Here is a 54,800-nt window from a genome sequence, read left to right as displayed (position 1 = left end):
CCCCTACACCCGGATTGTCATGCCGTCGGCCAGCGACTGGCGATAGGCCCGCCAGGCCGGGACCATGCCCAGAAGCCCCGCCGCGCCGGTGACGGCGGCGATGACGATCAGGTCCTGCAAACCGGGCCCGGTCCCGATCAGCACGATCCCGAAGCGCGCTTCGAGCAGCGGCGATCCGAGATAGAGCGCGCCATGGGTGAGGCCGGCGCCGATCACCGCGCCCGCCAGCGCCAGCAGCATGGCTTCGGCCACCAGAAGCACGAAGATATGGCGCGGCCGAGCGCCCAGCGCACGCAGAATGGCCATCTCGCGCCGGCGCTCATTGAGGCTGGTCAGGATGGAGATCAGGATGGAGATAAGCCCGGTCAGCACCACGAAGGCGGCCACAGCAGCCAGGGTGGTTTCGGCTGCGCCCACCACCTGCCAGAGCTGGGCGAGCGCCACGCCAGGCATGATCGCCTGAAGCGGCTCGCGTGGATAGGTGTTCACCGCCCTTTGCAGGCGCAGCGCCCCCACGGGACTGTCGAGGCCCACCAGGAAGGCCGTGATCTGGTCAGGCCGCAGGTCCATGGCCGCCAGCTCGCCGGGCGTGCGCGCAGAGCCGCGGCCTGTGGCGCCGTCGAGATGGATCGCCTCAATGGCTTCAAGCGACACGAAGACCGACCGGTCCACGGGCGTGCCGGTAGGCGCCAGAACGCCGGTCAGGGTGAAGGGGTTTAGATCATGCTCGATGAAGCTGACCGCGCCGGAGCCATGGGCGACCACGATCTCGTCGCCGGTCTGATAGCCCAGCTGGCGCGCGACGGTGGCGCCGGCCACCGCCTCAAACAAGCCGTCAAAAGGCGCGCCGTCGGCAAAGGTCAGAGGCCGGCGTCCGGCATACTGGTAGCGCTCGAAGAACTCAGCCCTCGTGCCCACGACCCGGAAACCGCGATGGGAATCGCCCAGGCTGATCGGCACGGTCCAGGCCACGCCCGGCGCGCCGGCAACCTGTTGATAGCTGTCCCAGGTGATGTTGTTCGTGGCGTCGCCGATATGGAACACCGAATAGAGCAGGAGATTGACCGGGCTGGAGCGCGCCCCGACGATCAGGTCCACGCCCGAGATGGTGTTCTCGAAACTGGCGCGCGCGCCCTGACGCGCTTTCTCGACGCCCAGATACAGCATCACCGACACCGCCACGATGGCGACGGTGAGCGCCGCTGTCAGCCCCCGGCTGAGGATTGAGCGCCAGGCCAGCGAGACGATAGGCGCCGCGCTCATGACGCCGCCTCGGCGAGCTGCGCGCGATTAAGAGAGGCGAGGTCCTCGGCGCGGTCAAAATGGCCCGCCAGCGATCCGTCATGACTGACAAACACCAAAGCCGCGCCAGACGCCGCGCATTCCTCCATCAGAAGCGTGATGAAGGCGTCGCGGCTGTCCGCGTCCAGCGCGCTGGTGGGCTCGTCGGCGAGGATCAGGCCGGGCCGGCCGATCAGGGCGCGCGCGGCGGCGACACGCTGCTGCTGACCCACCGACAAGGCGCGTGCGGGGCGGTTCCATATAATGTCCGGGTCAAGGCCCAGCCGGGCGAGCAGGCGGCGGCCCTCCGCCTCCAGCGCGGCCGCCCCGTCCGGGCGGCGCTGATCAGAGAAGCGGCCGGGCAAGGTGATATTCGCCCCGGCGGGCAGCCAGGGCAGGAGGTTGAACATCTGGAAAATGACGCCCAGCCGGTCGGCGCGGAAGCGGTCGCGGCGCGCCGCGCTCATGGCGGACAAATCCTCGCCCAGCATATGCACTGAGCCCTCGCGGGCATCGAGTATCCCGGCGATCAGGCCCAGCAGGGTGGATTTGCCCGATCCGCTGGCGCCTTTGAGAAACACGCGCTCGCCGGCGCCGACGGTAAACCGCTCAATATCGATGACGGCCGGGGCGCGCCGCCCGTAGGCGAAGCGCACGCCGTTCAGGTCAATGGCGGCAGGTCGGTCGTCCGGTGCGGCAAGGCCGGACGCGGACGCGGGGGCGGATCGGGTCATGGTCATCTGACTAACCCGCCCCGCCCCCAGCGCCAAGGGCTGGCGGCGTTTCGAGGCCTAGCGCGAATCGCCGTCCTCATCCTCGTCCCTGGCATCGGGGTTGGTCGGGATGTCACGCACCGTGACCTGGCCCAGACGGCCCTGGCGGATGAACTCCAGGCGGCGGGTGACCACAACGTCAACGAGCGTGCGGGCCTGTGCGGGGAGGACGCGGCAGTCGATGGCGTTTGAGGTGGAGGTGTCGCCCGCGCTGATGGTCACCGGGCTGGCGTCCGCGCCGCTGGTGCAGCCGATGCGCCCATTGGTCAGGTCCGCGATGGACCAGTCATAGTTCACATAGGCCGGTTCGCCGTCGAACGGCTCAAGATCGTCTGACGCCGAATCGGCAAGACCGGCCAGGTGGCCGTAGAGATCCATCGGCCAGTTGGGAAACAGATTACGATGCTCGGCATAGAGCGGCGAAATCATGGTGTTGCGCCGATTGGTGTCGATGCCGCGCAGGCCATTGACGAACTCGCGGCCGTTCAGACGCAGCTGGGTCCAGACGCGTTCGCCCGAGAACGCCTCGTTGCGCACGGTCGGACCGCCAATGGCGCCCGAGAAGAAGCCGTACATCACCAGCGGGTCGCTCCAGCGCTCGCCCACGATGCGCAGGCGGATATCGTTCAGGCTCAGGCTGACGCCCTCGACCGTGATGATTTTCGCCTCGTGGAAGGGCTGGCCATTAATGCGCTGATTGTTCAGCCGGGTGACCGGATAGCGCCGGGCGATCTCGTCAATCACCACCACATTGTGCAGGTTCAGCCAGTAAGCCAGCTGCTCGTTGGGGCTCAGCGAGGACAGGGCGACCTGGGAGGGCAGGGCCTCCAGCTCGGCGCGGTAGGCCGAGATCAGCGCGCGGTGGTCATCCTCCATCAGGTGATAGACCACCCGGTTGGTTTCGTAGCGGTAGCGGCTGGTCGTCTCCGGCGACAGGAGCGAGCCGGTCACCTGGACGCGGCCCGTGGCCGGGCGCCGGTTGGAGTGGCCGACATCGAACACAATCCCGTTGAGCAGCTCGGTCCACACCGTGTAGTCAATCACGGTGCGGCTGGCCTCGTCAGAGACGGCGAAGCGCGCAAATTCGCCCGAAGGCTGAGCGAAGGCGGCCGGAGCCGTGGCGAGCGCGCAGCCCGCCATGAGGGCGCCAGCCAGGCGGCGGCAGGTTTTGATTGAAACTGACATGGCGGTTGTCCTGACGGTGAGAGGATCGTGTGGGCGGCTTATAGGCATGCCTATCGCATGGCGACGTTACGCGCGCATGAATTACATGTAACCCGCGCTGTCTATCAGGCCGCGTCCGCCGCCGCGTCATGGGCCAGTGCGGCCAGGAAACGCTCGGCTTCCAGCGCCGCCATACAGCCCATCCCCGCCGCCGTCACCGCCTGGCGGTATTTGTCATCGGTGACATCGCCTGCCGCGAACACGCCGGGGATTGAGGTGGCGGTGGAATCCGGCGCGGTCACCAGATAGCCGCCCGATTTGGTCTCCAGCTGGCCGGCGAACAGCCCGGTGGCGGGCGCGTGACCGATGGCGATGAACACGCCGTCGGCGGGGATGTCCTGCGTCGCGCCGGTCTTGGCGTGCTTGAGGCGAACGGCCGTCACCCCGCGCACCGGCTCGGCGGTCCCGAGGATTTCATCCAGCTCGCTGTCCCAGATCACCTCGATCTTGGGATGGTTGAACAGCCGGTCCTGCATGATCTTTTCCGCGCGCAAGGAATCGCGCCGGTGCACCAGCGTGACCTTGGAGGCAAAATTGGTCAGGAACAGCGCCTCTTCCACGGCGGTATTGCCGCCGCCGACCACCACGACCTGCTTGCCCCGGTAGAAAAACCCGTCGCAGGTGGCGCAGGCCGACACGCCAAAGCCCTGAAACGCTTCTTCACTGGGCAGGCCCAGCCATTTGGCGCTGGCGCCGGTGGCGATGATCACCGCGTCGGCGGTGTAGACCGTGCCGGAATCACCCACCAGACGGAACGGGCGGGCCGACAGATCGGCCTCCATGATCAGATCCTGCGCAAACTGGGTGCCCACATGCTCGGCCTGGGCGCGCATCTGGTCCATCAGCCAGGGGCCCTGGATGACGTCGGCGAAGCCGGGATAATTCTCTACATCAGTGGTGATGGTCAGCTGGCCGCCCGGCTGCATGCCGGTGATCAAGAGCGGCTCCAGCATGGCGCGCGCGGCATAGATGGCGGCGGTATAGCCAGCCGCGCCCGATCCGATGATGACAAGCTTGGCGTGACGGGTCTGGCTCATGGGCCGGCATCCTTCAGTCTGATTTCGAGGTCGTTGCTGCAGTTAATCTGGCCGGATTCGCCCTGATGAGTCTCGCCCGGAGACCCTCGTGCAGAGTCAGGCGGCTCTCATGTCGCAGCGCGCGTCCAGCATTTCAAGCACGCGCTGCGCTGCTCTCTCGGTTTCGTGAAGCGGGACATAGGTCCAGCGCTCCAGCGCGCCCAGGAAAGGACGCACCGCGCCATGGCCTTCCAGCGCGGCGTAGAGCCGGCGGAACTTGCCCGGGCGCCCGTCCACGCCCAGCCGGTAGACCGGCGTTCCCGTGGCGGCCGCCTCGGTGAGCATGTTGGTGGAGTCTTCCGTGACGAAAATCCAGTCCGCACCCGCCAGAAAGGCGAAATACGGGTTTGGCCCGTCGCCCTGGTGCAGCCAGATATCAGGCTGCTGGCCATAGCGCTCCCGGATCAGGGCCGCGAATGCGTCCGGCGTGCGCCGCGACAGGGTGATCAGAAGGCCGATGCGGCGGGCGCGCAGCGCCTCGATCCGGTCGAGCAGATACGCGCAGGCGCCTTCAGAAAACCGGTGATGCTTGGACTCCCCGCCGATCAGCACCGCCGCACGGGGGGCGCGGATCTGGGCCAGCCGGTCCGCGAAGGCGATCCGCTCGGCCTCCAGAAGCTCCGGCGTCACCCGGTTGGGCGAGCCGATGAGGGGCAGCACGTTCGGGCCAGCGAGCCGGTCATGATGCGGCGGCAGGATCAGATCGAACACGCCGTAATGGGCGCGCGGATCCTGGATATAGACCATCAGGGCGTCCGGGTGCGCCGCCCGGACCGCCGGCGCCGCGCGCACGGCGGCGCGCCCGCACCCGATCCAGATATCCGGCGCCGGGCCATCCTCCACCGCCAGCGGCCCGGTGCGCGCCAGAGTGACCGGCGTGATCGCCAGCGGCGTCAAGCGCGCCAACGCCTGCGCCAGGCCCAGCACCTGATTGGCCATCCCGGCCCGGCCATCCGACACAGCCCAGCAAATGCGTGCGTTGCTCATGGGCGCAGACTTGCCGGGGCACGCAGAAAACGCAAGCAGCCGGCGGGGGCGCCGCCGGCTGCGCGTTCACCATGGACCGGCGCGGTCGAGAGGATCAGACCCACTGCACTTTCAGGATCTCGTACGTTTTCACGCCGCCGGGCGCGGTGACTTCCACCACGTCGCCGGTTTCCTTGTTGATCAGGGCGCGCGCGATGGGCGAGGAGATGGAGATCTTGCCCGATTTCACGTCCGCCTCGTCATCGCCGACGATCTTGTAGGTCGCCTCGGCGTCGGTGTCCTCGTCCACCACGGTGACCGTGGCGCCGAACTTCACCGTCTCGCCGGACAGCTTGGTGGTGTCGATGACCTGGGCGCGCGCCAGCTTGTCCTCAAGCTCCTGCAGACGGCCCTCGATCCAGCCCTGGCGCTCCTTGGCGGCATGGTATTCGGCGTTCTCTGACAAATCGCCGTGCTCACGCGCTTCGGAGATCGCCTGGATCACCGCCGGGCGCTCCACGGACTTGAGGTGCCTGAGTTCATCGTCGAGGGCGCGGTGGCCCTCGGCGGTCATGGGGATCTTCTGCATGGATGTCCCGTTTCGCGTCTTGAACGCCTGTAAATCAAAGCCTGCCCGGCTAAGGGCAGGCTCAGTGCGATTTACTAGAATAGGATTGGAGCGAGCGCGGTTCAAGCTGGCCGGCATCAATCACCGCAATTGACTTGATCGCGGCGCGCGCCGCCGAGGCGGTGGTGTAGCACGGCACGCGCATGTCCAGCGCTGTGCGGCGGATGGAATAGCTGTCGATCAGGGAGCGCTGGCCCTCGGTTGTGTTGAACACCAGCTGGACCTCGCCATTCTTGATGGCGTCCACAATGTGAGGGCGGCCCTCAAACACCTTGTTGACCCGGCGCACCGCCACCCCGGCCTCTTCCAGCACCTGCGCGGTGCCGCCGGTGGCCAGCACTTCAAAGCCGAGCCCGGTGAGGGTGCGGCACGGTTCGATCATGGCCGCCTTGTCGGAGTCCTTGAGTGATATGAACACCGCGCCCGTGCGCGGCAGGTTCACGCCTGCGCCCAGCTGGGCCTTGGCGAAGGCGGCCTCGAAGCGCGCATCAATGCCCATCACCTCGCCGGTGGAGCGCATTTCCGGGCCCAGCACCGGATCGACGCCGGGGAAGCGCGCAAACGGCATCACGGCCTCTTTCACCGACACATGGGCCGGATCGCCCTTGGGCAGTTCGAAGCTGCTCAGCATGCGCCCGGCCATGACCTGGGCGGCGATGCGCGCCACGGGGGCGCCGATGGCCTTGGCCACGAAGGGCACGGTGCGGCTGGCGCGCGGGTTGACCTCCAGGAGGAAAATCTCGCCGTCCTTGACCGCGAACTGCACATTCATCAGGCCCTTCACCTTGATGGCGCGGGCCAGCGCCTCGGTCTCGCGGCGCAGCTCGGCGACGGTCCCGGCCGAGAGTGAATAGGGCGGCAAGACGCAAGCGCTATCGCCCGAATGCACCCCGGCCTCCTCGATATGCTCCATGATCCCGGCGACCCAGACGCTCTCGCCGTCACACACCGCATCCACATCCACTTCCGACGCGTCGGAGAGGTAGCGGTCCAGCAGGAGGGGCGATTTGCCCGACACATGCACCGCCTCGCGGATATAGCGCTCGAAGCTTTCCTGCTCTCGCACGATCTCCATGCCGCGCCCGCCCAGCACGTGGGAGGGGCGCAGCACCAGCGGGAAGCCCAGCGTGCGCGCCGCGACGGTCGCCTCTTCCACCGAGCGGGCGATGACGTTGGGCGGCTGCTTCAGGCCCAGCTCGTCCAGCAGCGCCTTGAAGCGCTCACGGTCCTCGGCCAGATCGATGGCGTCCGGGCTGGTGCCCAGGATCGGAATGCCGGCGGCTTCAAGGTCTGCGGAGAGTTTCAGCGGCGTCTGGCCGCCATACTGCACCACCACCCCCAGCAGCTCGCCCTTGGCGCGCTCGGTCTCGATGAGCTCGATCACATCTTCGGCGGTCAGCGGCTCGAAATACAGCCGGTCGGCGGTGTCATAGTCGGTGGAGACGGTCTCGGGATTGCAGTTCACCATGATGGACTCAATGTCCATGTCGGCGAAGGCAAACGCCGCGTGGCAGCAGCAATAGTCAAACTCGATGCCCTGGCCGATCCGGTTCGGCCCGCCGCCCAGGATGATCGCCTTCTTGCGGCCTGTGGGCTCGCTCTCGCAGGCCCCGCCCGTCTCGTAGGTGGAGTACATGTACGGTGTCACCGCCGCGAACTCTGCCGCGCAGGTGTCCACCCGCTTGTAGACCGGGCGCACGCCCAGCGCGCGGCGCGCCGCTGTCACGTCGGCCTCGCTCGCGCCGGTAATCGTGGCCAGTCGCGCATCGGCGAAACCCATGGCCTTGAGGCGGCGCATGCCGTCCGCGTCGCCGGGCAGGCCGAGCATGCGCACATCCTCTTCCGCGGCCACGATCTCCTCGATCTGGCGCAGGAACCAGGGCTCATAGGCGCAGGCGGCGTAAATGGCGTCCACGCTCAGCCCCTCGCGGAAGGCCTGGGCGATGACGCGCAAGCGGTCCGGGGTGGGCAGCGACAGGGCGGCCAGCACCGCCTGGCGGCGCGCGGAATCGTCCTCGGCGATGTCCAGACCGGGGATCTCGATCTCGTCAAAGCCTGACAGGCCGGTCTCCAGGCTGCGCAGCGCCTTCTGGACGCTTTCCTGGAAGCAGCGGCCAATGGCCATGGCTTCGCCCACCGATTTCATGGAGGTGGTCAGATTGGCCTTGGCGCCGGGATATTTCTCAAAGGCGAAACGCGGGATTTTGGTGACGACATAATCGATGGTCGGCTCAAAACTCGCAGGCGTCGCGCCGCCGGTGATGTCATTGTCGATCTCGTCCAGCGTATAGCCCACCGCCAGCTTGGCGGCGACGCGGGCGATGGGAAAGCCGGTGGCTTTGGACGCCAGCGCCGAGGAGCGCGACACGCGCGGGTTCATCTCGATGACCACCATGCGGCCGTCGGCGGGATTGACCGCGAACTGCACGTTGGAGCCGCCGGTCTCCACCCCGATCTCGCGCAAGACCGCGATCGAGGCCGAGCGCATGCGCTGGTATTCCTTGTCTGTGAGGGTGAGCGCGGGCGCCACGGTGATGGAATCGCCCGTATGGACGCCCATGGGATCGATATTCTCGATGGAGCACACGATGATGCAATTGTCCGCACGGTCGCGGACCACCTCCATCTCGTATTCCTTCCAGCCGACCACGCTTTCTTCGATCAGCACTTCGGTGACCGGGGAATTATACAGGCCCGAGGCGACGATCTCGCGGAATTCCTCGATATTATAAGCGATGCCGCCCCCCGTGCCGCCCATGGTGAAGGAGGGGCGGATCACCGCCGGCAGGCCCAGCTCCTCCAGCACGATTTCCGCTTCGGCCAGGGTGTGGGCGGTGCGTGATTTGGGGCTTTCCAGCCCGATGGAATCCATGGCGTTGCGGAAGCGCTCGCGGTTTTCCGCCTTGTCGATGACGTCGGCGCGCGCACCGATCATCTCCACCCCGAACAGCTCCAGCACGCCGCGCCGGTCCAGCTCCAGCGCGCAATTGAGCGCCGTCTGCCCGCCCATGGTGGGAAGCAGCGCGTCCGGGCGCTCCTTCTCGATCACCTTGGCGACCATTTCAGGCGTAATCGGTTCGATATAGGTGGCGTCCGCCAGTCCCGGGTCAGTCATGATCGTGGCCGGGTTGGAGTTCACCAGAATCACCCGGTAGCCCTCTTCTTTCAGCGCCTTGACCGCCTGCACGCCCGAATAGTCGAACTCGCAGGCCTGGCCGATCACGATGGGACCGGCGCCGATGATCAGGATGGACTGGATGTCAGTGCGTCTGGGCATGGGGGCGGGGCCTTTGTCTGTCAGACGCGCGCAAGCCCCGGCCCCCGGAAAGGTCCGGGAGGGGTTAGCGGCGCGGGTTCAATCGCTGAAACCCGTGTCTAACGCCTGCCGCCGCGCTTGGCGAGTACCGGTTTACAGGGCGGGGCTCAGCCCGTCTTCAGCCGCGCCCCGGCGAGGGCCAGCCAGAGGGCGATGGCGGCCAGGAAGACCTGATATTCCATGCCGCCCATGGGGTGGGTTTCGGTCGCCATGAAGGCCCACTGACCCCAGTGAAGGGTCGCAATCGCGCCCAGCAGAACCGGCAGGGCGGCCAGACCGGCCAGCCGCGTGGCCAGCGCGCCGGCTGCGCCGCTGATGAGCCCGCCGGCCAGGATCGCAGCGCCTGCGAAGAGCTCGGCAAACGCAACAAGGCCCGCCAGTACGAGCGCGGGGACGCCCTCCACGCCGAAGTTCGGCGTGATCATCATCATGGCGAACGGCTCGAGGCCCATGGCAAACAGCTTGCTCAGCCCCTTGTGCAGGAATACGGCGGCGAATCCGGCGCGCAGCACCCAGTGGGCGGCGGGCAGGGCGGGCGCGGCCGCGCGGTCGAAAAGGGTTTCGGCTCTGGCGAACATGACAGTCTCCTGATCAATAGCGATGGCGCAGGGCCTCTCCCCGCGCCGCGGGCACAAACTCGCCCACGCGCTGCTCACTTGGAAATCAGCTCTCGGAGAGCCGGGCGTGACAATGGCTCACGCCGCTGTGACGGGGCGGGGCCAGCGCCCCCGCCCCCATCGCCCTACCCCAACCGCAAATCGCGCCACAGATGGGGCGGGATGTCGTCGCGGGCGCGTACGCGCGGCGAGACCAGCCACCAGGCCCGTTCGTGCAGGAGGGGGATATTGGGCATATCAGCGAGCAACTCCGCCTCGGCCTCGCGGTGCAGCTGCGCCCGGCGGGCGCGGTCCAGCTCGCCGCGCGCTTCGCGCATGAGCGCGTCAAAGGCGGGACGGCGCCCGCCATCCCAGTTGGTGTTATCGGCGAAGCCCTCGCGGGCGAAGGGCTGGAGCATGAAGTCGGGATCCGATTTCAGCCCGCGGTCAAAGCGCGCCAGCGCCAGATCATAATCGCCGCCATCCACCGCCGCGTAGAGGTCCAGCGGATAGGTCGCCAGCAGCTCGGCCTGCACCCCGGCCCGGCGCCAGTCATCAATGATCGCCAGCGCCACCCGGTCGCGATCCCCGGCGCTCGCGCGCAAGGTCAGGCGCAGCGGATTGCCCGGGCCATACCCCGCATCACCCAGACGCGCGCGCGCGGCGTCCAGCTGCGGTCCGGCGGCTGCGGCCTCGGCATCCGGAATGATGCGGTCTGCGGGCACGGACAGGCCGTGGAAAAAATGCGTGTTGAGATAGGCCCGGTCGATGGCCAGGCTCAGCGCCTGGCGCACGCGGACATCGCGCAGGCGCGCGCTGGCGCAATTGACCTTGATATAGGTGAGGATCGGGGCGGGAAAGCTGCGCAGCCGGTCACCGACGCGCTCGCGCAGCAGGCCCAGCTGATCGCCCGGCGGACGGTCCACCAGATCATAATCGCCCGCGCGGAAACGGCGCGCCCGCGCCGACCCGTCATCAATCACGTCAACACGAATGCTATTGATGCGCACGCCTTCCGCGCCGGCGAAGCGCGGGTTCTTTTCCAGCCGGTAGCTCATGGCGCCCTGATCGGCCAGCAGGTACGGCCCGGCGCTGACCCAATGGGTGGGGCGGGTCCAGTCATCGGGCCGCGCCTCCACGGCGTGTCGGGGCAGGGGATAGAACTCGCGCATCAGCACCGGGAACAGGCTGACCGGGCGGTCCAGCTCGAAGACCACCGTATGCTCATCAGGCGCGCTGACGCCAATGTCCTCCGGCGCGATCTGGCCCAGCAGCGCCTCGCGCGCGCCGCGCACCGCAAAGAAATCGCCCAGATCGGCAAACCCCGTGCGCGGGTCCACCGCGCGCTGCGCGGTCCAGACCACATCGTCCGACGTGATCGGCGCGCCATCGGACCAGGTGAGGCCCGGCGTGAGGCGGAAGGTCCAGCTGCGCGCATCCTCGCTGCGCCAGGACGCTGCCAGGCCCGGCGCGAGGCCGCCCGAGGGCGAGTACTCGGTCAGGGGCGCGTGCAACTGCTTGTAGAGTAGCGCGGCAGAGGCGAACTGGCCTTTGAGGGGATCGAGGCTGTCAGCTTCGGAATCGATGGCCACGCGCAGCAGGTCCGACGGATCGCCGCTCTTGCCGCAGGCCGCGGCGCCCGCCAGCGCCAGGGATGAGGCCATCAGACCTCGCCGGGTCAGGCGCAGGCGATCAGGGCGCCGGCCGGAAGATGAAATTATTGACATAGCCTGCCTCTCCCGCCCGTCCGCGATGGTCGCGGGCGACGTCCAGCGATGCACGGTCAATCACTGACCGGTCGCGGATCGCCTGCGTGATGTAGCCAAGCGACTCGACAAAATCGAGGGCCGAGTCGAGATCGGTTCCGGTATGGCGCTCCTCGATCTCGATGATCATCACCGGCCGGTCGCGGGCGATCACGCAGCGCGCGCCCTCCAGAACGGCCCGCTCATGGCCTTCCACATCGATCTTCATGAACCCCACGGGTGGCGGGTCGAGGGCGTCCAGCGGGGCTGTGGGCACTGTCACGCGCATATGCGCCGCGCCGGCGATCTTGTCCGGGTTCAGGGAGGCGCCCTGGTTGGAATAGCGCTTGCCCGAGCCGGGGATCATCAGCTCGGCCTGCCCTTCAGCGTCCGACAGGGCGATGGCGTGGCAGGTCACGCGCGGACCCGCGGCGCGGTGCAGGAAATCATAGAGCTTCGGGTTCGGCTCGAACGCCCACACCGCCGGGCAGAGCAAGGCCATCTCATGGGCCCAGATGCCGCGATTGGCGCCGATGTCTATGGCGAGGCGGTCCGGATCGACGAGTTCAGGCAAGAGCCGCAGGCCGTACTCGCCCTTGCGCCGCTCGCGCGCAACGATGCGTCGGAGCTCCAGACGCGGGGGCACGAGGGCGCGCTTGAGCCGCTCCTCCAGCGTCAGCGGCGGGCCCGCCTGGGCGGTCACCAGGACGCCCCGGTTCCGGCGCGGCGTGACATCTGGTGATCGGTCATCATGTCTCTCCCGGCCGCGCGCCGGCCCCTGTCCGCGCCCAAGGCTAGACCGGACGGCCGCATCGCGCCAAGCCGAATGTCGTCAGGGCCCGGCAGGCGCAAGACTATTAGCCCAGCGAGCCGACAAACTGGTCAAACACCGCAAAGCTGTCCTGCGGGCCGGGGCTGGCTTCGGGGTGGTGCTGCACGGCCATTACCGGTTTTGACGCCAGGCGGAAGCCGCAATTGGAGCCGTCGAACAGGGAGACATGGGTCTCGATGGCGTCGGCGGGCAGGGTGTCGCGGTCCACGGCGAAGCCATGGTTCATGGACACGATCTCCACCTGGCCGGTTTCGAGATTTTTCACCGGATGGTTCGCGCCGTGATGGCCCTGAACCATTTTCAGCGTGCGCGCGCCCACCGCCAGCGCCAGCATCTGGTGACCGAGGCAAATGCCCAGCACCGGCACGCCCGCATCGATCACGCCGCGCAGCGTATCCAGAGCATATTGGCCGGTCGCCGCCGGATCGCCCGGCCCGTTAGAGACGACGACACCCGCCGGCTTCATCGCCAGCACATCGGCCGCAGACGCCGAGCCCGGCGCGATGCGCACCCGGGCGCCCGCACTGACCAGGCGGCGCAATATATTGGCCTTCACCCCGTAATCGAGCACCACGACCAGCGGGCCGTCTTCCGGTCCGGCGGCAAAGCCCGCAGGCCAGTCCCAGCCGCCCTCATTCCAGTCGGCGTTTTCAGTATTGGCGACGGCGCGGGCGAGCTCCCGGCCCTCCATGGACGGCGCGCCGGCGGCGAGGGCTTTCAGGGCGTCAATGTCGAACTTGCTGTCGCGCGCATGCTGAAGCGCGGCCATGGGCATGCCGGTCTCGCGAATGCGGCGCGTGATGGCGCGGGTGTCCACCCCAGTGATGGCGGCGATGGCGCGCGAGGCCAGCCATTCATCAAAACCCTGCTCGGCGCGCCAGCTGGCCGGCGCGGTGATGGGCGCGCGCGCGACCATGCCCACGGCGGCCTTGCGGCCCGGCGCGCTGGCCGATTCCTCGTCTTCGGCGTTAGCGCCCACATTGCCCACATGGGGAAAGGTGAAGCAGACGATCTGTCCGGCATAGGACGGGTCGGCGAGAATTTCCTGATGCCCGGTCATGGCGGTGTTGAAGCACAGCTCGCCCACCACAACGCCGGACGCGCCGGCTCCGTGGCCGTAGAACACCGTTCCGTCAGCCAGAACGAGGGCGGCGCTGGCGCCCGAAGGGGCTGCGTTCACAGGCCCGGACGAGGGCCGGTCTTGATTCTCGACCGCTGATGCCATAACTCACCGCCTCCACGCCGCGCGCCAGCTTCCCGGACGGGAAGGGACCCTGCGGTCAAACGCGCGGACCCTACGCGCGCGGCGGTCGCGGGTCAAGAATCCGGCGCGCGCACGAATACTTTATATTTCAAGGACTTGGCTTGCATGTGCAGGCGGTCCTCACACCCCGGGTGAAACCATGTCGCTCAGAGAGCGGGTTACTTCAGATCTGACGGACGCCATGCGCGCACGCGATGCGGTGCGCCTGTCCACGCTGCGCCTGATTCAGGCCGCCATCAAGGACCGCGATATCGCTGCGCGCGCCGAAGACCGTTGCAAGGGATGCGGCGAGGACGAAATCCTCGCCATCCTGCAAAAACTGGTCAAGCAGCGCGAAGAGAGCGCCGCGGTCTACGAGACCGCTGGCCGGCTGGATCTGGCCGAGCGCGAGCAGCGCGAGGCCGAGATCGTGCGCACCTATCTGCCCGAGCCCATGGATGACCGCGCCATCGCCAAGGCCGCCCGGGAGGTGGTCGACGATCTGGGCGCGGCGGGGCTGAAGGATATGGGCCGCTGCATGGGCGCGCTGAAGGACCGCTATACCGGGCGCATGGACTTCTCGCGCGCCGGCAAGGAAGTGCGCGACCTGTTGCAGAAACCCGCCTGACGCGGACGGCGGGTGCGTTCGCGCCCCGAGCGCGCTATGGTCCGCACTCAGGCGGGAGCAGCAGCATAGAGCATGGCGATACCCGACGGTTTCATTGACGAGATCAAGGCGCGCATCCGCCCGTCCGAGCTGATCGGGCGGACGGTGGCGCTCAAGCGTCAGGGGCGTGAGTTCGCCGGTCTGTCCCCGTTCAAGAAAGAACGCACGGCGTCGTTTTTCGTCAATGACGACAAGGGCTTCTATCATTGCTTCGCCAGCCAGGAGCATGGCGACATTTTCACCTGGCTGCAGAAAACCCAGGGCCTGAGCTTCATGGAGGCGGTGGATGCGCTGGCCCAGGAAGCCGGGCTGGACGTGCCCAGGTCCGAGCCCGCCGATCCCGAGCGCGAGGCGCGCCGCCAGCGCACGCTGGACTGGAACGAGGCCGCCCATGACTGGTTCGCCCGCCAGCTCGCCTCCCCCGCAGGCTCAACGGCGCGCGCCTATCTGGAAGGCCGTGGGCTGAAGGCCGCAGATTTTGCAAGGTTCGAGATCGGCTTTGCGCCCGACTCCCGCCGGGGCATGACCCAGGCCCTGATGCAGAAGGGCGCCAGCGTGCGCGATCTGGCCGAAGCCGGGCTGGTGATCGAGCCCGAAGATGGCGGCGAGCCGTATGACCGGTTTCGCGGGCGGATCACATTTGCGATTCGTGATCCGCGCGGGCGCATGGTGGCGTTCGGGGCGCGGGCTTTGTCCAAGGACCAGCGCGCCAAATACCTCAACTCGCCCGAGACCGCCCTGTTTCACAAGGGCTCGACCCTCTACCGCTATCCCGAAGCGCGCGCCGCCGCCAGCGACCCCAAATCCGGCGCGTCCGGCCTGATCGTGGCGGAAGGCTATATGGACGTGATCGCGTTCGCCCGCGCCGGGATGGGCCATGCCGTGGCGCCGCTGGGCACGGCGCTGACGGAAAACCAGATGGCGCTGCTCTGGCGCGCGGGCGGCGAGCCGGTGATCTGCCTCGATGGCGATGGCGCCGGTCAACGCGCCGCGGCGCTGGCGGCCGAGCGCGCCCTGCCGCTGATCGCGCCAGGCAAGACGCTGCGTTTTGTCTTCCTGCCCGACGGCGCCGACCCGGACGATCTCTTGCGCGACAAGGGGGCCCGCGCCCTGCGCGAGGCGGTGTCCCAGCCGCGCCCGCTGATCGATGTGCTGTGGGAGCGCGAGGTGAGCACCGGCCCGCTGGATGATCCTGACCGCCGCGCCGCCTTCCGCAAGCGCCTGCGCGAGCTGAGCGCGCGCATTGCCGATCCCGATATGCGCGCCGAATACCGCGCCGAGTTCGATGCGCGCCTCAATACGCTGTTCGCCCGCGCGCCAAGGCAGACGGGCCGGGCCGACCGGCGCACGGGACGCTTCGAGCCGCCGCCGGCGCCGGGCGTGGATGTGGTGAAATCGGCGCGCACCCCTGAGTCCGATCGCGCCGCCCCCATGGCGCGCCAATTGCTGGCCGGGGCCATTGAATATCCCTCAATCGCCGCGGCCGAGGCCGAGACTTTGGCCGAATTGCCCTTCGGGCCGCTTGACAGCCTGCGCGATGCAGTTCTAGACGCCTGCCTCGATCCGGCTTTCGAGCCGGAAGAGGGATTGGGCGCCAGGCTGGCGGCGCGCGGGTTTTCAGGCGCTCTGGCGCGCCTGTCCGCGGACCGGGCCGCCGCCCGGGCCGGCCTTGGGGGAGAGGACGCCGGCGCCGATGACCGTCTTGAGGCTTGGCGCAGGCTTTCGGCTTCCTATATGGAGCAAGTCGCATTCGTAGACCGCAAAGCCGAGGATCGCGCCCGCATCGAGGACGCCTTCAACAGCGGCGACCCTGACGCCTTCAAATCCTGCCTCGCCGCCCTGCGGCGGGGCAAAACGCGTTAGCGCGCTTCACGCCGCGCTCACAAAGCCGCCCATTGGGAGCCCGACCCCCGCATGACGAAAGCCGCTGCCGAGACGCCTGACGCCCCCGCCGAGACCCAGGACGGGCCGCTGCTGGACCTGACCGATTCCACCGTCAAGGCGATGATCAAGGCCGCGAAGAAACGCGGCTATGTCACCCATGACGAGCTGAACAAGGTCCTGCCCAGCGAGGAGTACAGCTCCGAGCAGATCGAGGACATTCTCGCCCAGCTGTCGGAAATGGGCATCACGGTGGTGGATTCCGAAGACGACGTGGAATCCGACGAGCCCGCGGCTGAAGAGGGCGAAGAGGACGACGACGAGGCGCGCCCGCGCGCCGTCGCCAAGAAAGCCAAATCCGAAGTCGCCGGCCAGAACACCACCTCGGCCCAGGACCGCACCGATGACCCGGTGCGCATGTATCTGCGCGAAATGGGCACGGTGGAGCTCTTGTCGCGCGAGGGCGAGATCGCCATCGCCAAGCGCATCGAGGCCGGCCGCAATGCGATGATCCGCGGGCTTTGCGAAAGCCCGCTGACCTTTGAAGCCATCATGGTGTGGCGCGACGAGCTGCAGTCGGGTCAGGTGCTGCTGCGCGACATTATCGATCTGGACGCCACGCTGGGCGGCATTCGCGGCGTCGCCGCCGCCGCCGAAACGGCTGACAGCGATGACGACAGCGACAGCGAAGGTGATGACGCCGCGGCCAAGCCGGCCGGCGAGGCCGGGACCGCTGACGCCAAGAAAACCGATGGCGACAGCGACAGTGAAGACGACGGCGACGGCGAGAAGACCGGCCGCGAAAGCACTGACGACGATGACGATGAGGATGACGGCGCCAACATGTCGCTGGCGGCCATGGAGGCCGAGCTGCGCGATGGCGTGATGGTCACGCTGGACGCCATCGCCGTGGATTTCGACGCCTTCCGCCGCCTGCAGGACAAGCTCGTCGCCTTGCGCGTCGCCGGCAAGGATTTGTCGGCCAAGGATCGCGAGACCTATGACGGCGTGTTCGAGCGCATCGTGGCCAATCTCAACTCGCTGCATCTGAACAATGCGCGTATCGAGGCGCTGGTCGAACAGCTCGACGCCATCAACAAGCGTCTTGTGGGTCTGGAAGGCAAGCTGTTGCGCATGGCCGAAGCCCATGGCGTGCCGCGCGGCGACTTCCTGGCGGTCTATCAGGGCCATGAGCTGGATCCGGCTTGGCTCGACGACGCCAATGGCCGCTCGGCGGCCTGGACGCGCTTCATTCAGCGCGAGGCCAGCGAAGCCGGCGCGATCCGCGATGAAATTTCCTCGCTGGCGCAGGAATCAGGCGTGCCGGTGGATGATTTCCGCCGCATCGTCGCCACCGTCCAGAAGGGCGCGCGCGAGGCGCGCATCGCCAAGAAGGAGATGGTCGAGGCCAATCTGCGCCTGGTGATCTCGATTGCCAAGAAATACACCAATCGCGGCCTGCAATTCCTGGATCTGATCCAGGAAGGCAATATCGGCCTCATGAAAGCGGTGGATAAATTCGAATACCGGCGCGGCTATAAATTCTCCACCTACGCGACCTGGTGGATCCGGCAGGCCATCACGCGGTCCATCGCCGACCAGGCGCGCACCATCCGCATTCCGGTGCACATGATCGAGACCATCAACAAGATCGTGCGCACCAGCCGCCAGATGCTCCATGAGATCGGCCGCGAGCCGACCCCGGAGGAGCTGGCCGAAAAGCTCTCCATGCCGCTGGAAAAAGTGCGCAAGGTGATGAAGATCGCCAAGGAGCCGATCAGCCTCGAAACCCCCATCGGCGACGAGGAAGACAGCCATCTGGGCGATTTCATCGAGGACAAGAACGCGGTCCTGCCCATCGATGCGGCGATCCACTCCAACCTGCGCGAGACCACCACGCTGGTGCTGGCGAGCCTGACCCCGCGTGAAGAACGCGTGCTGCGCATGCGCTTTGGCATCGGCATGAACACCGACCACACGCTGGAAGAAGTGGGCCAGCAATTCAGCGTGACCCGCGAACGCATCCGCCAGATCGAAGCGAAAGCCCTGCGCAAGCTCAAACACCCGAGCCGCTCGCGCAAACTGCGCAGCTTCCTGGATAGCTAGGGGCTCGCCAGAGCGCCACAGATGAACGGCCATGCGGGCGCAGATCACACTGCGCCCGCAATGCTTTGGCGTCTTCGCTACAGGCGCGCGCGATCAAGTGAACAGGCGCAAAAACGCCCGCCCGCACGCCTCACAGCGCGCGCGCCTGTCAGTGTTTCAAAGACTGAAACCTAAAACCGGAACGCCGACTCAAAGCGGATTTCCGGACGGCGCTCTTCGCCCTCTTCACCGAAAATCTCGTCTTCGGGGGAGGTGAAGCGCAGCTGGCCGCCGAGGCGCACCCGGTCGGACAGGCTGAAGAAGGCGCCGGCGGAGAAATCGTCCAGCCCGAAGGTCTGTTCGCGCCGTTCGCTGTCCGTATAGCCCAGCGTCACGCCCCAGCGCGCGCCGGCCTGGATCTGAAACTCCTGCACCGACTGATTGCCCCAGACCGAGCGGGTTTCCGCCGGGGCGAGGGTGAAGCGCTGATACCACGGCAGGGCGGAGGCCGAGCCGGTATCGGCAAGTCCGCTGGCCGGCGTCAGGTCGGACTGGCGTTCACGCGCCTCGCGGTCGTCTTCAGCCGCCGCGGCGGCGGCGCGCAGCGCCTCGAACACGTCAGAATCAAGGTCCGCGCCGGTGGCCGGGGCGGCGGCGTCTATCAGGCGCTGAAGACTGGTCGCGCTGGCGGACGGCCGCGACAGCTCCGGCGCGAGGCGCACGCTGTTCGGCGACGCCAGCCCGGACAGGGACAGCCGCACCCCGCCCTGATCATCAAGAGCATAGGCCGACGGCGCCGCCCAGAGCAGGGCGGCGGCGCAGGCAGACAACAGAACGGGTCGTGCCATGGACATGACGGACCGGGCTCCAGCCCTTGATTGCTTGGCGCACAGCGCCTTGAACAATGATCTATATCGTATCGGCATTCACGATGTAAGCATAACCCGCTGCAACGCGCGCCGAGTCCGGGCCGACCGTGTCAAAAACGCAACCCTGTCTCCAGGGCAAGCCTCGCCCGGCGCCGGTCTTGCATGCCCGCGCCGGTCTCCTCGGCGATGCTGGCCGCCAGGCCGATCACCGCGTTCGCGCCGACGAGGCGCGACGCCGACAGCTGGAATGTCCGCCCGTCACGGCGCGCCAGACCGGCGCGCGCAGTTCCGGCTTCGGCGCTGAACAGCCAGTCGCCGCGCTCGAGCGAGGCCGACGCGCTCAGCGCCTCATAGTCCGCGCCCGGCAGCCCGTCATTGGTCTTGAGCCAGGCCAGCCCCACGGATACATCGCCCCGGGTTCGCGCCAGGCGGGCCGAAACCGTCCACGGATCGCGCAGCGACGCCGCGTCCGGTCCGGCCGCGCGCCCGGTTTCCGCCCCGGCATAGGCGCGCCAGCGCACGCCGCTTTGCGGGCTGCGCCGGTCGAAGGACGCCGCCAGCGCCCAGACATCGCGCACATCGCCTCGCACAAGGTCCGGCCCGGCGGCGCGGGCGCGGCCCACGCTACGCCAGCCAGCATCAGGCGTGTAGGAGGCTGTGGCGCGCAGGCCGATCAGGCGGCGGGTCTGGATCGAGACGCCGGGCGCGGGCCCGGCGAGGCTCAGCCCGGTATCCACCAGCGCCAGCCCCGTGGGGTCGATCAGCCCGCCATCGGCGCGCAGCGTGCGCGCGGCGCCGGGCAGATCCGAGCGCTCCTGCCCTGCGGCGCCCTCGGCGATCCCGGCGCGCAGGCGCACAAATCCGGTCTGCATCCAGAGCGACGCCTGGGACAGGCCCGCCTGCCCGCTCGCGGGCGCGCCGCCCGTTGGACCGGACAAACCGGTGACGAGCCCGGCCAGAGCGCGGCCATCAGGCGCGCGTGGACAGGCCGGACAATCATCGAGGGGGCGGGCCAGACCGCGGCGGCCGTCGCCCGCCACCGCTTCACCGGCCAGATCGAGGCCCCATCGCAGGCCCGAGGGCTGTACGGCGTCTGCGCTCCAGCGCAGCGCCAGCACGCCATAGGGTCCGGTTCGCAGGGCGCTTGAATCCGGCGCCAGCACCAGGTCCAGATCGGCTTCGGCTTCCGCCTGCAGCCCGCCGGGCAGGTCTGCAGCGCTCTGGCCGGGCGCGGCCAGCACAGTGAGGGCAGCCGCGCTGCAGGCGGCGGCGAGACGGGCGGATCGGGTCATGAAAAGGTCCGGTCGGCTGGGGGCGGCGGTAAGGAGCCTGCTTGGGTGCGCAGAACCCGCTTTTGTAAGGAACGTACACGGACCGCGCCGGGTGGGCCAAGACGGCCCTGTGCGCGCGGCCCGCGCCGCTCAGCCCCGTCCCCCCGGACGTGCGCCGCAAGTTGTGCAGAGCGAGGCGGGCGCCGGTCAAGCCTGACGGCGGGGTTGCAGGCGAGCACGCCCGTGATATGTGGCGCCCAGGACACGGTTCCTGACCGCATGCAGTCCCCGCGCGCGGCGCTGGCCAGCCCCGTCCAGCATGGTATAACCCTGCAGTATCAGACTTGAGTATTTCCGCCCGCGCCCTGTCCGGAGACGCCACCGCATGACCTTGTTCCGCCTGCCTGTCCTTACCGCCGCCGCGCTGGCTTGCGCCCTTACCGTCACCGCCTGCGGCACCCGCGAGCGCCCCGCCGAGTCGGCCTCCGCCGGCGAGCAGGGCTTTCTGGGCGGCCTGTTCAATCGCGGTCCGGCCGCCCCTACCGATGGCAGCGAGAGTGATATCGGCGTGAACAGCCTGCTCTGGCGCGCCAGCCTGGAAGTGCTGCACTTCATGCCGGTCAGCGAAGCCGACCCGTTCGGCGGGGTGATCATCACCGACTGGTATGCCATCCCAGAGGCGCCGTACGAGCGCTTCCGCGCCACCGTCTACATTCTCGATACGCGCTTGCGGGCCGACGCTCTGAGCGTGCAGCTGTTCAAGCAGGTGCGCGAGGGCGAGGGCGAATGGCGCGACGCGGAGGTGGACCCGGCGACCCGCCTGCAGGTGGAGAACGCCATTCTGACCCGCGCCCGCCAGCTGCGGATCCAGCGCATTCAGGACTAGAGATTTCTCCGCGGAGGCCGCGCCCATGTCCCGATCCCTGCGTCTGAGCGCCGCCCTTGCCGCCGGGCTGGCCCTGCTGACGGCGGGCGGATGCGGCTTCCAGCCGCTTTATGCCGGACCGGGTTACACGGCTCTGCCGGGGCTTGCCATTGAATCGGGCGAAGACCGGATCGACTATCTGGTCGACGCCGCCCTGCGCCGGCATCTGGGCGACGGGGACAGCCCCTACCGCCTGGTGCTGAGCACGCGCCTTCGCGAATCACCCATCGGCATTTCGGCCAGCGGCGTCGCCCGGCGCTACAGCCTGACCGCCCTGACCCGCTATTCGCTGCAACGCGAGGGCGTCGAACCGGTGTCCGGAAGGATCAGCGAAACCGTGCAGTTTGACGCGCCCGCCGACCCGGCGGCGCTGATCGCCGCGCGCAGCGACGCCGAAAGCCGCGCCGCCCGGCTGCTGGCCGAGCGTCTGGCCCAGACGCTCGCCGCCGAGCTGCAAAGGCGCGGTCGCGCCCCGGACCCGTCCTAGAGGCCGGGCCCATGAAGGTTCAGGCCCGCGACGCCGACCGCCTGATCGCGAAGCCCGGCGCTGACGGGAAAGTCTTCCTGATCTACGGACCCGATAGCGGCCTTGTGCGCGAACGCGCCACAAAGCTGGCGGGCGCGCTGGTCCCGGATCTGGATGATCCGTTCTGCGTCACGCGCCTGACCGAAGAGGACATAAAAGCCGATCCCGCAGCGCTGGCAGACGCCATGGCCGCCCTGTCGCTGACCGGCGGCGACCGGCTGGTGCGTGTGCGCCTGTCCGGCGATATGGCGGCTGTGGCCGGATTGCTCGCCGATCTGGAATCGGGCGCGGCGCCGGCGGAAGCGCGCCTGGTCATCGAGGCGGGGGATCTCAAGAAGGGATCCAAACTGCGCAAGGCCGCCGAGGACGGGCGCACCAGCTACGCCATCGCCTGCTATGCCGACGAGGCGCGCGATCTGTTGCAGCTGGCCGATTCCATGCTCGCCGAAGAGGGTCTGAAGCTGGAGCCCGATGCGCGCGCCGTGCTGGCGCCCTTCCTTGAGGGCGACCGGGCGCTGGCCCGCGGTGAGATTGAAAAGCTTATTCTTTACAAAGGGCTGAAAGCCCAGCGCAGCGAATCAGACAGCGCCGTGACGCGCGCCGACATCGCCGCCATCTCCGCCGCCGGATCGGACGCGGCCATGGACCAGATTCTTGACGCAGTTCTGAGCGGGGATGCCGCGCGGGCGGATCTCGCCTATGCGCGCGCCATTAGTGGCGGGACTTCGGCCGTGGGCGTATTGCGCGCGCTGCAACGCCGCCTTGATCAGTTCGATCAAGTGCACGCCGCAGGCGGTGACCCGCAAGCCATGATGCGCGCGGGCGCGCCGCGCTTTGGCCCGCCCGCCGATGCGTTCAGGCAGGGCCTGCGCGCCTGGCGCGGACGGCGGCTGGATCAGGCGCGCCAGCGGGCCTTCGAGACCGAGCGCGCGGTCAAGCGCACCGGCGCGCCGGCCGAGGCGATTGTGGGCGATCTGCTCGCCCGCCTCGCCCTGGCCGCCGCGCCGCAGAGTTCACGCTAGTCCTGAACCGCGGCCGCATAGCGCTCGCTGGCGACAGACCAGTCCACCACATCCCACCAGGCGGCGAGATAATCGCCGCGCCGGTTGCGGTACTGGACATAATAAGCGTGCTCCCACACATCATTGCCCAGGATCGGCGTGCCTTGAACCGACGCCACGTCCATCAGCGGATTGTCCTGATTGGGGGTGGCGGTGATTTCCAGCGCGCCCTCGCCATTGACGATCAGCCAGGCCCAGCCCGACCCGAACTGGCCGCCCCCGGCGCTGTTGAAGGCGTCCTTCATGGCGTCCAGCGAACCAAACGCCTCATCAATGGCCCCCGCCAGCGCTTCGGACGGCGCGCCGCCGGTTCCCGGCGCGGTCATGGAATTCCAGAAGAAATCATGGTTCCAGTGCCCGCCGCCATGATTGCGGAACGCGGCCGGCAGGCCGGAGACCTGCGCCAGAATATCCTCCAGCGCCACGCCCTGCAGGTCAGGCCGCGCTTCGAGGGCGGCGTTGAGCCCGTTCACATAGGCCTGATGGTGGCGGCCATGGTGGATTTCCATGGTTTCGGCATCGATCACAGCGGCCAGCGCATCAAAGCCATACGGCAGGGGCGCCAGCGAAACGCGCCAGTCGGCCTGCGCGTGATCATCGCCTGAGACTGTCCCGGCGCCGGTGGCGGACGCCGCTGAACCGGCCGCCGCGCCGGCCGGTGTCTGGCTCGCATCGCCGCAGGCGGCGGTGGTGACGAGGCCGGCGGACGCCAGCGCGCCCAGCGTGGTGCGCAATAGATCGTGTCGGGTCATGGATCGGCCCTCCTGTTGAACATCATGATGGTGTTAAGTGGCGTGCGCGGCGTCAGAGTCCACCCCGGGCGGCGGGACAGGCCTCCAGCAGCGCCCGGGACCGGGCCCGCGCGTCCAGCGACGCGGCGGCGGCGGGGACATTGTCCACCGAGATCACCTCCACACCGGTCTGCGCCCAGCGCTCGTGATCAGCGGCGCCTTCTCGCTCGGCGCGGAAATTGCCGAAACTGGTCTCCACGCCCCTGTCAGCCAGCGCCGCATCCAGCGCGGCGTCGCCATCGCCCAGCCCCAGCCAGGCGACAATGCGGGTGAGATCCACGCCGGCCTCTTCCAGCGTCGCCAGATCCTCCAGCGAGCTGATGCCCGCCGAGATCATCACCTCCGGCGCCATCTCATGGAGCGCGATGGCCTGATCGAGGCGGTATGTGATCACCAGAACGCGGTCGAGGGCATCCAGCTCACGCACGTCCTGCATCAGTCGCTCATGGGTGAGCGAGCCCTTCAGGTCGAGCTGGGCGATGGCCCGTCCGTCAATCTCGGCCATGAATTCATGGAACGCGTCCGCACGGCCTTCGAGCGCCTGCCCGTCATTATCCACGAGGCGGAAGGCGGCGATCTCGTCAAGGCTCATCTCTTCCACAAGGCCCTCGCCCGTCGTGGTGCGGTCAATCGTGCGGTCATGCATCAGCACGAGGCGGTCATCCGCGGTGAGGCCGATATCGAACTCCACAAACACCGCCCCGTCGGCGGCCGATTGCAGGGCCGTTTCGTGATCGTTCTCCGCAAAGCCTGCACGCGGTCCGGTGCGGTGGGCGCTGAGCAGGGTGACGCCCTGCTCGCGCGCGCAGTCGAGATAGGCGCCCACATCCACGCCAGCCAGCCAGCGCTCAGCTTCGGCGCGATCGGCCTCAGCCGGGCTGTCTGGCGCCGGCTCCTGAACCTGCTCCACGGCCGGGGGAGGCGGCGGTGCGTCGGGCGGGGGCGCCGTCTCGGGACCACAGGCGGCGAGCAAAGCCAGGACAGGCAGGCTGGAGGCGCAGACGAGCAAACGGTTCATGGCTCTCATTTCAGATGGGTCTGGAAAAACGCGCGGGTGCGCGTATTGGCAAGATCGGCGTCCTGCGCGTGATAATGGGCGCCGCCCACGCGGGCAAAGGCGTGATCGCGCTCAGGATAGTCATGGATCGTGACATGGGGATGATCGTCCAGCGCGGCGTGGATCTGCGCCTGGGCTTCCGCAGGCACGTATTCATCCTTTCCCGCCACGTGGAGCAGGAGCGGGTTTGAGATATGCGCCGCCTCGTCCAGGCGGGTCTGGATATTCACCCCGTAATAGCCCACGACCGCGTCGGCATCGGTGCGGCAGGCGGTGAGATAGGCCAGCTGCCCGCCGAGACAGTAGCCCAGCGCCCCGACCTTGCCGGTTCCGGCGCGCCTTGCGTATTCCACGGTGGCGGCGATATCCTTCAGGCCTGCGTCCACATCGAATTTACCAAATAGATCAAAGGCCTGCTTCCATTCAGCATCGGTCTTGTCGGTGATCTGAATGCCCGGCTCGATGCGCCAGAACAGGTCCGGACAGATGGCCAGCCAGCCCTGATCAGCCAGGTCATCGCAGATGGCGCGCATGACATGATTGACGCCGAAAATCTCCTGCAGGACGACAATGGCCGGCCCCGATCCGGCGGCGTAGGCGCTGAACTGGCCGTCGGGGCCGGTAATGGTGATGTCCTGACTGGTCATGGCAAGCTCCTTCACGATCGCTTTGAGCGGTGTGGCGGCTATGGTAGGGCTGGGAGCCCGGACAGTGAAGGGAGGCCCCCATGAAGGTCAATGTTGAAATCGACTGCACGCCGCAGGAGGCGCGCGCCTTCTTTGGCCTGCCCGACGTCACCCCGCTCAACGAGCAGCTCGTGGAGGAAATGAGCAAGCGCATGAGCGCCAATATGGAAGCGCTGGAGCCCGAAGCGCTGATGCGCGGCTGGATGACGTTCGGCGGCGAGTGGCAGAAACAGTTCATGGATTTGATGGGCAAGGCCGCCGGCGGGACCGGGCGCTGATCACCTCATGAGCGAGACCATCTTCGCCCTGGCCAGCGCGCCCGGCCGGGCCGGGGTTGCGGTGATGCGTCTGAGCGGACCGGGCGCCGGCCCGGCGCTGGACGCCCTCACCGTCCTGCCCCGCCCCCACCCGCGCCGCGCCGCCCTGCGCCGGTTTCACGCTGGAGATGGCGCCGAAATAGATCAGGGTCTTGCGATCTGGTTTCCCGGTCCGGCGAGCTTCACCGGCGAGGATTGCGCCGAGCTCCACGTGCATGGCGGGCCGGCGGTGATCGCGGCCCTGGCCGAGGCGCTCCTCGTGCTGGGCCTCAGGCCGGCGGGACCTGGCGACTTCACCCGGCGCGCCTTCGAGCATGGCAAGCTTGACCTGACCGAAGCCGAAGGCCTCGCCGACCTCATCGACGCGGAGACCGAGGGCCAGCGCGCCCAGGCTCTGGCCCAGATGACCGGCGCCCTGCGCACGCTCTATGAGGGCTGGCGCGAACAGCTGATTTCCGTGCTGGCGTCCCTTGAGGGCGAGATCGATTTTCCTGACGAGGACGACGTGCCCGACAGCCTGTCGGACGCGGCGGCGGCCCCGCTTGACGATCTGATCGCGGCGCTCACCGCCCATCTGGATGACGCGCGGCGCGGCGAGCGGGTGCGGGAGGGTTTCGCCATCGCCCTGATCGGCGCGCCCAATGCCGGTAAATCGTCTCTGCTCAACGCGCTGGCCCGGCGCGACGCCGCCATCGTCACCGATATTCCCGGCACCACGCGCGACGTGGTGGAGGTGCGCCTCGTCCTGGCCGGCTTCCCGGTGATCCTGGCCGACACGGCGGGCCTGCGCGAAGCCGCGGACCGGGTGGAAGCCGAAGGTGTGCGCCGGGCGCTGGCCCGCGCCGAGGACGCCGATCTGCGCATTGGCGTGGTGGATGTTTCACGTGAAACATCCCTCGCCGCCCTCGCCGGGCATTTAAGGCCCGGAGATGCGCTGGCCCTGAACAAGACCGATCTCGCCAAACCGCAGCTCGCCGCGCCGGACGGCGTGGCGGCGTTCGCCATGTCCGCCGCGTCCGGAGATGGGCTGACCGAGTTGGAAGCCTGGCTGGAGCGTGAGGTGCAGGCCCGGCTGGGAAACCGCGAAGCCCCGGCCCTGTCCCGCGCCCGCCATCGGGCGGGCGTGTCCCGCGCCCTCGATCATCTGCGCAGCGCCCGCTGCGGGCTGGCGCGCGGTCCAGAGCTGGCGTCCGCCGATGTGCATCTGGCCCTGCGGGCGCTGGAGAGCCTGACCGGCCGGGTGGATGTGGAGGACGTGCTGGACCGGGTGTTCAGCCAGTTCTGCATCGGCAAATAGGGCTCCCCTTCGAGTCCGGCGCCTCGACTCCGCCGCGATCATCGCCTATGTGAGCCGCACGGGCGGGCGCGCCAGGATTGACGCGCCGCCACTGGCGAACCGGACCTTTATCCATGACCCTGGACCTCAACCCCGCCCCGGCGCGCACCTGGGATGTCATCGTCATCGGCGGCGGCCATGCCGGGTGCGAGGCCGCGAGCGCGGCCGCGCGTCTGGGCGCCGCGACTTTGCTGCTGACCCACAAGGCCGTCACCATCGGTGAGATGAGCTGCAACCCGGCCATTGGCGGGCTCGGCAAGGGTCATCTGGTGCGCGAGGTGGATGCGCTGGACGGGTTGATGGGCCGGGTGGCGGACGCCTCGGGCATCCAGTTCCGCATGCTCAACCGCTCCAAGGGCCCGGCCGTGCGCGGGCCGCGCACCCAGTCCGACCGCAAACTCTACCGCGAAGCGATGCAAGCGGCCCTCGCCGACACCGCCAATCTCACTATCGTGGAGGCGGCCGCCGAGGATCTGATCATCGAGGACGGCGCGTGCGCCGGGGTGATCGATGCGCAGGGCCGCGAATGGCGTGCGGGCGCGGTGGTGCTCACCACCGGCACCTTCCTCAAGGGCGTCATCCATCGCGGGACCGAGCGCATTCCGGCGGGCCGCGACGGCGAGGCGCCGGCCATCGGCCTGTCGGACCGGCTCTACGGGCTGGGCCTGCGCATGGGCCGCCTCAAGACCGGCACGCCGGCGCGCCTCGACGGCCGCACCATCGACTGGGCCTCGCTGGAGATGCAGGCGGCGGACGCAGACCCGGTCCCGTTCTCCTTCCTCACCGGTAAAATCACGGTGCCCCAGATCGCCTGCGGCATCACCCGCACGACTGAGGCCACTCACGCCATCATCGCCGCCAATCTGCAGCACTCGTCGGTCTATGGCGGGGCGATCGCGGGGCGGGGTCCGCGCTATTGCCCGTCCATCGAGGACAAGGTGTTGCGCTTCGCCGACCGCACAGGCCACCAGATCTTCCTGGAGCCGGAGGGTCTGGACGACGACACCGTCTACCCCAACGGCATCTCCACCTCCCTGCCAGCGGATGTGCAGGACGCCTTCCTGAAAACCATACCGGGCCTCGAGCAGGCGAAGGTGCGCCGCTACGCCTATGCCATCGAATACGACTATGTCGACCCGCGCGAGCTGTCCGCCACGCTGGAAGTGCGCCGCCTGCCCCGGCTCTGGCTGGCCGGGCAGATCAATGGCACCACGGGTTATGAGGAAGCGGCGGCGCAGGGCCTGATGGCGGGCTTCAATGCGGCGCTCGCCGTGTCGGGGAGCGATCCCTTCATCCTGGACCGGTCAGAAGCCTATGTCGGCGTGATGATCGACGACCTGATCACGCGCGGCGTCACCGAGCCCTATCGCATGTTCACCTCGCGCGCCGAGTACCGCCTGACTTTGCGGGCCGACAATGCCGACCAGCGCCTGACCGACAAGGCGATAGCCCTGGGCGCGGCCAGTGTTTCACGTGAAACATCCTGGCGTGCCCGGTCGGCGGCGCTGGCCGATGCCCGCGCTCAGGCCCGCGCACTCAGCCTGACGCCGGCCGAAGCCGCCCGCGCGGGGCTGAAGGTCAATCAGGATGGCAAGCGCCGCGATCTGCTGGAGCTGCTGTCCTATCCGTCCATCAGCTGGGGCGATGTCACGCAGATCTGGCCGCAGCTGAACGATTTGCCTGCGCCCATCGCCGAGCAGATCGAGATCGATGCGGTCTATCATGGCTATCTCGACCGGCAGGACGCTGACATCCTGGCCTTCCGCCGCGATGAGGGCGTGCGTATTCCGGCCGGCTTTGACTATGCCGCCGTGGGCGGGCTCTCCAACGAAGTGCGCGAGAAGCTCGTCGCCGCCTCTCCCGCGACTCTGGGTCAGGCCGCGCGCATTGAAGGGGTGACGCCCGGCGCGCTCACCGCCTTGCTGGCCCACCTCAAGCGCGCCGACCGGCGCACGGCCTGATCCATGACCGCAGGGTATGACGCCGCCGCCTTCCAGGCCGACACCGGTGTTTCACGTGAAACAATCGCCCGGTTCGAGCGCTGGCGGGATTTGCTGGCCGAGACCAATGCTCACACCAATCTGGTGGGCCGGTCCACGCTGGAGGATTTCTGGTTCCGTCACGCGCTGGATTCCTGGCAGATCTATAGGCTGGCGCCGCAGGCCGTGCGCTGGGCCGATCTGGGCGCCGGGGCTGGATTTCCCGGCTTCGCCATCGCCTATGGGCTTATGCAGGCGGGCTTCCCCGGCGCTCACGTGACCATGGTGGAATCGGTCCAGAAGAAAGCGCAATTCCTCAAGGCCGTCGCCGCCTCCACCGGCGCGCCGGTCACCGTCCTGCCGGTGCGGGTTGAAGCTTTGGATGAGGTTCCGGTGGTGGACGTCGTGACGGCCCGGGCCATGGCGCCGCTGGAGACCTTGCTGGGCTATGTGCATCCTTTTGTGGAAAAGGGGGCGCGCGCGCTCCTCCCCAAGGGGGCAAAATACCGCGAGGAATTGACCCGGGCGCGGAAAAGCTGGACGTTTGATCTTGAGGTCATACCCAGCCGGACCTCCCGCGATGCCGCCATCCTGTCCATCAGGGAGTTAGCCCCATGTCCTCCGACCGCCCCGCACCGCCGAAAGTCATCGCCATCGCAAACCAGAAGGGGGGCGTAGGCAAGACCACCACGGCGATCAACCTGGCCACAGCCCTTGCGGCCATCGGCCAGCGCGTGGTGGTGCTCGATCTCGACCCCCAGGGTAATGCCTCCACCGGTCTTGGCGTCTCGCGCGCCCAGCGCAAGGCGACCTCCTATGACGTGCTGGTGTCCGAGCGGCCCATGGACGAGGCGCTGATCGAGACCAGCGTGCCGGGCCTGTCCCTGATCCCGTCGGACGCCGATCTGTCGGGGGCGGAGCTGGAGCTCGCCAGCGCGCCGCGCCGGTCCTACCGCCTGCGCCACGCCATCGACCGCTTCCGCCGGACGCTGAGTGCGCGCGGTGAGACCTGTCATTACGTTCTGATCGACTGCCCGCCCTCGCTCAATCTCCTCACGGTGAACGCCATGACGGCGGCGGATTCCGTGCTGGTGCCGCTGCAATGCGAGTTCTTCGCGCTGGAAGGTCTGACCCAGCTCATGCGAACCATTGAGCTGGTCCGGGGCAACCTCAATAAAGACCTTGCGATTCAAGGTGTTGTGCTGACCATGTATGACAAGCGCAACAATCTCTCCGCCCAGGTCGCCGCCGATGTGCGCACCCATTTCGGCGACAAGGTGTATGACACGGTCATACCGCGCAATGTGCGCGTCTCCGAAGCGCCGAGCTTCGGCAAGCCGGTCCTGCTCTATGATCTCGAATGCTCCGGCTCGCAGGCCTATCTGGGCCTCGCTCGTGAAGTGGTGCGCCAGGAACGCCGGGCCGCTGACATGATGGCGCCGGCATGAGCGGCGCAGACGAGCGCCCGCGCAATCGCGGCCTCGGCCGCGGCCTCTCGGCCCTGCTGGGCGAGGGCGAGGAGGCGGACGCCCTGCGCGCGGACGAAGCCGAGACCACCCGCACCGGCGGAACCACGCCGCGCACCCTGCCCGTCGCCCTTCTGAGCCCCAATCCGGACCAGCCGCGCAAGCAGTTTGACGAGGCCGAGCTCGACGCTCTTGCCGGCAGCATCGCCGGTCAGGGCCTGTTGCAGCCATTGCTTGTCCGGCCCATGCCGGGGGATGAGGGGCGCTACCAGATCGTCGCCGGCGAACGCCGCTGGCGGGCGGCCCAGCGCGCCGGCCTGCACGACGTGCCTGTTGTGATCCGCGAGCTTACCGACCGTGAGACGCTGGAAATCGCCATTGTCGAGAACGTCCAGCGCGCCGACCTTAATCCTGTGGAAGAGGCTCAGGCGCTGCGCCAGCTGGTGGACCGCTTTGGTCATACCCAGGACGACGTGGCCCGCGCCATCGGCAAGTCGCGCGCCCATGTGGCCAACATGCTGCGCCTGCTGGCGCTGCCGGGCGCCGTGCTGGACCTGTTGCAGTCGGGCGCCCTGACCGCCGGTCATGCCCGGGCCGTGGCGGCGAGCGCCGATCCGGTGGGCCTCGCCCGGCGGATCGTCGAAGGCGGATTGTCGGTCCGCGCCGCCGAGCAGCTGGCGCGCGAGGCGGGCGGAAAACCGGCGAGCGGCAAAGGCGCGCCCGAGCGCAAATCCCTGGACAAGGACCCGGACACCCGCGCGCTCGAAGCCGACCTGTCCGAACAGCTCGGCCTGACCGTGGAGATCCGCCATACCGGCGAGCGCGGCGCCGTGCAGATTCATTTCTCGAATCTGGAGCAGCTGGACGAGGTGTGCCGCCGGCTCACCGCCAGCGCGAGTTCCGGCGCATACTGATACCGGAAATTGCGGCTCTCAGAGGCGCTGAAATCTCGCTGGACGTACCGGTATAGGGCTCAGGCGCTGAAAACCGCGATTTTCCGATGCCGGTTTTTAAGGCTATGATTTTATTGGCTCTTTTCAGCCGCCAAAATCGCCTCCAGGCCGGATTTCCAGGCCGGATGACTCAGCCGCCAGCCCAGAACCGCCTTCGCACGAACGTTCGAGACACGCCGGCACTCGCGATAGAAGCTCGCCAGCATGGGACTGACGACCTCTGGATCGAACGTACGCTCTTCTAACGCACGTTCGTTTAACAGCGCCGCGGCACCCTGGGCGACTTCCGCCTGATCGGACGGCCAGTCATCCACCAGGTTGAACACGCCCTGCGCGTCGGGCTGGTCGAGCGCTGCCACCAGCGCCGACGCGATGTCGTCCACATGGATGCGTCCGAACACCTGGCCCGGCTTCACCCAGACAGAGCGCTCCCCGGCGCGGACGCGATCCAGCGCGCTGCGCCCCGGACCATAAATCCCGCCCAGCCGGAAAATCCGCCCGTCCAGCGCCTGCCAGTCCGCCTCGGCCCGGACGCGGGCCATCGAGCGCGGCTCGCCCGGCGTCGGCGCCTCCCACTCGAACGCCCAGCCGCCGTGACGATCACCATACACCCCGGTAGTGGAGAGATAGCCGAGCCAGGTCTGGCCCGGGGCCAGCCCCTCCAGCGCGGGCAGCACAGGATCACCGCCAGGACCGGGCGGAACACTGGAAATCGCCGCGTCATGAGCCTCGACGGCGGCGCGCAATGCTGCGCGGCCCACCGGCGAGGCTGGATCGGCGCCCACGACCGCCACGCCGTCGGCCTCAACCAGTCCTGCCGCCTCATCCGAGCGCGCGGTGGCGGACACCGCCCACCCCGCCGCTTTCAGCCGCAAGGCTGTGGCCCGGGCGACATACCCGTAGCCGATGAGCAGGCATGAGCGGGCTTGTGTCATGGACGCCTCCTCCCTTTAAGCGCTAGCCTTAGGGGAGAGACCATCCGGAGGGAAGCCCGCCATGAGACGCACCGTCCTCGCCGCCTTGATCGCGGGCGTTCTGCCATCGGCCGCCTACGCCCTGCAAGATGACGACCGCTACCGCGCCTGCCTCGACCGGGTGTCGACCGATCCGGCTGCAGCCTATGAGGATGCACTGATCTGGCGCGCCCAGGGCGGGGGCTGGGCGTCAGAGCACTGCGCGGGTCTGGCCCAGATCGCCGAGGGCTGGCCGGCCACCGGCGCCGCCCGCCTGCGCGCCACCGCTGAAGGCGCGACCGCCGCCAGCGACATGAGCCGGGCCATCCTGTTCGGACAGGCCGCCGACGGCTATATGCGCGCACGCCAGTTTGACGAGGCCGCGCAGGCCTTCGCCCGCGGGCTCGATTTTGCGCCGGGCGACGCCGGCCTCGCCCGCGGCCGCGCCGAAGCCGCCTATGCCAGCCGGGATCTCGAGGGCGCGGTCGCCGCCGCTGACGCCGCGCTGACGCTCAATCCGGGAGAGCCGGCCACCTTGGGCGTGCGCGCCGCGGCCAACCTGGAACGGGGCCAATTTGACGCCGCCGCCGCCGACCTCAATCAGGCGCTGGAATCCGATCCTGAGAATGTCGAGCTGCTGGTCCTGCGCGGCCGGCTGAATGAAGCCCGGCGCACAGGTCAGATCCCCGAACGCAATTAGGTATTGCGCGCGGACGCGCTGACGGCGACCCGGTCCCAGACCGGGTTCTTCAGCTCCGCGATGAAGCGTGCATGGGCCTCGGCCTCTGCGGCGCTGATGCGCGGCGCCAGCGCCTGAGGACGCGGAGGTCTGGGCGCAAAGACGACCTTGCCGCCTGCGCTTTCCTCCCCCAGCAGGCCCAGCGCCTGTTCGCGCCCGCCATGCAGCTCCAGCCAGACTTCCGCCAGCAGATAGGAATCCACCAGCGCGCCGTGCTTGGTGCGGTTGTCCAGCGAGATGTTGAAGCGCTTGCACAGCGCATCGAGGCTGGCCGGGGAGCCGGGAAACTTCTCGCGGGCCATGGCCGCGCTGTCGATGAAGCGCGAGGCGGGCAGGGGCGGGCGCCCGCAGCGTGCCAGCTCCATATTGATGAAGCCCATGTCGAAGCTGGCGTTATGGGCGACGATGGGGCTATCGGCGAAGAAGTCGAGCACCTGATCGGCGATGGCGGCGAATTTCGGCTTGTCGCGCAACATGGCCGATGTCAGCCCGGTGATGCGTTCAGCCTCCGCGTCAATCTCGCGTTCCGGGTTCACCAGTAGGCGCAGATCCCGGCCCGTGGGCGCCAGATCAACGAGCTCCACACACCCGATCTCGGTGATGCGATGGCCCTGATCGTGGTGCAGGCCCGTGGTCTCGGTGTCAAAGATCACCTGGCGTCCGGTCATGCCCCGTCTCCTGTCAGCGCCGCGATGACAGCACGCACCTGGGTCCGCGCCGCATCGACCCCCTGGCTGGTGTCGATCACAAAATGGGCTGCGGCCCGCTTGTGCGAATCAGGGGTCTGCCGGTCCAGTATGGCGGCAAGCTTGGCCTCATTCATCCCGTCACGCGCCAAAACCCGCTCGCGCTGCACATCTTCGGGCGCGCTGACCACCACGATGGCGTCGACGCGCTCATGCTGACCGGTCTCGAACAGCAGCGGCACGTCCAGCACGGCCAGCGCCCGCCCCTCGGCTCGCACCATGTCGAAAAACGCCTGGCGTTCGGCCTCCACAAGCGGATGCACAATGGCTTCCAGGCGCGCAAAGCCGGACGGGTCGGCCTGGAGGGACGCTGACAACGCCGCCCGGTCCACGCCGGTGTGCGGGTCCGCGCAGCCCGGAAACGCCTCAGCCACCGCCGCCGTCCCGGCGCCGCCGGGGGCGTAGAGTTTCGCCACCGCCGCATCGGCGTCGAACACGGCGGCGCCTTCTTCAGCGAACAGGCGCGCTGTGGTGGTCTTGCCCATGCCGATGGAGCCGGTGAGGCCGATGATGATCATGACCGCCCCTCCAGCGCCGCGACCAGCCGGGCGCGCACGCTGTCCCCTACAGGTGCAGGCGCGCCGAATAAGGCCTCGAAGGCGGGCCGGGCCTGACCGATCAGCATGGCGAGCCCGTCGGAGGTGCGCAGGCCCAGCGCCTCAGCTTGTTCCAGCAGGGGCGTGCGCAGGGGCGTATAGACCATATCAAAGACAAGCGCGTCCGGCGCAGCCGCCTCCAGCGCGGCTTCCAGCGGCGGCTGGCCTTTCATGCCGAGCACACTGGCATTGATGATCAGGCGCGCGCCGTCCAGCGCCCTCGCGTCCGCCGCCTGATGAACCGCCGCGCGCACCCCGAACGCCTCAGCCAGCGCCTGCGCGCGGGCCGTTGTCCGGTTGACGATGCGAATCTCGCGCTCCTGACGCGTCAGCCGGTACATCACCGCCCGCGCGGCGCCTCCCGCGCCGATCAGAACGGCAGGGCCAACGCCACCGTCATCCTGAAGGGCCGCGTCGAGACCCGTGACGTCGGTATTGTCGGCGCGAATTCGCCCCTCTCGGAACACCAGCAGATTGGCCGCGCCGACAGCCAATGCCCGTTCGCTCGCCTCATCACTGAGCTCCAGCGCCGCCTGCTTGTGAGGGACGGTGACATTGAGCCCGGAGAAACCTTCTTCGACCCGGGCGCGTACGCACTCAGCGAACTCTTCAGGGCGCGCCGGCACATGCATGTAGCGTCCAGCCAGGCCGGCTTCGCTGAGCCATACGCTCATCATCAATGGCGACAGGGAATGCGCCACCGGCCAGCCGCACACGCCGGCGACAGGGGCAGGCCCGCTCATGTCTCCAGCACGCCTTGCTGACGCAGGAACTCCAGCAGGGGCAGGAGCGGCAGGCCGAGCACTGCGTAATAATCGCCCTCCACCATATCAAACAGCTGGGCCCCAAGCCCTTCAAAGGCATAGCCGCCCACCGTGCTGGTCAGGAACTCGCCCGCTTCACGGCGGTAGCGCTCCAGAAAGGCGTCGGAGACGGGGCGGATGCGCAGGGCGCAGCTGCTGCGATAGCGCCAGATGATCTCGCCGCCGCGCGCCGCGGTCAGGCCGCCGCGCAGATAATGGATCTCGCCGCGCCAGGCACGCAGCCGGTGGATAGCGGTGTCCGGGTCGGGCGCCTTGTCATAGGTCTCGCCATCAAACTCCAGCACCTGATCAGCGCCGAGCACCAGATCATCGCGGCGTCCTGACACCGCCAGCGCCTTGGCGTCGGCCAGCACTTGCGCCAGCGCCGACGCTTCGCCGGTAAAGGCGCGCTTGATCACACCCTCGTCCACGCCGGCCGGGTCCACCTCGAACGCCACGCCGGCGCCTTCCAGAATCGCCCGGCGCGAGGCCGAGCCCGAAGCCAGCACCAGTGTCATGACTTCAGCGCCGCCCGGTGTTCGGTGAGCAGATTGATCACCTTGGCCGCTGTCTCCTCGATGGAGCGCCGGGTCACGTCGATGGACGGCCAGTTATGGCGCGCGAACAGGCGCCGGGCGTGGATCAGCTCGTCCTTCACCGTCTCGGCGTCGATATAGCTGGTGGGCGCTTCCTCACCCAGATTGACCAGCCGGTTGCGCCGGATCTGAATGATCCGCTCCGGGCTGGCGGTCAGCCCGACAATGAGCGGCTTTTTCAACAGCTCCAGCCCTTCGGGCAACGGCGCGCCCGGCACCAGAGGGATATTGGCGGTGCGGATGCCGCGATTGCCCAGATAGACGCTGGTGGGGGTTTTCGATGTCCGGCTGATGCCCAGAAGGATCACGTCCGCGCTGGCCAGATCCTCGCCCTGACCGTCATCATGGGCCATGCAGTAATTCATCGCCTCGATGCGCCGGTAGTAGTCCGCATCCAGCACGCGCTGTGCGCCGGCCTTGCCCTGGGCCGGCGCGCCGAGAAAGCCCGACAGTGTCGCCTCAATGGGGTCCAGCACCGCCACCGCCGGCACGCGCAGCAGGGCGCAGCGATCCTCCAGCGTCCGGCGCAGATCCTGATTGACCAGGGTGAACATCACCACGCCCGGATGGGCCTCGATATGGTCCAGCACCCGGTCCATCTGGCGCGGCGAGCGCACCAGGGCGAACAAATGCTCGATCGGGTGCACGCCGGGAAACTGGGCCACCGAGGCGCGCATCACCGCCATCAGCGTTTCGCCGGTGGAATCCGACACCATATGGACGTGGAAGTGCAGCCCGTCGGCTTCAGACTGAACCAGGCCGGATATGGTCATGCGCGCATTCCGTCTGTGAACCGGCTGCGCCGGCGCGAACCCCATGGTTAAACCAGCCCCGCGCGCCTGTGAACATCGCCGCATGCGCGGCGTGCATAACCGGCCGGTTGTTCACACCCCGGCTGATCCGGCACGGCACACTCCACACCCCCGTCTCCCGGCGCCCGGACCAAGCCTGCGTGGCGCCCGGATCCTGTTGATAGCCGCACGATGTGGATTGATTGCCGGGTCAAGGACCGCCCCAGACATGCCGGCAGGACCGGGGCCCGCGTTAACGCCGCGTCAACTCTGGTTAATAGAAGGTTAACCGCTCGCCTCCAGGCCCTGCGGGCCACCGTGGACATCCGCCGTCCACAGCCTGTGAAATCCGGGCGCCGCAGTCGACAAACCCCTTTGTCCACACTGGCGCCCAGCCTTGCTACTGATCCCCCTCTTTCATTCTTTCAGGAAATAAAGATAAGGAAGGGACACCTACCTGTGGGGACGTGCCGTGCCCCGCCCTCTCAGGACAGTGAAGATCGCCATGACTGACAAACCACTTCTCCAGGTGCTTTCCGGCCAGACCCTCGCCCGCCCACCGGTATGGCTGATGCGCCAGGCGGGCCGATACCTGCCCGAATACCGCGCCGTGCGCGCTACCCAGCCTGATTTCATCGCCTTTTGCCTCAATCCCGAAGCGGCGTGCGAAGTGACGATGCAGCCGATCCGGCGCTATGGGTTTGACGCGGCTATCGTGTTCGCCGACATCCTGCTCCTGCCCTATGGCCTGGGTCAGAAAGTCTGGTTCGAAGCCGGAGAGGGCCCCAAGCTGGACCCGATCACGCTCGGTGATCTGGGGCGTTTGTCACAGGATCGCGCCCGCGACGTGCTGGCGCCGGTGTGCGACACGCTGACGCGGCTGCGCGCGGCCCTGCCGGCCGAAACCACCCTCATCGGCTTTGCCGGTTCGCCCTGGACCGTGGCCACCTACATGATCGAGGGCGGCGGCTCGAAAGACCGGTTCAAGGCGCGCGCCATGGCCTGGAGCGATCCGGCCGGCTTTGATGCGCTGATGGACCTCCTGGCCGACGCCACAACCACCTATCTCGCCGACCAGGTGAAAGCCGGCGCCGACGTCGTCAAACTCTTTGATTCCTGGGCTGACAGCCTGCCCGACCCCCTATTTGACCGGGTAGTGATCCGCCCCACCAAGCGCATTGTGGATGGCTTGCGCGCCCAAGGCATCAGCGCGCCGGTGATCGGTTTCCCGCGCGGCGCAGGTCCCCAGGCTGTGCGCTATGCGGCGCAGACCGGCGTGACCGCGCTGGCGCTCGATCATGGCATGGATACGCAGTGGGCGGCCTCGGCGCTGCCCAAAACCCTGCCCGTTCAGGGTCAGCTCGACCCGGCGGTGCTGCATGCAGGCGGTGCGGCGCTGGACGCCGAAGTCGACCGCCTGCTTTCCGCATGGGCGGGCCGGCCCTATGTGTTCAATCTTGGACACGGCATCAATCTTGAGACCCCGCCCGAGCATGTGACCCGTCTGATGGCGCGTCTGCGGCAGGGATAACAAGCCGCACAAAGGACGACCATGACCCGGCGCATTGCAGTGGTGCTGTTCAATCTGGGCGGTCCGGACGGGCCCGATGACGTGCGCCCGTTTTTGCGCAATCTGTTCCGTGACCCCGCCATTATCGGCGCGCCGGGCTTCATCCGCGAGCCGCTGGCCTGGTTTATCTCCACCACGCGTGCGCCGTCGGCCAAAGAGAATTACGCCAAGATGGGCGGCGGCTCGCCGCTGGTGCCCGAAACCCGCAAACAGGCCGATGCGCTCTCCAAAGCGCTGAGCGCCGCTTTGCCGGGCGACGAGGTCAAGGTGATCCTGGCCATGCGCTACTGGCGCCCGTTCGTAAAGGATGCGGTCAAGGAGGTCGCGGCCTTCCAGCCGGATGAAGTCGTCATCCTGCCGCTCTATCCCCAGTTCTCCACAACGACCACGGCGTCATCGCTCAAGGCCTGGCGTGAAGCGGGGGGGCCTGAAGCGCGCGTCGTGTGCTGCTATCCCCAAGAGGCCGATTTCATCGCCGCCCATGCCCAGCTGATCGAGGACAGCTGGCGCAAGGCGGGATCGCCTGACAATGCCCGGGTTCTGTTCTCCGCCCACGGCCTGCCGGAAATCGTGGTCAAGCGCGGCGACAGCTATCAGTGGCAGGTCGAGCAGACCGCCGCCGCCGTGGCGGCGCGCCTGCCAAAGGCCCTGAGCGATATCGAGATCTGCTATCAGTCGCGGGTCGGGCCGCTCAACTGGATCGGGCCGTCGACGGAAGAGGCCATCGAGCGCGCCTGCACTGACGAGCGCCATATTCTGTTGTCGCCCATCGCCTTTGTGTCTGAACATATCGAGACGCTGGTGGAGCTGGACGAAGAATACGCCGAGCTGGCTGAAGAATACGGCGCGAAGGGCTATGATCGCGTTCCGGCGCTGGGTGATCATCCCGGATTCATCAAGGCGCTGGCCGGCCTCGCCGTGTCGGCGCTGGATGGACCGGCGGGTCTGAAACCCCCGGGCGGTCAGGTGATCTGCCCGGCTGAATTTGGACGATGCCCGTGCCGCGAGGCCGGGCTGGTGGTTGAGGAGGCGGCGGCATGATCGATTTTCTGGCTCCCGGCGGCGGCGCCTATGAAATCATCAAGGGCCTGCATATCGCGGCGGTGATTTTCTGGATGGCGGGCATGCTCTATCTGCCGCGCCTGTTCGTGTATCACCACCAGGCCATTGCGGGCGGCGAGCTCGAAGGCGCGCTGCTGACCCAGGAGCGCAATCTGCTGGGGATCATCCTGAACCCGGCGCTGATCGCGGTCTGGCTGCTGGCGATTGTCATGCTGGTCTCCAATCCCGGCCTGTTCTCGCAGGGCTGGATGCACGTGAAGCTCCTGCTGGTGCTGGCGCTCAGCGGCGTGCACGGCTTCTACGCCGCCAGCGCGCGCAAATTCGCCAATGGCGCCCGTCCGCGAACGGAAAAATTCTGGCGCCTGATCAACGAAGTCCCGGCCATCGCAGCGATCATCATCGCGGTGCTGGCGGTGTGGAAACCCTTCTGAGCCTTACTCGCTGAACATCCAGCGCAGACCCGCGCGATAGGCGTCGGCGCTGTTGGCCGCATGGCTGCCGCCGGGGATCGTTTGAACACGCGCCTCCCACGGCCGATCGGGACGGTCATCCCACGCCGCACCCCAGCGCAGCGCCGCTTCACGCAAGACCGGCCAGTCATTTTCGCCGCTGGCGATCATCAGCTTCAGGTCCGGGCGCGAGGCTGTTGAGGGCTCGGCGAAGAAAAAGCCTTCTGTCGGGGCGAAGGCCGGATTGCTGGCGATGCGCCCCCAGAACAGGTCCGGATCGGTGAAGGCGGAATACAGCACGAAACTGCCGCCACGCGACTGCCCGAACAAAATCCGGCGCCCGGGATCAGCGTTGTAGCGCGCCTCGATCAGCGGCAGCAGCTCGCCGGCCAGAAACTGTGCAAAGGCCGGCGCTCCGGCCTCGCGCCCTTCGGCGCCGGGCGGCATGAAATCCACGCTGCGCGCATTGATCTCAGGCGAAAACGAGCCGTAGGCGATGCCCACGATGATCGCTTCAGGCAGGCCGTCATCATAGGTCAGGAACAGATGGTTCGCCGCCAGGATCGGCCACAGGGAATCGCCATCGAGCACATAGACCACCGGATAGATCTGCGCGCCCTGCGGGTCATATTCGTCTGGCACGCGCACATGGATGTAGTAGGTCCGGCCCGTATGGTCCGAGGCCAGGGGGAAGTGGGCCCCGGTGAGGGCGGGCAGATGGGCGAGCGCGACCGGCCTGTCAGCGGACGCAGGCAGAGCGGGCGCCGATGCGCAGCTGCCCGCCACACAGACCGACACAGCAATCGCCCAGCACCGCGCCAGCGTGCGCACTCTACCCATCCTCAACATGCTCCGGCCTTCCCCTGACGCATCAGCGGCTATAATGCCTCATGGCGCGCATCGGGGCGAGCCGATTGACGGTGTGTCATGGCGTGTGAAACGCCGCTTCAGCTTGACGTGCGCGCCCGGCTGTGGCACGGACTTTTGCGAAACCTGTCATCAGGTTCCCTTCCTTCACCTGCGGCGGCGGCGTTTTGGCGCGCTCCCGGGTCAACCAACACGAAGTCATGTCCCGGGCATCCAGCCTGGCCGGTGCAGTCAGGGCCATATCTGGTCCGGCGCTGAGGCTGGCCCCGCGCGAGTCCCGCCCGCCTTCCGCCCTCTTTCCCTTTCGCCTTTGCTCCCGAGATGATCATGAACGACGACCACCGCTACGATGACGATATGGACGATGACGCGGGCGAGGAGGACAACGGGTCTTCCGATCAGAGCCGCGCCGGCGAGCGCATGTCGCTGCAGGAGCTGAAGGAAAAAAGCCCCGCCGAGCTGGTGGCTCTGGCCGAGCAGCTGGACATCGAGAACGCGGCCAGCCTGCGCAAGCAGGGCATGATGTTCGCCATCCTCAAGGCGTTGGCCGAAGAGGGCGCGTCGATCTTCGGCGGCGGCACGCTGGAAGTGCTGCAGGACGGGTTCGGCTTTCTGCGTGCGCCGGAGTCCAACTATCTGCCTGGTCCCGACGACATCTATGTTTCGCCCAGCCAGATCCGCCGCTTCGGCCTGCGCACCGGCGACACGGTGGAGGGCGAAATCCGCTCGCCGCGCGACAATGAGCGGTACTTCGCGCTCCTGAAAGTCGCCAGCATCAATTTCGAGGACCCGGAAAAGACCCGGCACAAGGTCCATTTCGACAATCTGACCCCGCTCTATCCCGAGCAGCGCTTCCAGATCGAAAACCCCGACCCGACCCGCAAGGACCGGACGGGGCGCGTGATCGATATTGTATCGCCCATCGGCAAGGGCCAGCGCGCCCTGATCGTGGCGCCGCCGCGCACCGGCAAGACCATGGTGCTGCAGAACATCGCTCACGCCATCGAGACCAATCATCCCGAATGCTTCCTCATGGTGCTGCTCATCGACGAGCGCCCCGAGGAAGTGACCGACATGCAGCGCACAGTGAAGGGCGAGGTGGTCGCGTCCACTTTCGACGAGCCGGCGTCGCGTCACGTGCAGGTCGCCGAAATGGTGATCGAGAAGGCCAAGCGCCTGGTCGAACACAAGCGCGATGTGGTGATCCTGCTCGATTCCATCACGCGTCTGGGCCGCGCCTACAACACCGTTGTGCCGAGCTCGGGCAAGGTGCTCACCGGCGGCGTGGACGCCAACGCCCTGCAGCGTCCGAAGCGCTTCTTCGGCGCGGCGCGCAATATTGAAGAGGGCGGCTCGCTGACCATCATCGCCACGGCGCTGATCGATACCGGCAGCCGCATGGACGAGGTGATTTTCGAAGAGTTCAAGGGCACGGGCAATTCGGAGATCATTCTGGACCGGAAAGTCGCCGACAAGCGCGTTTTCCCGGCGATCGACATCCTCAAATCCGGCACCCGCAAGGAAGAGCTGCTCATCGGGCGCACCGAACTGCAGAAAACCTATGTCCTGCGCCGTATTCTCAACCCGATGGGCACCCAGGACGCCATCGATTTCCTTCTGTCCAAGCTCAAGGAAACCAAGAACAATTCGGACTTCTTCGACTCCATGAACACCTGACGCGCGTCTTCAGCGCGGGCCTGAACATGAAAACGCCCTCTCCGATCCGGAGAGGGCGTTTTTGTTTCAGGCGTCAGGCGTCAGATGATCAGGCTGTGCCCTGCGGCTCGCCGCCGGGCTGTTTGTCGGCCAGCTGCTGGCGGTAGAGCGCGGCGAAATCCACCGGCTCCAGCATCAGCGGCGGGAAGCCGCCATCGCGCGTGGCGTCGGCCAGGATGCGGCGCGCGAACGGGAAGATCAGGCGCGGGCATTCGATCAGCAGGAAGGGCTCGCGGGCGCGTTCGTCCAGATTGCGGATCGAGAACAGGCCGGCATAGGTCAGCTCCGCGATGAAGAGCGGCCCCTTGTCCGACTTGGCGTTGGCGCTGAGCACCAGCTCCACTTCGAAGGTTTCGGCGTCCAGGCTGCGCGCGCGCACATCCACCGAAAGATCAATCTCCGGCTGGCCCTGACCGCGCAGGCTGTCGGGCGCGTTGGGGTTTTCGAAGGAGAGGTCCTTCACATACTGGCCAAGCACGCGGATCATCAGCGCGGCGCCGGCCTCGCCGCCGGGCTGGGGTGCGGGAGCATCGGTCATAAGGGAATCCATCTCTGTTTAAGGTCAGTCCGGGCGCACGCGCACCGGGCGGAAACGGCAGGTGCGGGCCGGTAGCACGCCGCCGCTGCTGCGGCAAGCGCAGCCCCGGCGTGACGCGGCGCGCGCGAATGACTATATCAGGGAGGACCCACCCGCCTTGCGCACAGATGACAGGCCCGATACGCCATGAATATGGACGTCCTCCAGCTCTTGTTCTTCGCCGGCCTCGCCGTCTTCCTCGGCGTGCGCCTCTACATGCTTCTGGGCAAACCCTCGGGCCGCACTCATGAAGATCATGTGCGTGAAGAACGCGAGCGCGCTGCGGCGGCCGGCCGTGCGCCGCGCCCGGCGGGTCCGGCCGGCCCGGCCTCTGCCGATCTGTCACCGGATTCGCCTGTGTATACCGGCCCCGCCGCCGCAGGCCTGGCGGCCATTGCGGCGGCCGATGGCGGCTTTGATCAGAGCGGCTTCATCTCTGGCGCGCGCGAAGCGTACGCCATGATCGTCACCGCCTATGCCGCCGGGGACAAGGATGCGCTCGGCCCGCTCCTGAGCGACAAGGTGATGGCCGCCTGGGGCGCGTCCATCGACGGGCGCGCGCAGAAGAACCTGACCATGGTCACCGAGATCGACCGGCTGAAGAGCGCGGAGATCGTGGAAGCCTCTCTTAACGATAACCGGGCCAGGGTGAAGGTCGCGTTCAGCGCGGAAATCGCCAGCGAGACCCGTGACGCTGACGGGACAATCGTGGAGGGCGATCTCACCACGCTGAAGACAGTGGACGAGATCTGGAGCTTCGAGCGTGATGTCACCAGCCCCAACCCGAACTGGTATCTGGCGGGCGTGCGCACGGCCTAGAGCGTTTGGCGCCGGCCTGATCGCGCTCGTTCTGGCGGCCTGCGCCAGCGCGCCGCCGCCGGGTGCTTCGCCATCACGCCCCGCGACCGGCGCCGCCAGTCCATCCCCGTATGATGCGCCCCGCGCGCCGGACCTCACCCCGGTGCGCTTTTCAGCCTTGCCCGGTTGGACCGGGACCGATGCGCGGCCGGCGCTGGCGGCGTTTGTGGAAAGCTGCCGCCGGGTGGAGGCGCGGCCCGATCACGAACCGCTGGCGCGCAACGCCCCTTACGCAGGCCGCACTGGCGACTGGCGTGAGGCCTGTCTGGAAGCGTCCATGCTGGCCGGGCGCGCTGATGCAGACGCGGCGCGCGCCTTTTTCGAGCGCCAATTCACGCCCATGCGCCTGGGCGCCCGTGGCCGGCTCACTGGCTATTACGAGCCCTATGTGGAGGTGCGCGAGGCGCCCGACACCGAGTTTTCCATGGCGATCCGCGGGCGTCCGGGCGATCTGCTCACCGGGGATCTGGGCCAGTTCATTGCAGGGCTTGAGGGCCAGCGCATTGTCGGGCGCGCTTCGGACCAGAGCTTCGAGCCCTACCGTCCGCGCGCCGAGATCGAGGCGCTCAATCTGGGCGTCCCGCTGGCCTGGGGCCGGCCTATCGATGTGTTCTTCCTGCAGATTCAGGGCTCGGGGCGGCTGGTCTACCGCGATGGCGGTCAGGCGCGGGTGCGCTTTGCCGCCCATAACGGCCTGCCTTACGTATCCATCGGGCGCATCCTCATCGACCGGGGCGAGTTGCCCTCTCATGGCGCGTCCAAGCAGGATATCGAGCGTTGGCTGCGCCAGCGCGGCCCGGACGCCTGGACGGCGCTGTTCAACGAGAACCCGCGCTATGTGTTTTTCAGCCTCGATGCTCTCAATGACCCGAATGAAGGCCCTCTGGGCGCTCAGGGCGCGCCTCTGACGCCCATGGCCTCCATGGCAGTGGATCCGGCCTATCACGCCTGGGGCGCGCCGGTGTTTGTGCAGGCGGTGCTGCCGGGCGCGCCCGACTGGTCCGGGCTGGTGATCGCGCAGGACGCCGGCGGCGCCATTACCGGACCGGCGCGCGGCGATCTGTTCTTCGGCTGGGGGCCGGAAGCGGGCGAGCGCGCCGGGCGTCAGAATGATCCTGCGGCGCAATGGACCATCCTGGTGCCGCGCGCCCTGGCCGCGCGCCTGACCAGCTGATGGCGCGGCGTCCGTCACGGCCCCTGCGCCCGGATGAGCGCGAGCTGTGGCGGCGCTTCGCCAGCGGGGTGCGCCCGTTGGATGCGTCCCGCATCAAGGCGCTCGACGAAGCGGCGCCCCCGCCTGACCCTGTGCTGGACACCCGGCCTTTGCCCATGCCGGCGCAAGGCCCGCGCGGTATTCCCCGGCCGCCCGACGCCACAGCCCGCCGTCCAACCGATCGTTCCTCCGACCGGCGTCTGCGCCGCGGGCGGGTGGAGGTGGAGGCGCGCCTCGATCTGCATGGCCTGACGGCGAGGGCGGCGCGCGGCGAGCTGTTGCGCTTTCTGATGCGCGCCCGGGCGCGGGGGTTTGGAGCCGTGCTGGTGATCACCGGCAAGGGCGCGGGCGCCCGCGCGCAGGATGACAGCCGGTTCGAGCCGTGGAGCGTGGATGCGCGGCCCTTGCCGGGCGTATTGCGCCGTGCCTTCACCGACTGGATGGGCGAGCCGGATTTTGCGCCCCTGTGCGCCGGCTACAGCCCCGCCCACGCCCGTCATGGCGGCTCGGGCGCCTTCTACGTTATTTTACGTCACTGATCTGACAGGGCGCTGCGCGCCATGTGGGCGAGCGCCGCCCGGGCGCGCGCCCAGGCCGCGTCCTGCTGCGGGCTGCCGGCGCGCCCCTTCTGCGAAGCGCTGCGCGCCAGCACGAGCTGGTGCACTGTGGCGATCAGAATTGCGTTGACCGCCAGCGCGTCGATGCCGTCCGGCGGGGCCAGCGCGCCCTGACGCCGCGCGATCCAGCCCGCGATCATGGCCGCGCGCGCTTTGGCGAAACCGGCCAGCGCCGGCGCAGGTCCCGACAGCTCCCACAGAACAAGCTTCTGCGCGGCCGGATGGGCGGTCAGCGCCTCAAGATAGGCCATCACCAGCTGCTCTATGAGACCGGCATAATCTGAAGCATGACGGGGCGGGGCGTGACTCTCCAGCGCCGCCGCCAGAGCCTCGCCCTCGCGTTTGCAGAGCGCTGTTGCGAGCCCGTCCAGACCCCCGAAATAGCGGTAGATGAGCTGCTTGTCGCAGCCCGCCTCGCGGGCCACGGCGTTCACGCCAAAGCCGGCAAACCCGTCCCGGACCAGCACGTCGCCGGCGGCCTCCATGAGGCGGGCCTCGGTGGCGGCGCGGCTGCGGGTTTGGGCCTCGGTCATGAGTCGCCTGTCGCCTGAACCAGAGTCACTATGAGGTGACTTTATGGATCACCATACGGTGACATGGCGGCGCATTCAATCAGGCGCCGTCGCGCCCGCGCGGCCGATCTTCGTTAACGATTCTTTACGGGCGGCGGGGCAAGGTGATACCGCGAATCACCCTGATAAACGGATATATCCGGCCCATGCCTGCGCCGAATCCAGACCGGTCCCCCTTGCGCGCTCCGCTTCTGGCGGGGCTGGCTGCGGCGTGCGTGTTCATTGCCGGGGCGGTGGCCCTGTCGGTCTTTACCGGCGGCGAACCAGGCCCGGTGAGCGCCGAAGCCGACATCGCCCGGCCGCCCGAGCCGGTGATCCTGGCCGAGGCCGAGCCTGTGCCTGCTGCGCCCGATCCGGTCCCGTTCGAGTTTGCGGTGGATGAAGAGGTTTCCCTTCCCGGCGTCAGCGACACCGAAGCCGCGCTCAACGCGCCGCCTGCCCCCGCGACGCCAACCGCGCCTGCCGCGCCGCTGCCGGGCTTGTGGGAAGACGGTCCAGGCGGTCCATTGCCCATGATCAGCGCGGATGGCCGGCGTCCCGACGAGGCCTATGCCCGCGCCCATGCGCCGCGCACCGGCCCTGTGGTGGCGCTGATCGTCGGCGGCCTGGGCATGTCCGAGCGCCTGACGCTCGAGGCCATCGAGACCCTGCCGCCGGAAGTGACACTGAGCTTTGCGCCCTACGCCAACGATCTGCAGGGCTGGATCGACCGCGCCCGCGCCGCCGGGCACGAAGTGCTGATCGAACTGCCCATGGAGCCGTTCGACTATCCCAATAACGATCCCGGCCCCCACACCCTGCTGGCGGACGCCTCCGAAGCCGAGAACGCGCGCCGCCTCGCCTGGCTTTTGTCGCGCTCGGCGGGCTATGCCGGAGTGATCAATTATCAGGGCGCGCGCCTGGGCGCCGCGCCCGCGCCCCTGTCGCAGATTTTCGCCCGGCTGGAAGCGCGCGGCTTGACCATGTTCCATGACGGCGCCGGCCGGCGTCAGGTGATCGAGGCGGCAGGCCGCGAGGCGAATGCCCGCCTGGTGCTGGCCGACCGGGTGATTGACGCGGACCCGAGCCCCGAATCGGTGGAGACGCGCCTTCTGGAGCTCGAAGCGCTGGCGCTGCAGAACGGGTCGGCGCTGGGCTCGGGCTTCGCCTATCCCGTCACCGTGGACGCCGCCGCCGCCTGGGCCGAGGGCCTGTCGCGGCGCGGCTATGTGCTGGCGCCCGCCAGCCATGTCGCGCGTCTGCGCCGCGACGACGCCAGCGGGACATGAGCCGGGCGCACGATCCTTACCCTGAGCATCGACCCAATGCCGGGATGGTGTTGTTCGACCGGCGCGGTCTGGTCTGGATGGGCCGGCGCTATGCCCAGGGCGGGCCCTGGGTCTGGCAGTTTCCCCAGGGCGGGCTCGATCCGGGCGAGGATGCGCAGGCCGGCGCCCTGCGCGAGCTCTACGAAGAAACCGGCGTGACCGAGGATCTGGCCGAGCTCATCGGCGAAATTCCCGGCTGGCTCGCCTATGATTTTCCGCCCGAAGTGCTGGCCCAGCGCCGGCGCAATGACTGGAAAGGCCAGAAGCAGCGCTGGTTCGCCTTCCGCTATCATGGCACGGACGCAGCTTTCGACCTTCAGGCCGTGCCGCCCCAGGAATTTGAAACCTTCCGCTGGGTGCCGCTGGCCGAGACGCCCGCCCTGATCATTCCGTGGAAGCGCCACGTGTATGAAGCGGTGGCCCGGGGCTTTGCGCATCTGGCGGGCCCGGCGGGTTCCTGAGCATGCCGCGCCTGAAGGCGCCGTCAGGAGGACGCCCGAAAGCGCCCTCCTGATGCGTCCGCTCAGCTGCCCGGCGCGCGGGCCACAGGGCCGAGATTATTCACCACCTGACGGGCGTCGAACGAGTCCGGCCCGCCCGGCGAGGCGCCGCGCACCAGCACGATCTCGGCATTGGCCTCGAACCGGGTCACTTCGCGCACGTGGTAATCATCCCAGAACGGATCGCGCCAGCCATACCAGCCAAAGCGCGGGTGGAAATAATTATAGCCGAACCCGTAGCGCGACCGGAACGGATCGCCCGACCCGACAAAGCGCCGGTTGGTGTCGGTGTCCCGGCGCGCCAGCACGAAATGATCGGCGCCGCGCTCCAGCGTGAGCTCGGCCGCGCGCAGCAGGAGATAGGTCTCCACCGTTTCGCGGTCGGTCAGCGTGTTGCCGCGGAAACTGACGGTGTAGCGATTGTCCTCGATCTGCTGCTGGCTGAAACCGAAGCCCCCGGGCTCGGCGCTCTGGTAAGGCGTGGGCGTGGCGCAGGCCGTCAGCGCGCCCGCCAGCGCAATCGTCGTCACAAGCCTGATCATGGCTCTTCATCCTTCTGACTCGCCCCCGAAGCCTTAAGTATGGTTAACTTGGCGCGGGCTGGAAAGCCCACAGCCGAGGATTTGGCGGACCGGGGGGCGAGGCGGATGCGGATGGACATGGCGATGCGCTCGTTTCTGCTGGCCGGCGTGCTGGCCCTGATCGTCGCGGCGGGGCTGGCGGGATGGTGGTTTTTCGGCCGTGACGCCGGGCCCGCGGGTGATGATCCATTCGCGTCGAGCGAGCAGGATCGGCTCGAAGGTTCGCTGTTCGACGAGTTCGGCGAGACCGGCTCCAGCGAACCGCGCGGCGAGGTGCGCATCACGGTCGGTCAGGGCCTGGCCGGCGCGCCGCAGGCGCCGTCGGTCATGGACGCCCCGCCGCGCTTCGCCGGTCAGGCCAGTGCGGAGCCGGAGCCTTGGTGGCGCACAGCCCCGGATGCCGGCGCGGACACAGGGACAGGCCGCTTCGAATCATCGGCGCCCTTGCCGCGCGGAACCGCTGAGGAGCGCGTCGAGGCCGATTGCCGCTATCGCGGCGGCCGGTCCTGGGCCTGCCGCTGCCTGGTGCGGGTGGCGCGCGCGCGGCTCGACACAGCCGAGTTTGAGTTCCTGTCTCTGGCCGAAGAGGCCGATGGCCGGCCCGAGCGCCTGCGCCGGTCCGGATTGGATGCGCGCGCCTTGCCGGCGATGTCAGCCGCTCTGGTCGGCGTGCATGCAGAGGCCGACCGGCGCTGCGGCGCCGGGCTCACGCCCTGACGCCGGATCAATCTGTCGCGCCGTCCGGCTTCTGCGGACTGTCGTCAGGGGCCAGGAACAGGGTCTGGCCGTGGTCAGGGCCAATGCCCGCCGGTTCGGGATGAATGATCACGTCCGCCGCCGGCCACTGGGCGGCGATGCGATTTTCTGCGTCCGTCAGGATCGCATGCGCCTCGGCCAGCGACAGGCCCGGATCCAGGGTCATATGCATCTGGACATGGACGAACGGTCCCGATGCCCGGCTGCGCAGCTGGGTGACGCCCTGAACCCGCGGATCGGCCTGGGCCAGCGCCAGAATCTGCGCCCGGTCGGTCTCGGGCAGTTCGCGGTCCATCAGGTTCTCGATGGCCTTGAACCCGATGGTCAGCGCGGTCCAGACCAGCCAGACCGCCACGCCGGCGGCGATCAGCGGGTCGGCGGCCTCAAACCCCGCCAGCGACAGGCCGATGGCCGCCATCACGGCGAGATTGGCGCCCAGATCAGACAGGTAATGGGCCCGGTCTCCGGCCACGGCGAGTGATCCTGTGCGCGCCACCGCCCGCGCCTGGGCGCGCACCAGCAGCAGGGTGGCCACGATGGAGACCACCATCACGCCCAGCGCGATCCCGCCTGCGGAGACCGGCTGGGGGTCTAGAAACCGCAGCCAGGCCTCGCGCAGCAGCAGGGCGGCGGAAAACGCCACCAGCACCGCCTGGAACAGGCCTGCCAGCGCCTCGGCCTTGCCATGACCGAAGCGATGCTCGGAATCAGCCGGGCTGGCGGCGTAGCGCAGGGCGAAGAACGTGATCAGCGAGGCGGCCAGATCCAGCGCGCTGTCGGCCAGCGAGGCCAGCATGGCCACGGATCCGGACAGGGCGAAGGCGACCGCTTTCAGGGCGATCAGGCCCGCAGCCGTCAGCACCGACCATCGGGCGATGCGCGAGGTGATGGCGCGCGCTTCCAGCGGGGCAAGCTTGCCCGGACCGCCGGGCGCGGCGTCATGCGGCATGGTGCGGCTCCAGACGGGCTGTGCTTGCGGACTTGGCCCCTGCCCCGTATCAGCCCAGCATCGCGCTGTCATCCATTCGTCGGCTGGGAGGCCGGTCCATGAGCATTGTGACCCTGATCGTGCTGGCCCTGGTGCAGGGCCTGACCGAGTTCCTCCCGGTCTCGTCTTCAGCTCATCTCATCCTCGCGCCGGACGCCGCCGGGTTCGAGGATCAGGGCGTGCTGATCGATCTCATGGCCCATGTGGGCTCGCTGGCGGCGGTGATGATCTATTTCCGCAATGATGTGGCGGCGGTGGTCATGGGCAAGATCGCGCTCCTGCAAGGGCGCATCACGCCGGGCGGGCGGCTGGTCCTGCTGATCGCCGCGGCGACGCCGCCGGTTTTGCTGGCCGGGGCGGTGCTGTATTTTTCAGGCCTCGCCGACGCCCTGCGCTCGCCGGCCCTGATCGCATGGATGATGATCGGCTTCGCCATACCGCTGTGGGCGGCGGATCATTTCGGGCGCAAGGCCGTGACCACCGAGACGCTGGGCTTTCGCTCCGCCATGCTGATCGGTCTGGCGCAGGCGCTGGCTTTGCTGCCCGGCGCCAGCCGGTCGGGCGTGACCATGACCGCGGCGCGCGCCGTGGGCATGGACCGCGAACAGTCCGCGCGCTTCTCCATGCTGATGTCGATCCCGGTGATCGCCGCCTTCGGCCTGATCGCCGTCATCGAGCTCGCCCGGGGGGCCGACCTGGGCGCCAGCCTGACCGACGGGCTGATCATCGCCGGCCTGTCTTTCGCCGCCGCCTACGCCTCCATTGCGGTGCTGATGCGCTTCGTGGCCCGCATCGGCTTCCTGCCCTTCGTGATCTACCGCGTCGCACTGGGCGCGCTGATCCTCTGGCTGCTGGTCTAGAGGCAGGCGTCAAAGGCTCGCACGGTAGCGCCGGCTCACAGGCAATTCCTGGCCGCCGGACAGGCGCACCCGGGCGCCGCCATCGGCGCCGGGGATGATTTCGCGGATGGCGGCCCGGGTGGCCAGGTGCGAGCGGTGCAGGCGCACCGGATCGGCGCCGGCCTCCTCCAGCATGACAGCGAGCTCCGACAGCGGGATGCGGGCCAGATGCACGCCGCTTGCGGTGCGCACCTGCGCGTAATTGCCTGCCGCGCTCGCCGACACGATCTCGCCTGCCGGCAGGCGGATTTCCCGTCCGCCGCAGCGCAGCGAGACCAACCCGCCCTCGCGGGCGTCGCGATGCATGGCCGCCGCCGCCATGCGCGCGCGCGTCAGGGCGCGCAGCAGCATGAGCACGGCCTGAAAGCTGATATAGGACAAAGCGTCCTTGCGCAGCTCATAGATGAAGGTCTGCACAAGCGGGCCAAAGCCCTGATAGGGCCGATCCAGAAGCAGCGGCCAGAGCAGGCTTCGAAACCTTGTCATCAGTCCCGTGTGAAGGGCGGCGAAGGCGAGAAGGCCGGCGCCATGCACGACCAGGCTCATGCGCCAGCGTCCCGGCTCCAGAGGGAAGGCTGCGCCCAGCGTCAGAGCGGCGGGCAGAAGCAGCAGGATCGCCGCGCCGCTGGCGCCCTCCAGAACATAGGGGTAGAGGCCCGGCGCGCCGCCGCCGCGGGCCATCTCGTCGGCCAGTGACAGGGCGTTGATGGTCACCGCCGCCACCACGCCGATGGCGCAGGTTCCCAGCGCCATGAGCCAGGCGCGCCGGTCGGCGGCCCGGTCGCGGTCATGATCCTGACGTGTCAGCTGGTTGAGGCGCATGGCGCCACAGTGTGCCGCGACGGCGCAACGCGCGCCAGTGGCGTTCATCCCCTGAGTGCGGCGTTTCGTCCCGGATAGCGGCGTCAGCCGCCGCCGCCCGTCACGCCGGGCTGGCGCCTGTCCCCGGGGGCGCGACCGGGGCGGCGCCGCGGGGCAGATTATCGTCGCTGACACTTCCGGAGCCCGTGATGACGCCGCCAGAGCGCAGACCTGATCTCGACGCCTTGCGCGTCTTCGCCTTCGCCGTCCTGATTTTTTATCACACAGGCATGGGATACGTGACCTGGGACTGGCACGTGAAGAGCGTCTATGCCGGGCCCGTGCTGGAATCTGTGATGGCGCTGTCCAGCCCCTGGCGCCTGCCCCTCTTGTTCTTCATCTCCGGCGTGGCGATGGCCAGCCTACACGCAAAGCTCGGCGCCGCCGGGTTTGCGCGCGACCGCGCAGCGCGTTTGCTGGCGCCGCTGCTCCTCGCCATGGCCGTGATCGTGGTCCCCCAGGCCTATGGCGAGCTGCGCCAGTCGGGCGAGATCGAGGCGGGATATCTCATTTTCTGGGCGCGCTATCTGTCATTCCAGGGCGGGTTCTCCATCATCACCCCGACTTGGAACCATATGTGGTTCGTCGCCTATCTGGCGGTCTATGCACTGGCGCTGGCGCCGGTGATCGCGATGCTCAGCCGGGCGGGCGCCCGCGCGCTGGATTCCTGGCTCACAGGACGGCGCGCCGGGTGGGTGATGCTCATGGCGCCGATTGCGCCGCTCCTCCTCATCCGCTTTACCCTCTCGGAATTCTTTCCCGTCACCCATGATCTGGTGAATGACTGGGCGACCCACGCCTTCAGCCTGACCTTTGTCCTCTATGGAATCGCCATCGCCCGCTCGCACTCCGCCTGGCGGGCGGTGGACCGGATCGGCCCGGCGGCGGGCGCCTTGTGCCTTGCCGCCGGGGCGGCGCTGACTGTGGTCTGGCAGAACTGGGATGTGATCGCCGCCCAGCCGCTTCAGGCCGCGGGCTGGCGCGCCCTCCGGCTCGCCTATGCATGGTGGGTGATTCTCGCCCTGTTATGGCTGGCGCGCCGTCTGGTGCGCCGCAGCGGGCCGGTCCTGCAGCGCATGAGCGCCCTGATATTTCCGGTCTATCTCATCCACCAGACCATCACGGTGACGGCGATATACTGGGTCACATCGGCAGGCTTGCGCCTTGGCGCGGTCGCGGAGTTCACGCTGGTGGCTGGGGCGACGCTTCTGGGCTCGATCGTCTTTGCACTGGCCGCTGAGCGCACCGGCCCCTTGCGGGTCTGGTTCGGGCTGAAGCCGCGGTCCTAGCGGCGCCGGCCGCGGCGGCGGTCGGGGATGACGTCTTCGTCGTCGAGCACGAACAGGCGCGGCTCCAGATTGACGCCGGTCTCCACATCGCTGAGCAGCACTTCGGTCAGGCCGCCCATGGCGTCCACCGCGTACCAGCCGGCCAGCTGCAGGGTTTCGGCCGGCAGGCCGGGGTCCGGATCCTCGAACACCAGGGTCAGGCGCACATCGGTTTCGCCATCGGGATCGTTGAGGGTGATGTAGAGCCGCCCGCGGCTGTGGCCGGCATCGGTCACGGCGCCGGTTTCGCTCAGGGCCGGACCGGCCCCCAGCACGTAGCGCAGCGGCGTGGACGCGATGGGCGCGCGGTCAATGGTCTCCAGGTCGAAATCGGCGATGGCCACAGTCGACCCGTCGGCCACCATCAGCATGGGCGTGGGCGCGTCATAGGCGAAACGCGCCCGGCCGGGCTTGCTCAGCGCCACATCGCCTGTGGTCAGCGTGCCGTCGGGCGCAATCTGCTCAAAGCGCGCGCGCAGGGTGGTGAGGCCCTCAAACCAGGCTTCGGCCCGGGCGACGCTGTGAGCGCGCTGTTCGGCGCCCGTCGCCTCCTCGCCGGACGGCAAGGGCACGATGGCGTCCGAAGACGGGTCTGGTTGAGCCACATAAACATAAGAGCCGCGTTCGGCGCTCGCGGCTTCAGCGGGCGATTCCACCGGGGCGGAGGCGCGCGGCGCCAGAGGCGCAGGCGGCGCTCCGGCTGCAAATACGGCGGCGCTCAGCGCAGTGGCGGTCAGAAGGGCGGACAGGGTCATGGCATCAGGCCTGATCAAAGTGGGACGCGACCGAAGATGCGTCAAACTGCTCCCGGTCGCCATGAAATCAAGTTTCACCGCTGATTTTGGCGCGAGAAAGGCGTGTGCGTTCATATTGCGTGCAGGATGCAGTGGTCCAACCGCGCTGTGGAAAGCGGCCTGAGGCGCGTGGCCGCAGCCTCTGTGCGTTGGCGCCCTATCGCCCTATTCTGGAGGCCCATGGATCAACGCCGCATCTATGAAACCTGGCCCGCCGAGGCCGCGCCTCCGCCCCTGGGGGCGGACGAGCCGCTTGTGTTCAACGCGGAAGTCCGGCCCAACCGCTCTTTGCCCAATACCGGCTTCTATGTGCTGATGGGCGCCATCGCGCTGGTCAGCTTCACCGCCGGGATCGCCTTCATGATGGCGGGCGCGTGGCCGGTGCTGGGCTTTTTCGGGCTGGACGTGCTGCTGGTCTGGCTGGCTTTCCGCATCTCCTACCGGGACGGGCGGCGGCTGGAGACCATCGAGATCACCCGCCGTGAAATCCGCGTCGGGCGGCGCTATCCCA

General features: G+C 68.1%; 55 protein-coding genes (1 of these 55 only partly in view). 26 read left to right on the top strand and 29 right to left on the bottom strand.

What is annotated here, in order from left to right; genetic code table 11:
- Window positions 1-3 precede the first annotated feature (3 nt).
- The 11 genes from L2D01_00885 to carA form a co-directional block, all read right to left on the bottom strand.
- On the bottom strand, window positions 4-1,263 hold the full coding sequence (locus tag L2D01_00885; protein WBQ10340.1) for an ABC transporter permease: 1,260 nt from the start codon (window positions 1,261-1,263) through the stop codon (window positions 4-6).
- The gene (locus L2D01_00880; protein WBQ10339.1) at window positions 1,260-2,015 is read right to left on the bottom strand and encodes an ATP-binding cassette domain-containing protein; all 756 of its coding nucleotides are present in this window, start codon (window positions 2,013-2,015) and stop codon (window positions 1,260-1,262) included. The genes L2D01_00885 and L2D01_00880 overlap by 4 nt, the downstream gene beginning before the upstream one ends.
- Before the next feature lie 57 nt (window positions 2,016-2,072).
- Window positions 2,073-3,239, bottom strand: a complete 1,167-nt coding sequence (locus tag L2D01_00875) for a DUF547 domain-containing protein (protein WBQ10338.1) — start codon at window positions 3,237-3,239, stop codon at window positions 2,073-2,075.
- Window positions 3,240-3,343: 104 nt separating this feature from the next.
- A complete protein-coding gene (trxB, locus tag L2D01_00870) occupies window positions 3,344-4,315 on the bottom strand; it encodes a thioredoxin-disulfide reductase (GenBank protein ID WBQ10337.1) in 972 nt (323 codons plus the stop codon).
- Window positions 4,316-4,411: 96 nt separating this feature from the next.
- Window positions 4,412-5,341 carry a mitochondrial fission ELM1 family protein gene (locus L2D01_00865; protein ID WBQ10336.1) on the bottom strand — a complete coding sequence of 310 codons (930 nt, stop codon included), beginning with the start codon at window positions 5,339-5,341 and terminating at the stop codon, window positions 4,412-4,414.
- 94 nt (window positions 5,342-5,435) lie between these two features.
- A complete protein-coding gene (greA, locus tag L2D01_00860; protein WBQ10335.1) occupies window positions 5,436-5,909 on the bottom strand; it encodes a transcription elongation factor GreA in 474 nt (157 codons plus the stop codon).
- Window positions 5,910-5,970: 61 nt separating this feature from the next.
- A complete protein-coding gene (gene carB, locus L2D01_00855; GenBank protein ID WBQ10334.1) occupies window positions 5,971-9,225 on the bottom strand; it encodes a carbamoyl-phosphate synthase large subunit in 3,255 nt (1,084 codons plus the stop codon).
- A 146-nt stretch (window positions 9,226-9,371) separates the two neighbouring features.
- The gene (locus L2D01_00850; protein WBQ10333.1) at window positions 9,372-9,842 is read right to left on the bottom strand and encodes a DoxX family membrane protein; all 471 of its coding nucleotides are present in this window, start codon (window positions 9,840-9,842) and stop codon (window positions 9,372-9,374) included.
- A 164-nt stretch (window positions 9,843-10,006) separates the two neighbouring features.
- Complete coding sequence (locus tag L2D01_00845) at window positions 10,007-11,524, bottom strand: peptide ABC transporter substrate-binding protein (GenBank protein ID WBQ10332.1); 1,518 nt, start codon at window positions 11,522-11,524, stop codon at window positions 10,007-10,009.
- A 28-nt stretch (window positions 11,525-11,552) separates the two neighbouring features.
- Window positions 11,553-12,308, bottom strand: coding sequence for an FkbM family methyltransferase (locus L2D01_00840; GenBank protein WBQ10331.1), 756 nt, complete (start codon window positions 12,306-12,308; stop codon window positions 11,553-11,555).
- A gap of 154 nt (window positions 12,309-12,462) precedes the next feature.
- A complete protein-coding gene (gene carA / locus L2D01_00835; GenBank protein WBQ10330.1) occupies window positions 12,463-13,662 on the bottom strand; it encodes a glutamine-hydrolyzing carbamoyl-phosphate synthase small subunit in 1,200 nt (399 codons plus the stop codon).
- A gap of 220 nt (window positions 13,663-13,882) precedes the next feature.
- Here carA and L2D01_00830 point away from each other — a divergent pair, with 220 nt between their 5' ends.
- The 3 genes from L2D01_00830 to rpoD all read left to right on the top strand — a co-directional run bounded on the left by L2D01_00830 (window position 13,883) and on the right by rpoD (window position 18,334).
- Window positions 13,883-14,308, top strand: a complete 426-nt coding sequence (locus L2D01_00830) for a GatB/YqeY domain-containing protein (protein ID WBQ10329.1) — start codon at window positions 13,883-13,885, stop codon at window positions 14,306-14,308.
- Between the two features lie 72 nt (window positions 14,309-14,380).
- Complete coding sequence (dnaG, locus tag L2D01_00825) at window positions 14,381-16,210, top strand: DNA primase (protein WBQ10328.1); 1,830 nt, start codon at window positions 14,381-14,383, stop codon at window positions 16,208-16,210.
- Window positions 16,211-16,261: 51 nt separating this feature from the next.
- On the top strand, window positions 16,262-18,334 hold the full coding sequence (rpoD, locus tag L2D01_00820) for an RNA polymerase sigma factor RpoD (protein ID WBQ10327.1): 2,073 nt from the start codon (window positions 16,262-16,264) through the stop codon (window positions 18,332-18,334).
- Window positions 18,335-18,504: 170 nt separating this feature from the next.
- On the opposite strand, the gene L2D01_00815 is transcribed toward rpoD, so the two are convergent.
- Together L2D01_00815 and L2D01_00810 are read right to left on the bottom strand one after the other, a co-directional pair.
- Window positions 18,505-19,167, bottom strand: coding sequence for a hypothetical protein (locus L2D01_00815; protein WBQ10326.1), 663 nt, complete (start codon window positions 19,165-19,167; stop codon window positions 18,505-18,507).
- A 125-nt stretch (window positions 19,168-19,292) separates the two neighbouring features.
- Window positions 19,293-20,474, bottom strand: coding sequence for a hypothetical protein (locus L2D01_00810; GenBank protein WBQ10325.1), 1,182 nt, complete (start codon window positions 20,472-20,474; stop codon window positions 19,293-19,295).
- Window positions 20,475-20,838: 364 nt separating this feature from the next.
- Between L2D01_00810 and L2D01_00805 the strand changes: the two genes are divergently transcribed.
- From L2D01_00805 to holA, 3 genes are read left to right on the top strand one after another with little or no spacing between them, the layout of a single operon-like run.
- Entirely contained in the window at window positions 20,839-21,339 is a 501-nt protein-coding gene (locus L2D01_00805) for a DUF3576 domain-containing protein (GenBank protein ID WBQ10324.1), read from the top strand.
- Window positions 21,340-21,364: 25 nt separating this feature from the next.
- Window positions 21,365-21,865, top strand: a complete 501-nt coding sequence (lptE, locus tag L2D01_00800) for an LPS assembly lipoprotein LptE (GenBank protein WBQ10323.1) — start codon at window positions 21,365-21,367, stop codon at window positions 21,863-21,865.
- Window positions 21,866-21,876: 11 nt separating this feature from the next.
- Window positions 21,877-22,926: a DNA polymerase III subunit delta gene (holA, locus tag L2D01_00795; protein ID WBQ10322.1), complete on the top strand. Its 1,050-nt coding sequence runs from the start codon at window positions 21,877-21,879 to the stop codon at window positions 22,924-22,926.
- On the opposite strand, the gene L2D01_00790 is transcribed toward holA, so the two are convergent.
- The 3 genes from L2D01_00790 to L2D01_00780 all read right to left on the bottom strand — a co-directional run bounded on the left by L2D01_00790 (window position 22,923) and on the right by L2D01_00780 (window position 25,460).
- Window positions 22,923-23,531 (bottom strand): superoxide dismutase, encoded by a 609-nt coding sequence (locus L2D01_00790; GenBank protein WBQ11659.1) that lies wholly within the window; start codon window positions 23,529-23,531, stop codon window positions 22,923-22,925. The two genes, holA and L2D01_00790, sit on opposite strands and share 4 nt — an antisense overlap.
- Window positions 23,532-23,769: 238 nt before the next feature.
- Window positions 23,770-24,774 carry a glycerophosphodiester phosphodiesterase family protein gene (locus L2D01_00785; GenBank protein ID WBQ10321.1) on the bottom strand — a complete coding sequence of 335 codons (1,005 nt, stop codon included), beginning with the start codon at window positions 24,772-24,774 and terminating at the stop codon, window positions 23,770-23,772.
- A gap of 5 nt (window positions 24,775-24,779) precedes the next feature.
- Entirely contained in the window at window positions 24,780-25,460 is a 681-nt protein-coding gene (locus L2D01_00780; protein WBQ10320.1) for a dienelactone hydrolase family protein, read from the bottom strand.
- An 80-nt stretch (window positions 25,461-25,540) separates the two neighbouring features.
- Here L2D01_00780 and L2D01_00775 point away from each other — a divergent pair, with 80 nt between their 5' ends.
- The 6 genes from L2D01_00775 to L2D01_00750 all read left to right on the top strand — a co-directional run bounded on the left by L2D01_00775 (window position 25,541) and on the right by L2D01_00750 (window position 31,511).
- Window positions 25,541-25,777 carry a DUF6489 family protein gene (locus L2D01_00775; GenBank protein ID WBQ10319.1) on the top strand — a complete coding sequence of 79 codons (237 nt, stop codon included), beginning with the start codon at window positions 25,541-25,543 and terminating at the stop codon, window positions 25,775-25,777.
- A 7-nt stretch (window positions 25,778-25,784) separates the two neighbouring features.
- Window positions 25,785-27,113, top strand: coding sequence for a tRNA uridine-5-carboxymethylaminomethyl(34) synthesis GTPase MnmE (gene mnmE, locus L2D01_00770; protein ID WBQ10318.1), 1,329 nt, complete (start codon window positions 25,785-25,787; stop codon window positions 27,111-27,113).
- Between the two features lie 113 nt (window positions 27,114-27,226).
- Window positions 27,227-29,113 (top strand): tRNA uridine-5-carboxymethylaminomethyl(34) synthesis enzyme MnmG, encoded by a 1,887-nt coding sequence (gene mnmG / locus L2D01_00765; protein ID WBQ10317.1) that lies wholly within the window; start codon window positions 27,227-27,229, stop codon window positions 29,111-29,113.
- 3 nt (window positions 29,114-29,116) lie between these two features.
- On the top strand, window positions 29,117-29,809 hold the full coding sequence (gene rsmG, locus L2D01_00760; GenBank protein ID WBQ10316.1) for a 16S rRNA (guanine(527)-N(7))-methyltransferase RsmG: 693 nt from the start codon (window positions 29,117-29,119) through the stop codon (window positions 29,807-29,809).
- Window positions 29,746-30,579 (top strand): ParA family protein, encoded by an 834-nt coding sequence (locus L2D01_00755; protein WBQ10315.1) that lies wholly within the window; start codon window positions 29,746-29,748, stop codon window positions 30,577-30,579. The genes rsmG and L2D01_00755 overlap by 64 nt, the downstream gene beginning before the upstream one ends.
- Window positions 30,576-31,511: a ParB/RepB/Spo0J family partition protein gene (locus L2D01_00750; GenBank protein WBQ10314.1), complete on the top strand. Its 936-nt coding sequence runs from the start codon at window positions 30,576-30,578 to the stop codon at window positions 31,509-31,511. The genes L2D01_00755 and L2D01_00750 overlap by 4 nt, the downstream gene beginning before the upstream one ends.
- 110 nt (window positions 31,512-31,621) lie before the next feature.
- Here the strand turns inward: L2D01_00750 and L2D01_00745 are convergent, their stop codons facing one another.
- The gene (locus tag L2D01_00745) at window positions 31,622-32,485 is read right to left on the bottom strand and encodes an SDR family NAD(P)-dependent oxidoreductase (GenBank protein ID WBQ10313.1); all 864 of its coding nucleotides are present in this window, start codon (window positions 32,483-32,485) and stop codon (window positions 31,622-31,624) included.
- 61 nt (window positions 32,486-32,546) lie between these two features.
- Between L2D01_00745 and L2D01_00740 the strand changes: the two genes are divergently transcribed.
- Complete coding sequence (locus tag L2D01_00740; protein ID WBQ10312.1) at window positions 32,547-33,203, top strand: hypothetical protein; 657 nt, start codon at window positions 32,547-32,549, stop codon at window positions 33,201-33,203.
- Here L2D01_00740 and dnaQ read toward each other — a convergent pair.
- The 5 genes from dnaQ to L2D01_00715 are packed head-to-tail and all read right to left on the bottom strand — an operon-like array spanning window position 33,200 to window position 36,756.
- The gene (dnaQ, locus tag L2D01_00735; protein ID WBQ10311.1) at window positions 33,200-33,910 is read right to left on the bottom strand and encodes a DNA polymerase III subunit epsilon; all 711 of its coding nucleotides are present in this window, start codon (window positions 33,908-33,910) and stop codon (window positions 33,200-33,202) included. The two genes, L2D01_00740 and dnaQ, sit on opposite strands and share 4 nt — an antisense overlap.
- Window positions 33,907-34,506: a dephospho-CoA kinase gene (coaE, locus tag L2D01_00730; protein ID WBQ10310.1), complete on the bottom strand. Its 600-nt coding sequence runs from the start codon at window positions 34,504-34,506 to the stop codon at window positions 33,907-33,909. The genes dnaQ and coaE overlap by 4 nt, the downstream gene beginning before the upstream one ends.
- A complete protein-coding gene (gene aroE / locus L2D01_00725) occupies window positions 34,503-35,327 on the bottom strand; it encodes a shikimate dehydrogenase (protein ID WBQ10309.1) in 825 nt (274 codons plus the stop codon). The genes coaE and aroE overlap by 4 nt, the downstream gene beginning before the upstream one ends.
- The gene (locus L2D01_00720; protein ID WBQ10308.1) at window positions 35,324-35,905 is read right to left on the bottom strand and encodes a Maf family protein; all 582 of its coding nucleotides are present in this window, start codon (window positions 35,903-35,905) and stop codon (window positions 35,324-35,326) included. Before L2D01_00720 ends, aroE begins: the two co-directional genes overlap by 4 nt.
- Complete coding sequence (locus L2D01_00715) at window positions 35,902-36,756, bottom strand: kinase/pyrophosphorylase (protein ID WBQ10307.1); 855 nt, start codon at window positions 36,754-36,756, stop codon at window positions 35,902-35,904. Before L2D01_00715 ends, L2D01_00720 begins: the two co-directional genes overlap by 4 nt.
- A gap of 523 nt (window positions 36,757-37,279) precedes the next feature.
- On the opposite strand from L2D01_00715, the gene hemE reads away from it, so the two are divergent.
- From hemE to L2D01_00700, 3 genes are read left to right on the top strand one after another with little or no spacing between them, the layout of a single operon-like run.
- Entirely contained in the window at window positions 37,280-38,305 is a 1,026-nt protein-coding gene (gene hemE, locus L2D01_00710; GenBank protein ID WBQ10306.1) for a uroporphyrinogen decarboxylase, read from the top strand.
- Between the two features lie 21 nt (window positions 38,306-38,326).
- Window positions 38,327-39,385 (top strand): ferrochelatase, encoded by a 1,059-nt coding sequence (hemH, locus tag L2D01_00705; protein ID WBQ10305.1) that lies wholly within the window; start codon window positions 38,327-38,329, stop codon window positions 39,383-39,385.
- Window positions 39,382-39,837 (top strand): CopD family protein, encoded by a 456-nt coding sequence (locus L2D01_00700; GenBank protein ID WBQ10304.1) that lies wholly within the window; start codon window positions 39,382-39,384, stop codon window positions 39,835-39,837. Before hemH ends, L2D01_00700 begins: the two co-directional genes overlap by 4 nt.
- A 3-nt stretch (window positions 39,838-39,840) precedes the next feature.
- On the opposite strand, the gene L2D01_00695 is transcribed toward L2D01_00700, so the two are convergent.
- On the bottom strand, window positions 39,841-40,695 hold the full coding sequence (locus L2D01_00695) for a hypothetical protein (protein ID WBQ10303.1): 855 nt from the start codon (window positions 40,693-40,695) through the stop codon (window positions 39,841-39,843).
- A gap of 447 nt (window positions 40,696-41,142) precedes the next feature.
- On the opposite strand from L2D01_00695, the gene rho reads away from it, so the two are divergent.
- Window positions 41,143-42,399, top strand: a complete 1,257-nt coding sequence (gene rho, locus L2D01_00690) for a transcription termination factor Rho (protein WBQ11658.1) — start codon at window positions 41,143-41,145, stop codon at window positions 42,397-42,399.
- A gap of 88 nt (window positions 42,400-42,487) precedes the next feature.
- Here rho and secB read toward each other — a convergent pair whose 3' ends face one another.
- A complete protein-coding gene (secB, locus tag L2D01_00685; protein ID WBQ10302.1) occupies window positions 42,488-42,976 on the bottom strand; it encodes a protein-export chaperone SecB in 489 nt (162 codons plus the stop codon).
- 186 nt (window positions 42,977-43,162) lie between these two features.
- Here secB and L2D01_00680 point away from each other — a divergent pair, with 186 nt between their 5' ends.
- From L2D01_00680 to L2D01_00670, 3 genes are all read left to right on the top strand, one after another.
- Window positions 43,163-43,834 carry a Tim44/TimA family putative adaptor protein gene (locus L2D01_00680; protein WBQ10301.1) on the top strand — a complete coding sequence of 224 codons (672 nt, stop codon included), beginning with the start codon at window positions 43,163-43,165 and terminating at the stop codon, window positions 43,832-43,834.
- A 157-nt stretch (window positions 43,835-43,991) separates the two neighbouring features.
- Entirely contained in the window at window positions 43,992-45,047 is a 1,056-nt protein-coding gene (locus L2D01_00675) for an MltA domain-containing protein (GenBank protein ID WBQ10300.1), read from the top strand.
- Window positions 45,047-45,625 (top strand): Smr/MutS family protein, encoded by a 579-nt coding sequence (locus tag L2D01_00670; protein WBQ10299.1) that lies wholly within the window; start codon window positions 45,047-45,049, stop codon window positions 45,623-45,625. The genes L2D01_00675 and L2D01_00670 overlap by 1 nt, the downstream gene beginning before the upstream one ends.
- Here L2D01_00670 and L2D01_00665 read toward each other — a convergent pair.
- Entirely contained in the window at window positions 45,619-46,236 is a 618-nt protein-coding gene (locus tag L2D01_00665; GenBank protein WBQ10298.1) for a TetR/AcrR family transcriptional regulator, read from the bottom strand. The two genes, L2D01_00670 and L2D01_00665, sit on opposite strands and share 7 nt — an antisense overlap.
- Before the next feature lie 185 nt (window positions 46,237-46,421).
- Here L2D01_00665 and L2D01_00660 point away from each other — a divergent pair, with 185 nt between their 5' ends.
- Both L2D01_00660 and L2D01_00655 read left to right on the top strand, forming a co-directional pair.
- Window positions 46,422-47,543, top strand: coding sequence for a divergent polysaccharide deacetylase family protein (locus L2D01_00660; GenBank protein WBQ10297.1), 1,122 nt, complete (start codon window positions 46,422-46,424; stop codon window positions 47,541-47,543).
- Window positions 47,540-48,043 carry an RNA pyrophosphohydrolase gene (locus L2D01_00655; GenBank protein WBQ10296.1) on the top strand — a complete coding sequence of 168 codons (504 nt, stop codon included), beginning with the start codon at window positions 47,540-47,542 and terminating at the stop codon, window positions 48,041-48,043. Before L2D01_00660 ends, L2D01_00655 begins: the two co-directional genes overlap by 4 nt.
- A gap of 62 nt (window positions 48,044-48,105) precedes the next feature.
- On the opposite strand, the gene L2D01_00650 is transcribed toward L2D01_00655, so the two are convergent.
- The gene (locus tag L2D01_00650; protein ID WBQ10295.1) at window positions 48,106-48,624 is read right to left on the bottom strand and encodes a hypothetical protein; all 519 of its coding nucleotides are present in this window, start codon (window positions 48,622-48,624) and stop codon (window positions 48,106-48,108) included.
- A 123-nt stretch (window positions 48,625-48,747) separates the two neighbouring features.
- Between L2D01_00650 and L2D01_00645 the strand changes: the two genes are divergently transcribed.
- Window positions 48,748-49,380, top strand: a complete 633-nt coding sequence (locus L2D01_00645) for a hypothetical protein (GenBank protein WBQ10294.1) — start codon at window positions 48,748-48,750, stop codon at window positions 49,378-49,380.
- Window positions 49,381-49,387: 7 nt separating this feature from the next.
- On the opposite strand, the gene L2D01_00640 is transcribed toward L2D01_00645, so the two are convergent.
- Window positions 49,388-50,368: a cation diffusion facilitator family transporter gene (locus tag L2D01_00640; protein ID WBQ10293.1), complete on the bottom strand. Its 981-nt coding sequence runs from the start codon at window positions 50,366-50,368 to the stop codon at window positions 49,388-49,390.
- A 98-nt stretch (window positions 50,369-50,466) separates the two neighbouring features.
- Here L2D01_00640 and L2D01_00635 point away from each other — a divergent pair, with 98 nt between their 5' ends.
- On the top strand, window positions 50,467-51,267 hold the full coding sequence (locus L2D01_00635; GenBank protein ID WBQ10292.1) for an undecaprenyl-diphosphate phosphatase: 801 nt from the start codon (window positions 50,467-50,469) through the stop codon (window positions 51,265-51,267).
- A gap of 9 nt (window positions 51,268-51,276) precedes the next feature.
- Here the strand turns inward: L2D01_00635 and L2D01_00630 are convergent, their stop codons facing one another.
- On the bottom strand, window positions 51,277-52,128 hold the full coding sequence (locus L2D01_00630) for a LytTR family transcriptional regulator (GenBank protein ID WBQ10291.1): 852 nt from the start codon (window positions 52,126-52,128) through the stop codon (window positions 51,277-51,279).
- A 188-nt stretch (window positions 52,129-52,316) separates the two neighbouring features.
- On the opposite strand from L2D01_00630, the gene L2D01_00625 reads away from it, so the two are divergent.
- The gene (locus L2D01_00625; protein ID WBQ10290.1) at window positions 52,317-53,456 is read left to right on the top strand and encodes an acyltransferase; all 1,140 of its coding nucleotides are present in this window, start codon (window positions 52,317-52,319) and stop codon (window positions 53,454-53,456) included.
- Here the strand turns inward: L2D01_00625 and L2D01_00620 are convergent.
- Entirely contained in the window at window positions 53,453-54,250 is a 798-nt protein-coding gene (locus L2D01_00620) for an outer membrane lipoprotein carrier protein LolA (protein WBQ10289.1), read from the bottom strand. The two genes, L2D01_00625 and L2D01_00620, sit on opposite strands and share 4 nt — an antisense overlap.
- Before the next feature lie 219 nt (window positions 54,251-54,469).
- Between L2D01_00620 and L2D01_00615 the strand changes: the two genes are divergently transcribed.
- Window positions 54,470-54,800, top strand: partial view of a DUF2244 domain-containing protein gene (locus L2D01_00615; protein ID WBQ10288.1) — the 5' portion only. The gene runs 242 nt beyond the window's last position; 331 of the gene's 573 nt are visible here — the first part of the coding sequence; it begins with the start codon at window positions 54,470-54,472; its stop codon lies off the right edge, out of view.

The sequence above is a fragment of the Hyphomonadaceae bacterium ML37 genome, assembly GCA_027627685.1.
Lineage (GTDB): Bacteria > Pseudomonadota > Alphaproteobacteria > Caulobacterales > Maricaulaceae > Oceanicaulis.
This window is presented reverse-complemented; position numbering and strand designations above follow the sequence as displayed.

What these genes read in the sequence shown, in the direction of transcription:
- L2D01_00650 (WBQ10295.1), bottom strand. Translation starts at nt 48,624, where the DNA reads ATGATCAGGCTTGTGACGACGATTGCGCTGGCGGGCGCGCTGACGGCC.
- L2D01_00620 (WBQ10289.1), bottom strand. Translation starts at nt 54,250, where the DNA reads ATGACCCTGTCCGCCCTTCTGACCGCCACTGCGCTGAGCGCCGCCGTA.
- L2D01_00775 (WBQ10319.1), top strand. Translation starts at nt 25,541, where the DNA reads ATGAAGGTCAATGTTGAAATCGACTGCACGCCGCAGGAGGCGCGCGCC.
- L2D01_00695 (WBQ10303.1), bottom strand. Translation starts at nt 40,695, where the DNA reads ATGGGTAGAGTGCGCACGCTGGCGCGGTGCTGGGCGATTGCTGTGTCG.
- hemE (WBQ10306.1), top strand. Translation starts at nt 37,280, where the DNA reads ATGACTGACAAACCACTTCTCCAGGTGCTTTCCGGCCAGACCCTCGCC.
- L2D01_00850 (WBQ10333.1), bottom strand. Translation starts at nt 9,842, where the DNA reads ATGTTCGCCAGAGCCGAAACCCTTTTCGACCGCGCGGCCGCGCCCGCC.
- L2D01_00665 (WBQ10298.1), bottom strand. Translation starts at nt 46,236, where the DNA reads ATGACCGAGGCCCAAACCCGCAGCCGCGCCGCCACCGAGGCCCGCCTC.
- L2D01_00845 (WBQ10332.1), bottom strand. Translation starts at nt 11,524, where the DNA reads ATGGCCTCATCCCTGGCGCTGGCGGGCGCCGCGGCCTGCGGCAAGAGC.
- L2D01_00750 (WBQ10314.1), top strand. Translation starts at nt 30,576, where the DNA reads ATGAGCGGCGCAGACGAGCGCCCGCGCAATCGCGGCCTCGGCCGCGGC.
- L2D01_00625 (WBQ10290.1), top strand. Translation starts at nt 52,317, where the DNA reads ATGACGCCGCCAGAGCGCAGACCTGATCTCGACGCCTTGCGCGTCTTC.
- rpoD (WBQ10327.1), top strand. Translation starts at nt 16,262, where the DNA reads ATGACGAAAGCCGCTGCCGAGACGCCTGACGCCCCCGCCGAGACCCAG.
- L2D01_00785 (WBQ10321.1), bottom strand. Translation starts at nt 24,774, where the DNA reads ATGAACCGTTTGCTCGTCTGCGCCTCCAGCCTGCCTGTCCTGGCTTTG.
- hemH (WBQ10305.1), top strand. Translation starts at nt 38,327, where the DNA reads ATGACCCGGCGCATTGCAGTGGTGCTGTTCAATCTGGGCGGTCCGGAC.
- dnaG (WBQ10328.1), top strand. Translation starts at nt 14,381, where the DNA reads ATGGCGATACCCGACGGTTTCATTGACGAGATCAAGGCGCGCATCCGC.
- lptE (WBQ10323.1), top strand. Translation starts at nt 21,365, where the DNA reads ATGTCCCGATCCCTGCGTCTGAGCGCCGCCCTTGCCGCCGGGCTGGCC.
- L2D01_00805 (WBQ10324.1), top strand. Translation starts at nt 20,839, where the DNA reads ATGACCTTGTTCCGCCTGCCTGTCCTTACCGCCGCCGCGCTGGCTTGC.
- L2D01_00780 (WBQ10320.1), bottom strand. Translation starts at nt 25,460, where the DNA reads ATGACCAGTCAGGACATCACCATTACCGGCCCCGACGGCCAGTTCAGC.
- L2D01_00830 (WBQ10329.1), top strand. Translation starts at nt 13,883, where the DNA reads ATGCGCGCACGCGATGCGGTGCGCCTGTCCACGCTGCGCCTGATTCAG.
- secB (WBQ10302.1), bottom strand. Translation starts at nt 42,976, where the DNA reads ATGACCGATGCTCCCGCACCCCAGCCCGGCGGCGAGGCCGGCGCCGCG.
- trxB (WBQ10337.1), bottom strand. Translation starts at nt 4,315, where the DNA reads ATGAGCCAGACCCGTCACGCCAAGCTTGTCATCATCGGATCGGGCGCG.
- L2D01_00865 (WBQ10336.1), bottom strand. Translation starts at nt 5,341, where the DNA reads ATGAGCAACGCACGCATTTGCTGGGCTGTGTCGGATGGCCGGGCCGGG.
- L2D01_00720 (WBQ10308.1), bottom strand. Translation starts at nt 35,905, where the DNA reads ATGACACTGGTGCTGGCTTCGGGCTCGGCCTCGCGCCGGGCGATTCTG.
- L2D01_00810 (WBQ10325.1), bottom strand. Translation starts at nt 20,474, where the DNA reads ATGACCCGATCCGCCCGTCTCGCCGCCGCCTGCAGCGCGGCTGCCCTC.
- L2D01_00885 (WBQ10340.1), bottom strand. Translation starts at nt 1,263, where the DNA reads ATGAGCGCGGCGCCTATCGTCTCGCTGGCCTGGCGCTCAATCCTCAGC.
- coaE (WBQ10310.1), bottom strand. Translation starts at nt 34,506, where the DNA reads ATGATCATCATCGGCCTCACCGGCTCCATCGGCATGGGCAAGACCACC.
- L2D01_00645 (WBQ10294.1), top strand. Translation starts at nt 48,748, where the DNA reads ATGCGCTCGTTTCTGCTGGCCGGCGTGCTGGCCCTGATCGTCGCGGCG.
- L2D01_00880 (WBQ10339.1), bottom strand. Translation starts at nt 2,015, where the DNA reads ATGACCCGATCCGCCCCCGCGTCCGCGTCCGGCCTTGCCGCACCGGAC.
- greA (WBQ10335.1), bottom strand. Translation starts at nt 5,909, where the DNA reads ATGCAGAAGATCCCCATGACCGCCGAGGGCCACCGCGCCCTCGACGAT.
- L2D01_00715 (WBQ10307.1), bottom strand. Translation starts at nt 36,756, where the DNA reads ATGACCATATCCGGCCTGGTTCAGTCTGAAGCCGACGGGCTGCACTTC.
- rho (WBQ11658.1), top strand. Translation starts at nt 41,143, where the DNA reads ATGTCGCTGCAGGAGCTGAAGGAAAAAAGCCCCGCCGAGCTGGTGGCT.
- mnmE (WBQ10318.1), top strand. Translation starts at nt 25,785, where the DNA reads ATGAGCGAGACCATCTTCGCCCTGGCCAGCGCGCCCGGCCGGGCCGGG.
- L2D01_00740 (WBQ10312.1), top strand. Translation starts at nt 32,547, where the DNA reads ATGAGACGCACCGTCCTCGCCGCCTTGATCGCGGGCGTTCTGCCATCG.
- L2D01_00745 (WBQ10313.1), bottom strand. Translation starts at nt 32,485, where the DNA reads ATGACACAAGCCCGCTCATGCCTGCTCATCGGCTACGGGTATGTCGCC.
- L2D01_00670 (WBQ10299.1), top strand. Translation starts at nt 45,047, where the DNA reads ATGGCGCGGCGTCCGTCACGGCCCCTGCGCCCGGATGAGCGCGAGCTG.
- rsmG (WBQ10316.1), top strand. Translation starts at nt 29,117, where the DNA reads ATGACCGCAGGGTATGACGCCGCCGCCTTCCAGGCCGACACCGGTGTT.
- L2D01_00640 (WBQ10293.1), bottom strand. Translation starts at nt 50,368, where the DNA reads ATGCCGCATGACGCCGCGCCCGGCGGTCCGGGCAAGCTTGCCCCGCTG.
- dnaQ (WBQ10311.1), bottom strand. Translation starts at nt 33,910, where the DNA reads ATGACCGGACGCCAGGTGATCTTTGACACCGAGACCACGGGCCTGCAC.
- carA (WBQ10330.1), bottom strand. Translation starts at nt 13,662, where the DNA reads ATGGCATCAGCGGTCGAGAATCAAGACCGGCCCTCGTCCGGGCCTGTG.
- L2D01_00680 (WBQ10301.1), top strand. Translation starts at nt 43,163, where the DNA reads ATGAATATGGACGTCCTCCAGCTCTTGTTCTTCGCCGGCCTCGCCGTC.
- L2D01_00700 (WBQ10304.1), top strand. Translation starts at nt 39,382, where the DNA reads ATGATCGATTTTCTGGCTCCCGGCGGCGGCGCCTATGAAATCATCAAG.
- holA (WBQ10322.1), top strand. Translation starts at nt 21,877, where the DNA reads ATGAAGGTTCAGGCCCGCGACGCCGACCGCCTGATCGCGAAGCCCGGC.
- carB (WBQ10334.1), bottom strand. Translation starts at nt 9,225, where the DNA reads ATGCCCAGACGCACTGACATCCAGTCCATCCTGATCATCGGCGCCGGT.
- L2D01_00655 (WBQ10296.1), top strand. Translation starts at nt 47,540, where the DNA reads ATGAGCCGGGCGCACGATCCTTACCCTGAGCATCGACCCAATGCCGGG.
- L2D01_00815 (WBQ10326.1), bottom strand. Translation starts at nt 19,167, where the DNA reads ATGTCCATGGCACGACCCGTTCTGTTGTCTGCCTGCGCCGCCGCCCTG.
- aroE (WBQ10309.1), bottom strand. Translation starts at nt 35,327, where the DNA reads ATGAGCGGGCCTGCCCCTGTCGCCGGCGTGTGCGGCTGGCCGGTGGCG.
- L2D01_00875 (WBQ10338.1), bottom strand. Translation starts at nt 3,239, where the DNA reads ATGTCAGTTTCAATCAAAACCTGCCGCCGCCTGGCTGGCGCCCTCATG.
- mnmG (WBQ10317.1), top strand. Translation starts at nt 27,227, where the DNA reads ATGACCCTGGACCTCAACCCCGCCCCGGCGCGCACCTGGGATGTCATC.
- L2D01_00660 (WBQ10297.1), top strand. Translation starts at nt 46,422, where the DNA reads ATGCCTGCGCCGAATCCAGACCGGTCCCCCTTGCGCGCTCCGCTTCTG.
- L2D01_00635 (WBQ10292.1), top strand. Translation starts at nt 50,467, where the DNA reads ATGAGCATTGTGACCCTGATCGTGCTGGCCCTGGTGCAGGGCCTGACC.
- L2D01_00630 (WBQ10291.1), bottom strand. Translation starts at nt 52,128, where the DNA reads ATGCGCCTCAACCAGCTGACACGTCAGGATCATGACCGCGACCGGGCC.
- L2D01_00755 (WBQ10315.1), top strand. Translation starts at nt 29,746, where the DNA reads ATGTCCTCCGACCGCCCCGCACCGCCGAAAGTCATCGCCATCGCAAAC.